Consider the following 55,322-nt stretch of genomic DNA (forward strand, 5'->3'; position numbering starts at 1 on the left):
GGTGGGGGGGGCCCCCGGCGACTTCCTGCTGATGCCGGCCACGCCCGGCTTCACGCTGTCGGGACTCACGCCGGCGCCGCCGGTGTTTCTCGATTCGCATGAACAGGCGGCGCGCGAGGACGCACACAACGAGGTTCGCCACGGCGACCGGAACGGCCCGCCCGACGTGCGCATGCTCGGCGGTTACTTCGCCTTCGATTCGCCCGACGCGGCCCTGATGGTGTCGCTGCTGCCTTCGGTGCTGCACATGCGCGGCGTCGCGCGGCTGTCGCTGCTGGTGCAGCTCGTGCGCGAAGAGTCCCTGGCGCAGCGGCCGGGGCGCGACCTCGTGCTCGGGCGGCTGGTCGAGGTGCTGCTGATCGAGGCGCTGCGCTCGGCGCCCGGCGAAGGCGCGCCGCCGGGGCTGCTGCGCGCGCTGGCAGACAGCCGGCTCGCCGCCGCCGTGCGGCACATGCACGCGGACCCCGCGCGTTCATGGACGGTGGAAGAACTCGCCGGCAAGGCCGCGCTCTCGCGCTCGGCCTTCTTCGAGCGCTTCTCGCGCGCCGTGGGCCTGCCGCCGATGGAATACCTGCTGGCGTGGCGCATGGCGATCGCCAAGGACCTGCTGCGCCGCGGCGGCTGCGCGCCGGCGGAGGTGGCCGCGCGCGTCGGCTATAGCTCGGCCAGCACCTTCAGCACGGCGTTCAGCCGCCATGTGGGCCAGACGCCGGGGCGCTACGCGCGCCAGCTGTAGCCCACAGCGGCGATCAGGCCGCGGTGCCTTCCTTCTCCTGCAGCAGGCGCCACATCACCTTCCCACTCCCGCTCTTGGGCAGCGCATCCACAAACGCCACCTTGCGCGGAATCTTGTAGACCGCCATGTTCTCGCGGCACCAGTCGATGATCTGCTGCTCGGTCGTGTCCTTGTGCGTGGCGCGCAGCACCACCACGGCCTTGACCGATTCGCCGCGGTAGTCGTCCTTGGTCGAGATGACGCAGGCCTCCTGGATCGCGGGGTGGCGGAACATCAGCAGCTCGACCTCGGCCGGCCACACCTTGAAGCCGCTCGCGTTGATCATGCGTTTCAAGCGGTCGGTGATGAAGAAGTAGCCCTCCTCGTCCATGCGGCCCATGTCGCCCGAGCGGAAGAAGCGCTTGCCCTCGAACTCGACGAAGGCGGACTTGGTGGCGTCGGGGCGCTTCCAGTAGCCCTGGAACACCTCGGGGCCGTGGATGATGATCTCGCCCGATTCGCCGATGGGCATCTCCTGCAGCGTGTCGGGGTCGACCACGCGCGCGTCGGTGCTCATGAACGGAATGCCCAGGCACTGCTGCTTGGGGTGGTCCGAGGGGTTGGTGTGCGAGGGCGCGGCGGTCTCGGTGAGGCCGTAGCCTTCCTGGTACTTCAGGCCGTACTGCTCGAGCAGGCGCTGCGCCACGGCCTGCGGCATGGCGGCGCCGCCGCCGCCGATGTGGGTCATGCTCGTGAGGTCGTAGCTCGCGAAGTTGGGGCTGGCCATGAGGTCGATGACCATGGTGGGGATGTTGGTCCAGCTCGTGACCTTCCAGCGCGAGATGAGCCGGCCCGCCACGTCGCGGTCCCAGCGCGGCATGATGACCAGCGTGGCCGCCGCGAGGATCGAGGTGTGCATCATGCTCACCACGCCGGTGATGTGGAACATCGGCACCACGGCCAGCACCACCGCCTCCGACGTGGCCTGGCCCCAGAGCTGGCCGGCCATCGCGTTGTGCATGAGGCTCGAATGGTGGTGCACGCAGCCCTTGGGCAGGCCGGTGGTGCCGCTGGTGTAGGGCAGCAGCGCCATGTCGTTGGTGCCCACCACGTGCGCGGGGGCCGGGTGGCCGGCCGCGAGCGCGTCGGTCCACGCCATGACCTGGCCGTCGGCCAGCGCGGGCAGCGGGTGGCGCGTGCCGAGCCAGTCGGCCCAGGCCGGCGCGGGGGCGTCGTCGCCGGTCACGCCGGCATCGAAGGCGTCGGTGAACTGGCTCACGATGAGGTGCGACAGGCGCTGCTCGGGCGGCAGTGCGTCGCTGGCCTTGGCCAGCTCGGCCGCGAGGTCGCCGGTGGTGATCGCCACCTTGGCGTCGGGGTCGACGATGTAGTGCTTGAGCTCTTCGGCCCGGTTCATCGGGTTGACCGGCACCACGACGGCGTTGGCGCGCAGGATGGCGAAATGCGCGATCACCAGCTGCGGGCAGTTCTGCATGTTCAGCACCACGCGGTCGCCGCGCTGCACGCCCAGCGCATGCAGCGTGCCGGCCAGCCGTTCGACCTGGTCGGCCACGTCGCGGTAGCTCAGCACGCGGCCGAAGAAGACCAGCGCGGCCTTGTCGGGGTAGCGCGCCGCCGAGGTGGCCAGGTTGTGCCACAGCGAGGTCGCGGGGACGGTGATCGAATGCGGGAGGCGCTTGGGCCAGAACTTGTAATGCGGGCGTGGTTGCATGGTCTGTGAACAGGCGAAGGAGGAAGGAGAGGGGAAAGAAAGCGGTGCGAAAAGGCGCAATGCGCCAGCCTAAGCCGCACCGGCCGCCGCTCCCATCGGGGAAGCCCCCGGGGCGTCACCTTGGCGACGCCCATTCTTCGTACGTCGGGTAGGCACAGCGCATCGGCTATCGTGCGGGCTCCGCTTCACCTGTGCCTGTCTGCCATGCCTGACCCCGCCCGCACTCCCCTGCGCCGACGCATCGCCCTCTTCGGTGCCGCACTGGCCGCCCTGGCCGCGGCGGGCTGCTCGCGGGTCCCCCGGTTCGGCATGTCGGCCCCCGCGACGGACTCGCCGTCCAAGGAACCGCCGACATGGTTCGTGGCCGACTGCTGGCTCGGGACCGAGGACGTGGTCCCGCCGCACAAGGGCAAGGCCGGCGGCTCGGCGGCCGGTACGCTGACGCTGGCCACCGGGGTGTTCGAATGGCGCGTGAACGCCGCGCGCCTGAGCGGGCCGGCGACGGTCGTCGGCTTCTACGGCCCCGCCGCCACGGGCAGCAATGGCCCGCTGGCGATCCAGCTGCCGCTGCCCAGCGAGGGGGAGCCGCGCAACGACGGCACCGGCGCCGGCTACGAGCGGACCGGCACGAGCCGGCTGACGCCCGCCCAGATGGCCGACCTGATGGCGGGCCTCTGGTATGTCAGCGTGTCGACGCAGGCCTGGCCGGGCGGCGAGGTCCGGGGCCAACTGAAACGCAGCACCTGGGGCGTGCACGGCGGCTGACGTCGGCCCCCGATGCGATGCGCTCTGCGACTACAGACAGGCGCGGATTTCGGAGCGATACCTGCGGTTCTCCCTCCGATCCACCCTCCACCTGACTGAAGGAATGTCCATGGCAGCAGACAAGCACGCAAGCGTTCACTGGGAAGGCGCCGGCAAGACCGGCAAGGGCCTCGTCAGCACCGAGACCGGCGCCCTCAAGGACTACCCCTACGGCTTCGCCAGCCGCTTCGAAGACGACGGGCGCGGCACCAACCCCGAGGAGATCGTCGGCGCAGCCCATGCGGCCTGCCTGACGATGGCCTTCGCCTTCGCGCTGGAAGCGGCGGGCCTGACCGCGACGCGCATCGACACCAGGGCCGCCGTGCGGCTGGCCAAGGACGGCGCCGGTTTCAAGATCGACCGCATCCAGCTCGAACTGGACGCGGCCGTGCCGAACCTCGACGAAGCGAAGTTCCAGGAAATCGCCGCCGCCGCGAAGGCCGGCTGCCCGCTGTCGAAGGCGCTGGCGAGCGTGCCCGAGATCACGCTGAAGGCCACGCTGGCGAGCTGACCGCGCTGCTTATGATCGTCTCCACAAAAAAGGAGACGGATCATGAGCAAGCCCACCCGGACCGCATCGGCGGTCCTTTCTTTCGCCCTCGGCGCATTTGGCACGTTCGGCACCACGGCGGCCCTGGCCGCCTACCCCGACAAGCCGATCAAGGTCGTCATCGGCTTTCCGGCCGGCGGCCCGCTCGACCAGCACGCACGCCTTTTGACCGACAAGCTGCAGGCCGTGCTCGGCCAGCCGCTGATCGTCGACTACAAGCCCGGCGCGGGCGGCTCGGTCGGCGCCGACTTCGTCGCCAAGAGCCCGGCCGACGGCTACACGCTGGTGCTGGCCAACACCGGGGTGGCGGTGATCAACGGCGCGCTCTACAGCAAGCTGCCCTACAACACGCAGCGCGACTTCGTGCCGATCGCGCGCACCGCGATGCAGCCGCTCGCGCTCTTGGTCACGCCCAAGCTGCCGGTGCAGAACCTCAAGCAGTTCATCGACTACGCCAAGGCGCGGCCGGGCCAGGTCAACTACGGCTCGGCGGGCAACGGCGGCATCAGCCACCTCGTGCCCGAGATGTTCAAGACCGCGACCGGCCTCTTCATGGTGCACATCCCCTACCGCGGCAGCGCGCCGGCCTTCACCGACCTGATGGGCGGGCAGGTGCAGTTCATGGCCGAATCGATTCCGCAGGCCGCCAACTATCACAAGCAGGGCAAGGTGCGCGCGCTGGCCGTGACCAGCCGCGAGCGCAACCCCGCGCTGCCCGACGTGCCGACCGTCATCGAGTCGGGCGTCAAGGGCTTCGAGGTGGTGGGCTTCTATGGTTTCCTGGCGCCGAAGGACACGCCCAAGGACGTGGTCGCCAGGCTCAGCGATGCGTTCAGGCAGGTGCTGACCAGCCCCGAGGTGCGCGAGCGCATGGTGAGCCAGGGCGCGGACCCGGCCTACCTGGGCAGCGAAGACTTCGCACGCTTCCTCGCGACGGAAACGCCGCGCTGGGACAAGGCGGTGAAGGCCTCGGGCGCGCGGATGGACTGAACTCCGGCCGCGTTCAGCGCGGCGTGGCCGCGTGCCGCTCCAGCTGCGCGCGGTCGAGCAGTTCGATGCTGCGGTAGCGCACGCGCAGCGTGCCGTCTTCCTCCCACAGCTTGAGCTGGCGGTTCACGCTCTGGCGCGACACGCCGAGCATGAACGACAGGTCTTCCTGCGACACGCCCAGCAGCGTGCCGCCCCCTTCCTCCGTCGGCGCGACCGCGCGCGCGTCCAGCGTGAGCAGCCGGTGCGCCAGCCGCACGGGCAGCGGCATCAGGATCACGTCGTCGATCCAGGCCAGCGCCTGGCGCAGCCGCAGGCACACGAGCCGGGTGAAGGCCATGTGCACATCGGGATGGTCGGCCACCAGCCGGTGGAAGTCGGCCGCCGCGACCACGGCCATCTCGGTGGTGTCGACGGCGCAGGTGTCGTAGACGCGCTCGCGCCCCACCAGCAGCGAGACCTCGCCGAACCAGTGGCCCGGCTCCAGCATCGCGATCACCGCCTCGCGCCCGCCCGGCGCGACCACGCTCACGCGCAACGAGCCGCTGACCACGCCGAACAGCGCGTCGGGCGACGAGCCCTTGTGGAACAGCGATTCGCCGCGCACCAACGTGCGCCGGTGGGCCACCGCGAGCAGGCGCTGCTGCACGTCGTCGGCCAGCCGCATGTCGCTGTTGTGCACGGGTGAAGGCTGCGCGTCCGGCGCGGCGGGGCTGGCGCTGGCAGAAGGGGAAGAGCGTGGCATCGCGGGTTTGTCCGGGGCCTCGATTGCCAACACCGGACAGTCTGGGTTCGAGGGGCTGTCGATAGTACGCAGGCCACCCGGGTCGACGCATTCGCGGCAACCCGATGTCCCCTGTCACCCCTGTCGCATGGAGCACACCCCGATGACCACACTGACCGACCTGCAAGCCCGCCGCGAGCGCCTCGTGCTCGACCATTTCGCCGACGAGACCCGCCAGGACTTCGACGCGGTGCTCGGCACCTTCCCGCATCCGCACTACGAGCTGATTCCCAGCGGCGAGGTGCACGACGGCATCGCCGACGTGCGCCAGTACTACACCGACACGCGCCGCGCCTTCCCCGACCAGCGCCACGAGATCATCCAGCTGCGCCATGCCGACGACTCGGTGATCGTGGAGTTCTGGCTGCTCGGCACGCACCGCGGCCCGCTCAAGGGCCTGCCGCCGACGGGCAACAGCTTTCGCTGCCGCATGAACGCCTTCTTCATCTTCGAGGGCGACCGGCTGGTGTGCGAGCGCGTGTACTTCGACACGCTGACGATGCTGCGCCAGCTGCTCGTGGGCGTGCCCCCGGAGATGGTGGGCGGGCTGGTCGCCGGGCTGCTCGGCCAAACCGCCCCGCGAGCCGAGGCCGCCACGGCATGACCGACACGCCCGCCCGGCCACTCGAAGGGCGCCATGCGATCGTGACCGGCGGTGCGCGCGGCATCGGCCTGGCCATCGCGCGGCGCTGCCTCGCGAACGGTGCGAGCGTCGCGCTATGGGACGTCGAGGCCGCGACGCTGGCGGAGGCAATGGCGCAACTGGCACCGCTGGGCACCGTGGTCACTGCATTGGTGGATGTGCGCTACGAAGACCAGATCGCCCGTGCGGCTGCGCAGTCGCAGGAGCGCTTCGGCCGCGTCGACGTGCTCGTCAACAACGCGGGCGTTCTCGGGCCGACGGTGCCCGCGTGGGAGCACACGCCCGCGCAATGGCGCCACGTGCTCGACATCAACCTCACGGGCGCCTGGCTGTGCTGCCGCGCCATCGCGCCGCTGATGCTCGCGCAGCGGCGCGGGCGCATCGTCAACATCGCCTCGGTCGCGGGCAAGGAAGGCAATGGCTTCAACGCCGCCTACTCGGCCTCGAAGGCCGGGCTCATCGCGCTGACCAAGTCGCTCGGCAAGGAGCTGGCCTCGTCGGGCGTGCTGGTGAACTGCATCACGCCGTCGGCGGCCGACACGGCCGTCTTCGCGGACGTGCCCGCCGAGCACCGCGAACAGCTGCGCACCGCCCTGCTCTCGCGCGTGCCGATGGGGCGCTTTGTCGACGTCGACGAGGTGGCGGCGATGGCGGCATGGCTGGCGTCGGACGAGTGTTCGTTCAGCACCGGGGCGGTGTTCGATATCTCCGGAGGGCGCTCGATGTACTGAGCGACGAACCAGGCAGCCCACGCATCCAGACACAGGAGACGACCATGACCCGAGACCCCGACCCCACCGGCTTCGCGCAGATCACCGAACTCGACGGCACGCGCCACGCCGCCATGCCGCAAGACCGCCTGCGCGCCATCCGCCGCGGCGCCGAAGCCCTGCGCGAACGGCTGCTCGACGCGCCGCCGGTTCACTTCGCGCGCAGCTTCAACCTGCTGCGCATTCCGTACCCCGCGTGGTTCGCCTTCACCGGCGTGTACTCGCAGCAGCTGCTCAAGCCGCACATGGTGCATCTGCTGGCGCGCACCGTGCTCGTCCAGTACGACGACTTCGAAGGCCGGCAGCGCACGCTGCTCTTCACGCCGGCCGACTTCGAAGCCGGCAACGCAACGCCCTACTTCAAGCGCTTGAGCGACCAGACGCCGAAGTTCCTGCACAAGGCGATCGCGCCGGTCTACCAGACCGTGCTGCAGGCACTCGCCGCCTGTGGCGTGGCGCCCGAGCAGATCGACCACATCACCTACGACCACCTGCACACGCAGGACGTGCGCCGCTGGCTCGGCAACGCGGGCACACCGGGCCTGCTGCCGAACGCGAAGCTGCTGGTGCACCGCCAGGAGCTCGCGAACGTGCAGGGCCTGCTGCCGGTACAGGCCGAGTGGTACTGCCCGCACGGCCTGGACGGTGTGCCGCCCGAACGCATCGCCGCCTTCGACGGCAGCCTGCAGCTTGGCCCCGGCATCGCGCTGGTGCACACGCCGGGGCACACCGAAGGCAACCACTCGCTGGTGTACCGCACGGGCGACGGCCTGCGCGTGAGCAGCGAGAACGGCGTGTCGGCCGACAGCTGGGCGCCGCTGCAGTCGCGCCACAACGGCATCCGCCGCTATGCGCAGGCCACGGGCGCCGAGGTGATCCTCAACGGCAACACGCAGGAAAGCAGCAACGACCAGTACCTGTCGATGGTGCTCGAGAAGACGCTCGCGGGCACCTCGGCGCTGCACGGGTTCAGCAACGTCGTGCCGTCGGCCGAGTGCTCGCCGCACTGGCTGTTTCCGGGCGCGCCCACGAGCCACCTGTGGGGCGAAACCAGCTTCGGCGCGCTCGTGCAGGCCTGACCTGCCAACACGCGCACAACAGCAAGAAAGAGAAGGAGACACACCGATGAACACCGCCACCCTCGACGCCGCCGCCGGCGCGCGCACGCCGGCCTCGGCCGATGCGCGCGACGATGCCGCGCTCTTTCGCAAGATCACCTGGCGGCTGATGCCGCTGCTGTGCGCCTGCTACGTGCTGAACTACCTGGACCGCACCAACGTCGGCTACGCGCAGCTGCAGATGAAGGACCAGCTGGGCTTCAGCGATGCGGTGTTCGGCCTGGGCGCCGGCATCTTCTTTCTCGGCTATGCGGTGTTCGAGATCCCGAGCAACCTGATGCTCGCGAAGATCGGCGTGCGCGCCACGCTGCTGCGCATCATGGGCCTGTGGGGCCTGGCCTCGGCGGCGATGATGTTCGCCACCACGCCCACGCAGTTCTACGTGCTGCGCTTTCTCATCGGCGTGTTCGAGGCCGGCTTCGCGCCCGGCGTGCTGTTCTACCTGACGCTGTGGTTCCCCTCGCGCCGCCGCGCGCAGGCCACCGCGCTATTCTTCATGGCCTTCGGCGCGGCGCCCATCGTCGCGGGGCCGATCGCCGGACTCACGATGACCTACCTGGACGGCGTGCTGGCGCTGCGCGGCTGGCAGTGGCTGTTCCTGCTCGAGGGGCTGCCGAGCGTGCTGCTGGGCGTCATCGCCTTTCGCACGCTGTCGAACAGCCCGGCGCAGGCGCCGTGGCTCTCGGCGACCGAGAAGCAGCGCGTGGCCCACCTGCTGGCCGAGGACCAGGCCGCGCACGGCGCCGCCGGGCGCCACACCTTCGGCGCGGCGATGCGCGACGGGCGCGTGTGGCTGATCGGCTTCATGTCCTTCCTGATCATCCTGGGCATCTATGCGCTGTCGTTCTGGCAGCCGACGATCCTGAAGTCGATGGGGCTCAGCGTGCTGCAAATCGGCTTCTATTCGGTGATTCCCGCCGTGGCCGGCATCGCGGCCAACATCGTCGTGGGGCGCCACTCCGACCGGCACCAGGAACGCCGCTGGCACTTCGCGCTGGGCGCGCTCGCGGGCGCGGCCGGGCTGGCGCTGACCACGCTCTTCATGCACAGCCCCGTGGCCGCCGTGCTGTGCCTGGCGCTGGCGTCGATGGGCATCTCGAGCGCCTTCACCGTGCTGTGGGCGATTCCCGGCAGCTTCATGTCCAGGAGCGCCGCAGCGGCGGGCATTGCGCTCATCAGCACCATCGGCGGCAGCGCGGGGCTGGTGGCGCCGATGATGGTGGGCGCGCTCAAGACGCTCACGGGCGGCTTCACTGCCAGCCTGTATGTGCTGAGCGGCGCGCTGGTGCTGTCGGCGCTGCTCATGCTGCTGGCCCTGCCCCGCAGCGCGCTCGGCAAACGGTAGCGCGCACCGCCGGCGCACCACGGCCGGCCCATTTCGGTGCACACGGCTTGCATACCAGTTGGCACGGAAGCTGCTGATATGCAGGCCTATGGCCATTTCCGCATCCGAAATCAGTGCACGCATCGTCGAAGCGGTGATGGCGCAGAAGCTCGCGCCCGGCGCGCGCCTGGGCGAGCAGCCGCTGGCGATGCTGTTCGACTGCAGCCGCACCATCGTGCGCGAGGCGCTCACGCGGCTGGCTGCGCGCGGCATCGTCACGGTGAGCGCGCGGCGCGGCTGGTTCGTCATCGAGCCCTCGCAGGACGAGGCGCGCGAAGCCTTCGAGGCGCGGCGCGTGATCGAGCTCGGCCTCATCCGCAGCACGGGCAGGATCGACAAGGCCGCCCTGCGCCAGCTGAAGGCGCACCTGCAGCGTGAAAAGGCCGCACTGAAAGAGAGCGACGTCGGCCACCGCAGCTTCCTGCTGGGCGACTTCCATGTGTGCCTGGCCGAGTGCCTGGGCAACACGCTGCTGGCCGACACGCTGCGCGACTTCACCGCGCGCACCACACTGATCGCCATGCTCTACCAGAGCACGCACGACGCGGTGCAGTCATGCGAAGACCACGTGCAGATCGTCGCAGCGCTGGAGCGCGGCGACCACGCCGCCGCCGAGGCGCTGATGGCCGAACACATCGGCACGGTGCAGTCGGCGCTGCGCGTGCAGGCGCCTGCCGACCCGCTCGCGCAGCTGCGCGACGCGCTGGCACCGCTCAACAACAACCACACCCCCACGCCGAAGCGCCGCCGCAAGGCCGCGCCCGCCGACGACGCTACCGATTCATCGACCTACCTAGGAGCCCTGCTATGACCTCTTTCGCCTCCCGCCGTCTTGCCCTCGCGCTGGCCAGCGTCGCCCTGCTGGCCGCCACCGGCGCCGCCCAGGCGCAGAACGCGCTAGACAACGTGCTCAAGGCCAAGACCATCAAGATCGCCGTGCCCACCGACTACCCGCCGTACGGCTCGGTCGACCGCAACATGCAGCCGCAGGGCCTGGACGTCGAGATGGCGCAGCTCGTCGCTGCCAAGCTCGGCGTGAAGGTCGAGCTGGTGCCGGTGACCAGCGCCAACCGCATTCCCTACCTGCAGACGCGCAAGGCCGACCTCGTGATCTCCACGCTCGGCAAGAACGTCGAGCGCGAGAAGGTGATCGACTTCAGCGCGGCCTATGCGCCCTTCTTCCAGGCCGTGTATGCGGCCAAGAGCATGAAGCTCACCAGCTTCGCCGACATGGCCGGCAAGACCGTCGCCGTGACGCGCGGCGCCATGGAAGACCAGGAACTGAACAAGGTGGCGCCGCCGAACGTCGACTACCGCCGCTTCGAGGACAACAACGCGACGATCGCCGCCTTCGTGGCCGGCCAGACGCAGACCCTCGCCACCAGCGCGGCGGTGGCCGGCGACATGCTCGCCAAGAATCCGAAGGTGAGCGCCGAGTACAAGCTGCTGCTGAAAGACAGCCCCTGCTTCATCGGCATCGCCAAGGGCGAGACCGCATTGAAGACCCGGGTCAACGAGATCATTGCCGCAGCCAAGAAGGACGGCACGCTCGACGCGATGTCCAAGAAGTGGCTCGGCAAGGCGGCCGGCGACCTGCCGGTCTGATCGAAGGGCGCGGCCATGGGCATTGAATTCGACTTCGGCGCCGTGCTCGCCGAGTGGCCGCTGCTGCTGCGCGGCGTGGCGTGGACGCTGGGCCTCACAGCCGTCGGCACCGTGCTCGGGCTGGCCGTGGGCACGCTGTGCGCGTGGGCCCGCTCGGGCGGGCCGGCGTGGCTGCGCGCGCTCGTGGGCGCGTACGTGGAGCTGATCCGCAACACGCCCTTCATCGTGCAGCTGTTCTTCATCTTCTTCGGGCTGCCGGCCGCGGGCGTGAAGCTCTCGCCCGAGGTGGCGTCGGTGATCGCGATGGTGATGAACCTGGGCGCGTATTCCACCGAGATCATCCGCGCCGGCATCGAGGCCACGCCCAAGGGGCAGATCGAGGCCGCCGTGAGCCTGGCGCTCAGCAAGGCGCAGGTATTCCTGCGCGTGGTGCTGCCGCCGGCGCTCAAGAAGGTGTGGCCTGCGATGGTGAGCCAGATCGTCATCGTGATGCTGGGCTCGGCGGTGTGCGGGCAGATCTCGACCGAGGAGCTGAGCTATGCGGCCAACCTGATCCAGAGCCGCAACTTCCGCGCCTTCGAATCCTTCATCGTCGCCACGCTCATCTACCTGGCGCTGGCCGTGGCGCTGCGCCGCCTGCTCCAGTGGGCGGGGCCGCGCTTCTTCTTCGGCCGCTGACCGCGAGGCCCCTGCACCATGGTCGATTTTTCTTTGTGGGACATCCTGCGCAACCTGCTGATGGCGCTGCGCTGGACCGTCGTGCTCTCGCTCATCGCCTTCGTCGGCGGCGGGATCGTGGGGGCGCTGCTGCTGTTCGCGCGGCTGCGCGGCGGCAAGGCGGCGCAGCGGGCCGTGGGCCTGTACGTGCAGCTGTTCCAGGGCACGCCGCTGCTGATGCAGCTGTTTCTCGCCTACTTCGGCATCGCGCTGTTCGGCATCGACGTGTCGGCGTGGACCGCCGCGAGCGTGGCGCTCACGCTGTACACCAGCGCCTTTCTCACCGAGATCTGGCGCGGCTGCGTGGCCTCGATCCCCAAGGGCCAGTGGGAGGCCTCGGGCAGCCTGGCGCTGAGCTTCGGCGAGCAGATGCGCCACGTGATCCTGCCGCAGGCCGTGAAGATCGCGATCGCACCGACGGTCGGCTTCCTGGTGCAGGTGATCAAGGGCACGGCGCTGGCGTCGGTGATCGGGTTCGTCGAACTCACCAAGGCCGGCAGCATGATCTCGAACGCCACCTTCCAGCCCTTCGTGGTGTTCAGCTGCGTCGCCCTGCTTTACTTCGTGCTGTGCTTCCCCGTGAGCCTGTACGCCAAGACCCTCGAGAGGAAGACCCATGGCCGCCGTGCTTGAACCAACACCACAACCCGAAGCCGCATCGTTCGCGGCGCCCATCGTGCGCATCACGGCGCTGCGCAAGTCCTACGGCACGAACGAGGTGCTCAAGGGCATCGACCTGGACGTGAAGCGCGGCGAGGTGATCGCCATCATCGGCAAGAGCGGCTCGGGCAAGAGCACGCTCCTGCGTTGCATCAACGGGCTCGAGGTGTTCCAGGAAGGTGCGCTCACGGTCGACGGCAAGCCGCTGCTGCACGAGAGCGCGATGGCCATGCGCACGCTGCGCCAGCGCGTGGGCATGATCTTCCAGGGCTTCAACCTGTTCCCGCATCTCACGGTCGGCAAGAACGTGATGCTGGCGCCCACGCTGGTGAAGAAGCGATCGTCGATGGAAGCCGCTTCGCAGGCGCGCAAGCTGCTCGAGCGCGTGGGCCTGGCCGAGAAGTTCGATGCGATGCCCGAGCAGCTGTCGGGCGGCCAGCAGCAGCGCGTGGCCATTGCCCGCGCACTCGCGATGGAACCGGCCGTGCTGCTGTGCGACGAGATCACGTCGGCGCTCGACCCCGAGCTGGTGGGCGAGGTGCTGCGCGTGGTGGAGTCGCTGGCCGACGAAGGCATGACGCTGTTGATGGTCACGCACGAGATGAGCTTTGCGCGCAAGGTCAGCGACCGTGTGATCTTCATGCACCAGGGGCGCGTGCACGAGATGGGGCCACCGGCGGAACTGTTCGGCGCGCCGCAGACGCCGGAGCTGAAGCAGTTCCTGTCGTCGCTGCACGACTGACCGCGCGCGCGGCGGCAGCAGCAGCAGCCGCCGCTACAGGTGCTGCGATTCGTCGATGCCCAGCCGCAGCCCCGCGGCCAGCGGCGGCACCAGCCGTCCGCCGCGCCGCTCGACCTCTTCGCCTGCCTTCAGCAGCTGCTGCACCTGCTGGAAGAGTTCGTCGCCGGCCGCGGTCAGCTGCACGCCCTGCTGGCTGCGCGCGAACAGCGCGTGCCCGAGGATGCCTTCGAGCTCCCTCACGCGGGCCGTGATGGCCGGTTGGCTGACAAAGAGGTGGCGGGCCGCCGCGTTGACGGAACCCAATGTCGCGGCCCAGTGAAAGGCCTCCAGTTGCCGGAAGGTGATGCGCAACACCGCAGCCCCCTTTCAGCCGGGGGCTGTCGTGGACGTGCAGGGGTACACCGCGGCCTGTTCGCTCTTCTGCTTCATGTCTGCCTTCTTTCAAAGCAATTCAATCGCATCGAATGGCGAGAAGGCCACGCAACGGGGAATTCTAATTGCGTGAATTCCCATGACTACGGACGCAAACCACGGATCCAACCCAATTCAACAGAGGTGATTCCTTCTCATCAAATCCTTGAATTAACCGACTCCCAGGCTTGTAAGGCATCGCCGGGAGTGAATTGAGAATTTAGTGCAATCACAGTTCCTGTTAAAGAGAATTTTTTTGATATAGAACTTTGGCGTTAGGTGCAATTCGACCAAAAGCCACGGGAATCGGTGGGCCTTGCGGGCCTGGCCGGGGCCGCGCGTCAATGCGCCGTCAATGCGCGCTCCCGCCAGGCCCCCAGGCCTTCCGGCCCGAAGCGCTCGGCGATGCGGTGCAGCCAGATGGTGAAGTGCGCCGGGGCCCGCGCCAGTTCGCGGTGCAGGTCGGGCAAGGCCAGCCATCGCCACTCGCGCACCTCGCCGGGGTCGGGTTGCGGCAGGTCGTGCGCGATGCCCACGAACACGTGGTCGTACTCGTGCTCGACCAGTTCCGCGGACACCGCCTCCCGGTAGAGAAAGGCCGTCACCGGCTGCAGCGCGCACCGCAGGCCCAGCTCTTCCTGCAGCCGCCGCAGGGCGGCCGCGCCGGTGTCCTCGCCGGGGCGGGGATGCCCGCAGCAGCTGTTGCTCCACAGGCCGGGCGAGTGGTACTTGCCCAGCGCGCGCTGCTGCAGCAGCACCCGGCCCTGCGTGTCGAACAGGAAGATCGAGAACGCCCGGTGCAGGATGCCCTCGCGGTGGGCACTCATCTTCTCGACCGCGTGCAGCGGCCGGTCTTCGGCGTCGACGGCGATCAGGAATTCGTCCATGAGCTGTTCCAGAAGTGAGGGCCCGGAGCCTCGCGGCCCTGCGATTTCCGTGGCCTGGCGGCTTCGAAAAAACCGGCTCACTTCTTTAGCACGTATTTTTTGCCAGACCGCAATAAGAAATTCAAATTAGTTCAAACTGATTACATCGACGAAGAATATAAAAAATGGAATAAACACAAATAATTACACAGATAACAAAAATATCGAATCAGATTCACAAATGCGCCCAAACCGCCCCACAGATATTTCTTGCGCATTTCGAACCGTGGTTCCTGGTTCGCCCGCGCCGCACGGTCAATGGCGCGCCATCGGCAACGCGTGATCGCCGGCGCTTTCCCGCGCGCCCGGGCCGGGTTAACCTCGCCCTCATGGCCCGCCTTCGCACCGCATCGATCATTCGCCCGCTCTCGCGAGAGCGGGTCGGCTAGCGCACGGTTCGAAACCACGCCATGCAACCCGCCCCAGGAGGCGGGTTTTTCTTGTCCGTCTCCCGAGGTTTGTTCCCCACCCGCAGGAGACCGAATGACACCGACACCACCCCCATCTCCCCCGCCCGTGCTGCACATGGTCTGCGGCAAGATCGGCGCCGGAAAATCCACGCTGACCCGGCGCCTGGCGCAGGCGCCCGCCACCGTGTGCATCAGCGAAGACACCTGGCTCGCCGCGCTCTACCCCGGCGAAATCCACGCGCTGCCCGACTACGTGCGCGCCGCGGGCCGGCTCAAGCAGGCGATGGGCGAGCACGTCTGCGCGCTGCTGCGCGCCGGCGTGTCGGTGGTGCTCGACTTTCCAGCCAACACGGTGAGCAACAGGGCCTGGGCGCGCGGCCTCTTCGAGCAGGCCGGCGCGGCGCACCAGTTGCACTTTCTCGACGTGCCGGACGACATCTGCAAGGCACGGCTGCGGGCGCGCAACGCGGCGGGCGAGCACCCCTTCGAAACCTCCGACGCGCAGTTCGACCTGATCACCCGCCACTTCGTGCCGCCCACGGCCGAGGAAGGCTTCCACGTGATCCGCCACGATCGGTAAGCTGCGCGCCGATGCACATCGAACCCGCCCTTTCCACCGAAGCGCCCGCCGTCGCGGCCGTGTTGACCGAAGCCGCGCAATGGCTCGCCGAGGGCGGACGCCCGCTCTGGAGCGCCGCCGACACCGGCCTCGAACGCATCCAGCGCGACACCGACGCCGGCCGCTACGTGGTGGCGAAAGAGAACGGCGACTGGGCCGGCGTGATGCGCCTCGATCTGGAAGACCCGTCGTTCTGGCCCGAGATCGCGCCCGGCAGCGCGCTGTTCGTCCACAAGCTGGCCGTGCGCCGCGCCTGGGCCGGCCGGGGCGTGTCGCGCGCGCTGCTGGGCCATGCACGCGACCACGCCCGCGCGCTCGGGCGCCCCTGGCTGCGGCGGGACTGCGTCGCCGACCGCACCGCGCTGCGCACGCTGTACGATGGCTTCGGCTTCGCGCTGCACAGCTGCATCGACCTGCGCGGCGGGACGTTTGCGCGCTACGAGCTGCGCGTCGACGGCTGACCGTCCGACACGCCGACGCGCCCCTTCGGCGCTGGCGGGAACATCGTCGCCTGTGGCAAGCTCGCAAGCTCCATGACCGACCGAATCCCGCCCTCTCATTTCCGCCGTCGGGTGCTGCGCGCGCTGCTGGGCGCCGCCGCCCTGCCCGCGCCGTTCGCGGCGCTGGCCGGCTTCAACTTCTTCACCAACGAGTACACCGCCACGCGCGAGGAGCTGCAGTCGCAGATCGCCAAGCGCTTTCCGGTGGCCGAGCGCTATGCCGAGATCTTCATGGTCGGGCTGCGCGACCCGCAGTTGGGCCTGGACGGGCGCGCCAACCGCGCGGCCATCACGGCCACGCTGACCATCGCCAGCCCGCTGCTGGCGGCCTCGCCGGTGCAGGGCGTGGTGTCGGTGAGCAGCGCGCTGCGCTACGACGCGGCGGCGCGCGCGCTGCGGCTGGACCAGCCCAAGGCCGAGCGGCTCGAGCTGCAGGGCGTGGAAGGCCGCGACGCCGAGCGCCTGCAGAAGGTCGGCGCGGTGGTCGCGCAGGAACTGCTGCAGGGCCAGATCCTGCGCAGCTTCACGGCCGACGAACTCACCGTCGGGCGCAAGACCTACGAGGTCGGCGACATCACGGTGCAAGACAACGGCATCAAAGTGCAACTCAAATGAAACAACGTGCCGCTCTTCTTGTCCTGATCGCCGCTGCGCTCGTCGGCGCCGGCTGCGCCGCCATCGCCCCGAAGGCGAAGCAGCATTTCGACCTGCAGGCCCACCGCGGCGGACGCGGCCTGGCGCCCGAGAACACGCTGGCCGCGTTCTCCAACGCGATGGCGCTGGGCGTGACCACGCTCGAGCTCGACATCGGGCTCACGGCCGACGGCGTGGTGGTGGTGTCGCACGACACGGCGCTCAACGCCGACCACACGCGCGACGCGCGCGGTGCGTGGCTCACAGCCAAGCCCGCCCCTTCCGTGCGCTCGCTCACGCTGGCACAGCTGCAGACCTACGACGTGGGCCGCCTCAACCCCGAGAGCAACTACGGCAAGCAGTTCGCGCTGCAACAACCGCGCGACGGCGAGCGCATTCCCACGCTGGCCGCGCTGTTTGCGCAAGTGCAGGCGCGCGGCGCCGATGCCGCGCGGGTGCACTTCAACATCGAGACCAAGATCGACCCGACCAAGCCCGACGAGACCGCCGCGCCCGAGCCCATGGTGCGCGCGCTGCTGGCCGAAATCGACAAGGCGAAGGTGGGCGAGCGCGTGACCATCCAGAGCTTCGACTGGCGCACGCTCGCGCTGGTCGGCCAGCTCGCGCCGCAGCTGTCGCGCGCCTACCTCACCACGCCCCGCACGCTGAAGGACAGCCGCTGGACCGCCGGCCTCGACCCCGCGAGCTTCGCCTCGGTGCCGCAGCTGGTGAAGGCCGCGGCCGGTGCCTCGACCGGCCCGGTGATCTGGTCGCCGGCACATGCCGACCTGGGCGCCCCCGCGATCCGCGAGGCGCAGAAGCTCGGCATGAAGGTCGTGCCCTGGACCGTGAACCAGCGCGCCGACATGGTGCGGCTCATGGACGCGGGCGCCGATGGCCTGATCACCGACTACCCCGACGTGCTACGCGACCTGATGCGCGAACGCGGGCTGGCACTGCCACCACCAGCGAAGGTCACCTCATGAGCACCGTGACGCAACTCGACACCATCGCCTCGGGCATCGCCGCGCTGCAAGGCGGCGCCGGCTCCGTCGCCACGCTCTCCACGGCCGCGCGCGCCAGCACCGAGCTGCTCGGCGCCCTGCCGCCGCGCTACGGCGAGGTGCTGCTGAACCTGCTGGACCGCCTCGAATCGAGCGCGCTCTTCAGCGAGGAAAGCTGCTCGTTCAGCCAGAAGGACCTGCTCGACAACCTGCAGGTGTGGGTCGACAAGGCCCGCGGCCAACTGGTGTCTTGAGGCGCTGACGCCCCGCCCCGGTTTATCATCGCGCCCAACCATGCGCACCCTGCTGCTCGCCCTCATGATCGCCCTGCTGCCCATCCGCGGCTGGCTCGGCGACGCCATGGCGCTCGAGATGGTGCGGCATTCGCTGCCCGCCGCCGAGGCGGTGGTGGCCGCAGCAGCCGGCATCGCCGAATCGCACTGCCATGACGCCACCATGGAGGCCGACACCGGCCACGACATGGCGGCCATGCACGACAGCAGCGGCGATTCGCAGCAGTCCCACGGCACCGACCACGCGAACTGCGGCACCTGTGTCGCCTGCCAGGTCTGCCACACGGTGGCGCTCGGCGGCATGCCGCTGGTCGACACCCCGCATGCGGCGCCCCAGGCGCCGCCGGCCGCGCACGCGGCCCGCTTTGCCAGCGCCGAGCCCGTCCTGGGCTTCAAGCCGCCCATTTCCTGATCTTCCTGCCCGTAGTCCGTCCGCAGTGAGCCCTTCCCGGCTCGCAGCGTTCGCCGTATTGCCCATGGAGATCGCTCGTGAATTCCCTTGCTCGCCGGCCGTATGCCGGCATCCCCTGCTATCGAACAGATAGCCCGCCCCTCGGGCGAAAAAGTCCCCTCTCATTCCTCAGAACCGCCACCGCGCTGACCGCTGCGTTGGTGCTCGCCGGCTGCGCCAGCCTGTCGCCCGACGGCGGCGCGGGCGACGTGCAGGCGCTGGTCGACGGCAACCCGCTCATGGCGGGCGCCGCGGCCCAGCGCAAGCCGGACGACGCCTCGCAGCAAAGCGTCGACGCGCTGCTGGCCAAGCCGCTGGACGCCGAAGCCGCCGTGCGCATCGCGCTCGTCAACAGCCCGCGCGTGCAGGACGCCTTTGCCACGCTGCAACTGAGCGACGCCGACCGCGTGCAGGCCGCGAGCCTGCCGAACCCCGTGCTGTCCTTCAGCCGCCTGGCGCAGGGCAGCGAACGCGAGTTCGAGCGCATGCTGACTTTCAACGTGGTGGGCCTGCTCACGCTGCCATGGCAGGCGCGCTGGGCCGGCCAACGGCACGAAGCGGCCAAGCTGCAGGCGGCGCAAAGCGTGCTGCTGCTGGCCGCCGACACCCGCCGCGCCTGGGTGCGCGCGGTGGCCGCGCAGCAGAGCGTGAGCTACCTGCGCGACGCGAAGGACGCCACCGAGGCTGGCGCCGAACTGGCGCACCGCATGGCCCAGGTCGGCAACTGGAGCGCGCTGCAGCGCACGCGCGAACAGCTGCTGCTGGCCGACGCGTCCGCGCAGCTCGCACGCGCCGAACAGGCGGCCGTCGCCAGCCGCGAACAGCTCACGCGCCTGCTGGGCCTGAGCGGCGCGCGCACCGGCTACACCCTGCCCGACCGCCTGCCGCCGCTGCCGAAGGCCGCGCCCGAACTCGGCGACGTGCAGGCCCTGGCGCTGCGCGACCGGCTCGACGTGCGCTCGGCGCGGGCGCAGAACACGGCCGTGGCCGGCTCGCTCGGCCTCACGCACGCCACGAGCGTGATCAATGCGATGGAACTGGGCGTGGTGCGCAACACCACCTTCGAGAACGACGCCGATCGCTCGAAATCGACCACGCGCGGCTTCGAGCTCGAGCTGCCGATTCCGATCTTCGACTGGGGCCAGGCCCGCAGCGGCCGCGCCGAGGCGCAGTACCTGCAGTCGGCCGCACGCGTGCGCGACGTGGGCGTGCTCGCCGCCAGCGAGGCGCGCGAAGCCTGGCAGGGCTGGAACACCGCCTACGCCCTGGCGCGCCGCTACCGCGACGAGGTGCTGCCGCTGCGCAAGCAGGTGAACGAAGAGATGGTGCTGCGCTACAACGGCATGCTCGCCAGCGTGTGGGAACTGCTCGGCGAAACGCGCGCGAGCATGCTCGCCGTGAACGCCGGCATGGAGGCCCAGCGCGACTTCTGGCTGGCCGACACCGACCTTCAACTGGTGCTCACGGGCAGCTCGCCCGGCGGCATGACGGCCCTGCAGACCGCGGCCACCAACGAACCTGCGGCGGGAGGCCACTGACATGAACCGTCGCAACTTCTTTGCGGGCGCCGCCACGGCCGTGGCCGCCACCACCGTGAGCCGCGTGAGCATGGCCGCGCTGCCCGAGCCGGTGACGCAGGCATCGACCGCCACCGCGCCACCTCTGGTGCCGCCCAACGGCCGGCCCTACAACCCCGTCGTCACGCTCAACGGCTGGACGCTGCCCTGGCGCATGAACGCCGGCGTCAAGGAATTCCACCTCGTCGCCGAACCCGTGGTGCGCGAGATGGCGCCCGGCTTCAAGGTCAACATGTGGGGCTACAACGGCCAGTCGCCCGGCCCGACCATCGAGGTGGTCGAGGGCGACCGCGTGCGCATCTTCGTGACCAACAAGCTGCCCGAGCACACCACCGTGCACTGGCACGGCCAGCGCCTGCCCAACGGCATGGACGGCGTGGGCGGTATCACGCAGCCGCACATTCCGCCGGGCAAGACCTTCGTCTACGAGTTCACGGCGCGCCGCCCCGGCACCTTCATGTACCACCCGCATGCCGACGAGATGGTGCAGATGGCGATGGGGATGATGGGCTTCTGGGTCACGCACCCGAAGGCGGAGCATCCGCTGATCGAGAAGGTCGACCGCGACTTCTGCTTCCTGCTCGGCAGCTTCGACGTGGAGCCCGGCAGCGCCACGCCCAAGGTCAACACCATGACCGACTTCAACATCTGGAGCTTCAACAGCCGCGTGTTCCCGGCCATCGACACGCTCAACGTGCGCCGTGGCGACCGCGTGCGCATCCGCGCGGGCAACCTCACGATGACCAACCACCCGATCCACATCCACGGCCACGAGTTCGAGGTCACGGGCACCGACGGCGGCCCCGTGCCGCGCACCGCGCGCTGGCCCGAGGTGTCGGTGGACGTGGCGGTGGGCCAGATGCGGCAGATGGAGTTCATCGCCGACGAGGAAGGCGACTGGGCGCTGCACTGCCACAAGGCGCACCACACGATGGGCCCGATGGGCCACGACGTGCCGACCATGATCGGCGTGGACCACAAGGGCGTGGCCGAGAAGATCAAGAAGCTCGTGCCCGACTACATGGTGATGGGCGACAAGGGCATGGCCGACATGGGCGAGATGGAGATGCCCATTCCCGAGAACACCGTGCCCATGATGACCGGCACCGGCCCCTTCGGCTCGGCCGAGATGGGCGGCATGTTCACGCTGCTGAAGGTGCGGCGCGACCAGAAGCCGGGCGACTACCGCGACCCGGGCTGGTTCAAGCACCCGGCCGGCACGGTCGCGCGCGAGGTGTCGGCCAGCGGCGCGCCGGTGGCGCCGCGCAAGACGGGCACCGCACCCGCGAGCCCCGACAGCGGCAGCGCCACCGTGCGCAAGCCCTCGGGCCATGGAGCCCACAACCACTGATCGCATCCATCCAATCTTTTGAGATTCCATTCATGAACACCCGTTTCTCCCCCCTCGTCGCCGGCCTCGCACTGGCGGCCGCCACCACCTTCGCCACGGCCCACGAAAACCACGCACCCGAAGCCGGCAAGGCCGCCGCCGCATCACTCGCGCCCGAGCAGAAAGCCTGGGGCATCGCCGGCAAGGCCAGCGCCGTGAAGCGCACCATCGACATCGCGATGGCCGACGACATGACGTTCACGCCCTCGGTCCTCGAGGTGCGCGAAGGCGACACCATCCGCCTGCGGCTGAAGAACCGCGGCAAGGACCTGCACGAGCTCGTGCTTGGCACCACCGCCGTCATCGAGGACCATGCCGCCATGATGAAGAAGCACCCCGGCATGGAGCACGACGAGCCCTGGATGGCGCATGTGCAGCCGGGCAAGACCGGCGAACTGATCTGGACCTTCAACCGCGCCGGCGACTTCGACTTCGCCTGCCTCGTGAAGGACCACTACGAACTCGGCATGGCCGGCCGCGTGCGCGTGCGGGTCGCTGCCGCGCCCGCACGATGACCCACTGAAAGGAAATCCCACCATGCAACGACGAACCCTCCTGAAACTCGCCGCCGCCACCGCGTCCCTGCCGCTCGCCGCGCAGGCCGCCGCGCCGATGGTCGAGATCTGGAAAGACCCGAACTGCGGCTGCTGCCAGGACTGGGTCAAGCACCTCAACAAGAACGGCTTTGCCACGCGCGTGCACGACGAGGGCAACGGCCCGGCGCGCGAGCGGCTCGGCATTCCGGCGAAGCTGGGTTCGTGCCACACCGGCCGCGTCGGCGGCTACGCCATCGAAGGCCACGTGCCGGCGCGCGAGATGCAGCGCCTGCTGAAGGAAAAGCCCAAGGCCATCGGCCTGGCCGTGCCCGGCATGCCCATCGGCTCGCCCGGCATGGACGGCCCGGCCTACGGCGACCAGCGCGACGCCTACGACGTGCTGCTGGTGCTGGCCGACGGCAGCACGCGTGTCTTCCAGAGCTACCGCTGAGCCCCTCTTCACTCTTCATCCCATCCAAACCAGGAAGGAACACCGACCATGAAAAAAGTCCTCACCGCCCTCTCCACCCTCGTGCTCGCCGCCGCGGCGTTCGCGCAGGCCGCGCTGCCCCAGGTCGACGGCGAAGTCCGCAAGGTCGACACCGACGCCAAGAAGATCACCCTGCGCCACGGCGACATCCCGAACCTCGAGATGACCGGCATGACCATGGTGTTCCGCGTGAGCGACCCGGCGCTGCTCGCCAAGGTGAAGGCCGGCGACAAGGTGAAGTTCACCGTCGACAAGGTCGACGGCGCACTCACCGTGCTGTCGATCACGCCGGCGAACTGAACCTCAGGACCTGAAGCGCCCCGGATCGAAGGGCGCCAGCGGTATCTCCGCCGCAACGCCCGCCAGCAGCTGCGCCGCCAGCCGCCCTGTTCGCGCCGAGCCGCACAGGCCGACGTGGCCATGCCCGAAGGCCAGCACGATGTCGGCGCTGGCCGCCGACGGGCCGATGCACGGCAGGCCGTCGGGCAGGCTCGGGCGGTGTCCGAGCCAATGCGCCACCGAAGGCGCGCCGGGCGCGGGCGGTGCCAGCGACGGAAACATCGATTGCAGATGCGCGTGCAGGATCTCGGCGCGGCGCCAGTCGGGCGCCGCTTCGAGGCCCGCGATCTCCACCTGGCCTGCCGCGCGCAGGCCGCCGTCCATCCAGTGCGCGATGAGTTTGCCGTCGGCCACCATGGTCGGCGTGCGCGGGCCGGCCGTGGCGCCTTCGAGCACCACGTGGTAGCCGCGCTCGGACTCCAGCGGCACCGCCGAGCCGGCCGCGGCGGCCAGCGGGCCCGAGCGCGCGCCGGCGCAGATGGCGGCGCCGTCGCAGGCGATCTCGCCGGCCTCCGTGCGCACGGCGCGCAGCCGGCCGCCCTCGATGCGAAAGCCGGTGGCCCGGGCGGCGACGCGTTCGGCGCCCGCAGCGAGCGCATGGTGCGCCAGGGCCGCCACGTAGGCGCCCGGATTGCGGCAGTGGCCGGCTTCGGGCACGAAGATGCCGAGCGTGTAGCGCGCGGCCAGATCGGGCTCGCGGCGGCGCAGTTCGTCCGCCGGCCATTCTTCCCACTGGACGCCGGCGCGCCGGCGCACGCGCCAGCCCAGCGCATCGCCGTCGAACTCGGCGCGCGAACGGTAGGCATGCAGCAGCCCGCGCCGCTCGATGAGCTGCGGCACGCCGGCCTCGGCGGCCAGTTGCGCATGCAGCGCGGGCGCATCGGCCAGCAGCGTGCGCAATGCGTCGGCGGTGCGCTGCACGCGCGCCTCGGTCCAGCCCGAGGCCAGGTAGCGCAACAGCCACGGCAGCGCGCGCGGCAGGTGGCGCCAGCGCAACGCCAGCGGCCCGAGCGGGTCGGCCAGCCAGCCCGGCACCTTGCGCCAGGCCCCCGGCAGCGCGGGCGGCACCACGGAGTGCGACGACAGCCAGCCGGCGTTGCCGTAGCTCGTGGCCTGCGGGCCACCCGGCTCGCCGGGCTCCACCAGCGTCACGCGCAGGCCCGCGCGCAGAGCCTCGATGGCGGTGGCACAGCCCACCGCGCCCGCGCCGATCACCACCACGTGGCGGCTGCCGCCCTCGGGGGAGAAACTTCTTGCAACTGTCATTGTGGGGATCGTAAAGGTCGCGGTCCCATAATCGGCCGCCATGTCCGCTGCGTCTTCTTCCCCCTCTTCTCGCGCCGGTGCCATCACCGACGTCGCCGGCATCGAAGTCGGCCATTTCTCCGACACCCGCCGCCCCACCGGCTGCACCGTGATCATTGCGCGCGACGGCGCCGTGGCCGGTGTCGATGTGCGCGGCGCCGCGCCCGGCACGCGCGAGACCGACCTGCTCTCGCCCGGCAACCTCGTGCAGGAAGTGCACGCCGTCATGCTCGCGGGCGGCAGCGCCTGGGGCCTGGCCGCCGCCGAGGGCGCGATGCGCTGGCTCGAAGAACGCGGCGTCGGCATGGACGTGCGCTTCGGCACCCTGCCCATCGTGCCGGCCGCCGTGCTGTTCGACCTGCCGATGGGCGACGCGCGCATCCGCCCCGATGCGGCCGCGGGCTACGCCGCCTGCGAAGCCGCCTCGACCGACGCGCCCGCCGAAGGCAACGTGGGCGCGGGCACCGGCGCGCTGGTGGGCAAGCTGTTCGGTGTGCACCGCGCGATGAAGGGCGGCATCGGCACCGCCTCGGTCACCGTGGGTGGTGTCACGGTCGGCGCACTCATCGCGGTCAATTCGCTGGGCGACGTGATCGACCCCGACACTGCCCTGCCCGTGGCCGGCGCGCGCACCGAGGACGGCAGCGCCCTGCTCGACACGCGCCGCGCGCTGCTGCGCGGCGAGCTGCCCAAGCCGCTGCTGGCGGGCACCAACACCACCATCGGCGTGATCGCCACCGACGCGGTGCTGACCAAGGTGCAGGCCAACCGGCTCGCCATGGTGGCGCACGACGGCCTGGCGCGCGCCATCAACCCGGTGCACACCATGAGCGACGGCGACACGCTGTTCGCGCTGGCCACCGGCCGCGTGCCGCTCGAAGGCGATGCGCCCGGCATGACCGTGCTGAGCACCATGGCCGCCGAGGCCACCGCCATCGCCACCGTGCGCGCCGTGCGCGCCGCGCGCGCGATGACCGTGGGCGAGCTGCACATTCCCTGCGCCGCCGACCTGGCCGCACCGCGCGGCTGACGCGCGCACCGCACGACGAGGCACCCCATGGCGTTTCCCCGCACCCTGAAGCTGATCCTGCTGTCGATCCGCGACCTGATCGCCTCGGCCGGCCCGATCGTGTTCATCGTCATCGGCCTGCTGATTGCGGCCTACTGGTGGCTGCAGCCGCAACCGCCCAAGCACGTGACGCTGGCCACCGGCCCCACGGGCAGCGCCTACGCGCAGTTCGGCAAGCGCTACGCGGACGCCCTGAAGCACAGCGGCATCACCGTCGAGCTCAAGGCCACCTCGGGCTCGACCGAGAACCTGCAGCTGCTGCGCACCGGCGGCGCCGACGTGGCCTTCGTGCGCGGCGGCAGCGCCGACCCGGTGGCCGACGAGGAGGCCGGCCTGCGCTCGCTGGGCGCGCTGTTCTTCGAGCCGATCTGGCTCTTCTACCGCACCGACAGCGCCCAGAAGATCGACCGCAAGACCAGCACCCTGACCTCGCTCACGCAGCTGCGCGGCCTGCGCGTGAACGTCGACCTGCCCGGCAGCGGGCTGCCCGAGATCATGGAGCGGCTGCTCAAGGCCAACAGGCTCGGGCCCGACGACCTGCTGCTGTCGAACCTCGAGCAGGCCGCCGCCGCCGAGGCGCTGCAGGCCGGGCTGCTCGACGCCATCGTGCTGTTCTCGGCGCCGCAGTCGCCGCAGGTACAGCGCCTGCTGCGCGCCGGCGACATCCAGCTCATGGACTTCGGCCAGGCCGAGGCCTACACGCGGCGCTTTCCGTTCCTCTCGGCCGTGACGCTGCCGCGCGGCGTGGTCGACTTGTCGAAGGACCTGCCGCTGCACGACGTGTCGCTGCTGGCCGCCACCACCTCGCTGCTGTCGCGCGACGAGACCCACCCGGCCCTGCGCCAGCTGTTCGCGCAGGCCGCGCAGACCGTGCACAGCGACGCCGGCTGGTTCAACCGCGCGCGCGACTTCCCCAACACCCGCACCAGCGAACTGCCCGTGAGCCCCGAGGGCGACCGCGCGATCAACGGCACGCCGCCGTTCTGGCAGCGGTACCTGCCGTTCTGGGCCAGCAACCTGGTCGAGCGCATGTGGCTGGTGCTGGGCGGCATGCTGGTGCTGATGCTGCCACTGAGCCGCGTGATCCCGCCGCTGTACCAGTTCCGCGTGCGCCGGCGCGTGTTCCGCTGGTACGCGCGGCTGCGCGACATCGAGGCCAAGGTGGACGCCGGCCAGAGCCAGGCCGAGCGCGACAAGCTGCTGGAAGAACTCGACGCCCTCGACCGCGTCGTCAACAAGGTGGCCGTGCCGCTGTCGTATGCCGACGAGCTCTACGCGCTGCGCAACAACATCTACGCGGTGCGCAAGCGGGCCCTCGCGGGATCGGCGGGCGCAGCAGCAGCAGCAGCGCCGGTCCGCGCGGCCACCTGACAAAAAGGCCCGGGCGCGCGCTTGCTGTCCACGCTGATCGATTTCGCCGACCCGCGCACCGACGGGGCGACCCGGTTGCGCGCCGCCTTCGGCACACCGGTGCGCGTGCTCGTCGCCCATGCGCCGCACGAGGTGCGCCCTGTGCTGGAGACCGTCGAGGCGCTGGCCCGCGAAGGTCGCTGGTGCGTCGGCCACCTGCGCTACGAAGCCGCCGCGGCCTTCGACCCGGCGTTCGAGGTGCATGCACCCGACGGGCCGCTGGCGTGGTTCGGCGTGCATGACGAGGCGTTGCCATGGCCGGATACGCCGGCACCCGCTGTAGCGCCCGTCGCGTGGACGGCCGAGCTGTCGCGCGAGGCTTTCGACCGCAACATGGCCGCGATCCACCGCGCCATCGCCGACGGCGTGCTGTACCAGCTCAACTACACGGCGCCGCTGCACGCCACTTTCGACGGCGACGCGCAGGCCTGGTTCCATGCGCTGCGGCAAGCGCAGCCCAACGGCTACGGCGCCTTCATCGACACCGGCGACGAGCAGGTGCTGTCGGTGTCGCCCGAGCTGTTCTTCGACCGCGACGGCGACCGCATCCTCGTGCGCCCCATGAAGGGCACCGCGCCGCGCGGCGCCACGCCCGCCGAGGACGCGGCCCACGCGCTGCGGCTGCGCACCGTGCCCAAGGAGCGCGCCGAGAACGTGATGATCGTGGACCTGATCCGCAACGACCTCTCGCGCGTGGCCCAGCCCTTCTCGGTGCGCGTGCCGCGCCTCTTCCACACCGAGGCGCTGCCCACCGTGTGGCAGATGACCTCCGACGTGGAAGCCCGCCTGCGCGAAGGCACGACGCTGGCCGACCTGTTCGCGGCGCTGTTCCCCTGCGGTTCCATCACCGGCGCGCCGAAGGTGAGCGCCATGCGCATGATCCGCGCGCTGGAGCCCGACGCGCGCGGCGTGTACTGCGGTGCCGTGGGCGTGGTGCGGCCCGGCGGGCACGCGACCTTCAACGTGCCGATCCGCACCGTCACGCTGCGCGACGGCGCCGCGCGCTGCGGCATCGGCAGCGGCATCACGGCCGATGCGCAGGCCGATGCGGAGTGGGACGAGTGGCGGCACAAGCGTGCTTTCCTCAACGCAGCGGTATCTTCGCAACCATGACGTCCTTCGAACTGCTCGAAACCCTGGCGCTGACCGATGGCGCACTGCGCGATGCGCCCGCGCACTTCGCCCGCATGCGCAACGCGGCGGTGCACTTCGGCTATCCGTGGCACGAAGCACACCTGACGGCCTGCCTGGACCAACTGCGCGCAGCGCATGCCGCAGGCACATGGCGCGTGCGCCTGCTGCTCGATGCACAAGGACAACCGCGCGCCGAGGCCTTCGCCATGGACGCTGCGCCACCGCGCGTGCGCCTGCAGCTGGCCGCGCGCGCCTTCGATGAGGCCGACAGCGATTTCTCGCGCTTCAAGACCACGCGCCGCGCGCACTACGAAGCCTTCGCGCCCGCCGAGCCGGGCGTGTTCGACACGCTGCTGTGGAACCGCGATGGCGAGATCACCGAATGCACGCGCGGCAACATCGCGCTGCGGCTCGACGGCCGCTGGGTCACGCCGCCGCTGCACTGCGGGCTGCTCGACGGCATCGGGCGTGCCCGTCGGCTGCGCGAAGGGCAGCTGACCGAAGCGGTCGTGCGCGTGGACGACCTGCCCCGCGTCGAAGCGCTGGCCTTCGTCAACAGCCTGCGCGGCTGGCTCGACGCGGACCTCGTCGGCCACGGCGCCCCCTGAACGACAAAGCGCGCGGCCCCTTGCGGAACCGCGCGCTCTGGTCGTCGAAGCGGCCGAAGCCGCCTGCGTCCTGTCTTACTTGAGTGCCTTGTAGCGCATGCGCTTGGGCTTGGCGCCTTCTTCGCCCAGGCGCTTCTTCTTGTCGGCTTCGTACTCCTGGTAGTTGCCGTCGAAGAAGGTCCACTGGCTGTCGCCTTCGGCCGCGAGGATGTGCGTGGCGATGCGGTCGAGGAACCAGCGGTCGTGGCTGATGACCATCACGGTGCCGGCGAACTCGAGCAGCGCGTCTTCCAGGGCGCGCAGGGTTTCCACGTCCAGGTCGTTCGACGGTTCGTCCAGCAGCAGCACGTTGCCGCCCGCGATCAGCGTCTTGGCCAAGTGCAGGCGACCGCGTTCACCGCCCGACAGCGTGCCGACCTTCTTCTGCTGGTCGGCGCCGTTGAAGTTGAAGCGGCCCGCGTACGCGCGGCTGGCCATCTGGAACTTGCCGACGTTGATGATGTCCAGGCCGTTCGAGATGTCTTCCCACACGGTCTTGTCGGACGCCAGTTCGTCGCGGTGCTGGTCGACGAAGGCCATCTTCACGGTCTGGCCGATGACGACCTCGCCCGTGTCCGGCTTTTCCTTGCCCGCGAGCAGCTTGAACAGCGTCGACTTGCCGGCGCCGTTCGGGCCGATGATGCCGACGATCGCGCCCGGCGGCACGGTGAAGCTCAGGTTGTCGATCAGCATGCGGTCGCCGAAGGACTTGCTGACGCCGTGGAATTCGAACACCTGCTGGCCCAGTCGCTCGGCCACAGGAATGAAGATTTCCTGCGTTTCGTTGCGCTTCTGGTATTCCATGTCGCTCAGCTCTTCGAAGCGGGCCAGGCGCGACTTGCTCTTGGCCTGGCGTGCCTTCGGGTTCTGGCGCGACCACTCGAGTTCCTTCTTCAGGGCCTTGGCGTGGGCTTCTTCGCTCTTTTGCTCCTGCGCCAGGCGTTCGCCCTTCTGCTCGAGCCAGGTGCTGTAGTTGCCCTTCCAGGGAATGCCGCGACCGCGGTCCATTTCCAGGATCCACTCGGCGGCGTTGTCCAGGAAGTAGCGATCGTGGGTGATGGCCACCACGGTGCCCGTGAAGCGCTGCAGGAACACTTCGAGCCACTCGACCGATTCGGCGTCCAGGTGGTTGGTCGGTTCGTCGAGCAGCAGCATGTCGGGCTTGGACAGCAGCAGGCGGCACAGCGCCACGCGGCGCTTTTCACCACCCGACAGCAGGCCGATCTTGGCGTCCCACGGCGGCAGGCGCAGCGCGTCGGCGGCAATTTCGAGCTGGTGCTCGGAATCGGTGCCGGCGGTGGCGATGATGGCTTCAAGCTGGGCCTGCTCGGCCGCCAGCGCGTCGAAGTCGGCGTCTTCGGCACCGTAGGCGATGTACACCTCTTCGAGGCGGGCCTTGGCCGCGAACACCGCGCCCATGGACTCCTCGACCGATTCGCGCACCGTGTGCTCGGCGTTGAGCTTGGGTTCCTGCTCCAGGTAGCCGATCGTCATTCCCGGCATGGGCAGGGCCTCGCCCTCGAATTCCTTGTCCACACCCGCCATGATCTTGAGCAGCGTGGACTTGCCCGAGCCGTTCAGGCCGAGCACGCCGATCTTGGCGCCGGGGAAGAAAGAGAGCGAAATGTCCTTCAAGAGCTGCCGCTTGGGCGGCACGGTCTTGCTGACGCGGTTCATCGAATAGACGTATTGAGCCATCTGTGAATGATTACCTTGGGTAGCTTGGGATTTGCGTAAAAGCACGGTCGTCCGGACAGTGATCCGGGCGCGGCGAACCCATGATTATCGACTCATGCGACAATAGTCCTCGTTGCCGGGTCCAGTTGCCCGCAAACCGGCTCTCTGCCGGGGACGAAGAAAACCCCAAATCACCGCGGGTCTTCCGGCTCCCACCCCTGACCTTCATCTGCCTTGACTGGCTCGGCGTCACCCCAAAACGACGCCTGGCGGGCCGATGCCACTGCGCCGTGTATGGCGCTTGTTGTTTCCACAATGAATTTTGACGAACTGAAGCTGGCTCCCGCCATCTTGAAGGCTGTGCACGAGCACGGCTACGACACCCCCACCCCCATCCAGGCGCAAGCCATTCCCGTGGTCCTCGACGGCCACGACCTGCTGGGCGGCGCCCAGACCGGCACCGGCAAGACCGCGGCCTTCACCCTGCCGATGCTGCACAAGCTCACCATGAGCCGCAGCGCCACCAACAAGTTCGGCGGCATCGGCATCCGTGCCCTCGTGCTGACCCCCACGCGTGAACTCGCGGCCCAGGTCGAAGAGTCGGTGCGCACCTACGGCAAGTACCTGCAGCTCGACTCCACCGTGATCTTCGGCGGCGTGGGCATGAACCCGCAGATCAGCAAGCTCAAGAAGGGCGTCGACATCCTCGTGGCCACCCCCGGCCGCCTGCTCGACCTGCAGCAGCAGGGCATGCTCGACCTGAGCCAGGTCCAGATGCTGATCCTGGACGAAGCCGACCGCATGCTGGACATGGGCTTCATCCACGACGTGAAGAAGATCCTGGCCCTGGTGCCCAAGGAAAAGCAGAGCCTGCTGTTCTCGGCCACCTTCAGCGACGAGATCCGCGACCTCGCCGGCTCGCTGCTCAAGAACCCGCAGAGCATCCAGGTCACGCCGCGCAACACCACGGTGCAGCGCATCACGCAGGTGATCCACCCCGTGGGCCGCGGCAAGAAGAAGGCGCTGCTCGCGCACATCATCAACGAGAACAAGTGGAGCCAGGTGCTCGTGTTCACGCGCACCAAGTTCGGCGCCAACAGCGTGGCCGAATTCCTCACCAAGAACGGCATCGAGGCGATGGCGCTGCACGGCAACAAGAGCCAGAGCGCCCGCACGCAGGCGCTGGCCGGCTTCAAGAGCGGCGACATCCGCGCCCTGGTGGCCACCGACATCGCTGCCCGCGGCATCGACATCGACGAGCTGCCGCACGTCGTGAACTACGAGATCCCGAACGTCAGCGAAGACTACGTGCACCGCATCGGCCGCACCGGCCGCGCCGGTTCGAGCGGCGAGGCCGTGAGCTTCGTGTGCCTGGACGAAGAAGGCTTCATGCAGGAAATCGAACGCTTCACGAAGCAGACGATCCCGGTGCAGAAGGTCGAGGGCTTCGGTCCTGAAGAAGGCGAACGCGCCGAGCCGATCGCCATGGGTCGCCAGACGATCTGGGGCGGCGCCGGCCGTCCGCCGAGCCGCGAAGTCATGCAGGCAGCCGCCAAGGCCGCACGCACCGAAATGATGTCGCGCATCCGCGAGAACAAGGCCGGCCAGGGTGGCGGCAACGGCGGTGGTGGCGGCGGCAATGGCGGCGGTCAACGCCGCGGTGGCGGCCAGGGCGGCGGTCAAGGCCGCAATGCCAACGGTGGCGGCCAAGGCCAGGGCCAGGGCCCGCGTGGCCAGGGCGCAGCCCGTCCCGCTCAAGGCCGCGGCCCGCAGCAAGGCCAGCCGCGCGCACCGCAGCAGCCCCATCACCACGCACCGCACGAAGAGCGCCAACCGCGCCATCACGGCAACAGCCACAGCCCGACGCAGGCCAACCAGGTCGCGCACCTGCGCGCCGAAGCCGTCGCAGGCGGCGGCGCCGGCCAGCCGGACCCGTTGCGCACGAGCGTCGACCACATGGGTGGTCGCGGTCGCGGCGGTCGCCCGGGCGGCGGCGGTGGCTACGGCGGCAACCGTTCGGGTGGCGGTGGCCGCTCGGGTGGCGGCGGTGGTGGCTACGGCGGTGGCGGTGGTGGCCGCTCCGGTGGCGGCGGCGGTCGTTCGTTCGGTCGCTGAAACGCACACACGCGTCGATACACGCGTCGATTCAACAAAGGGCACTTCGGTGCCCTTTTTCGTTTCTGCCGGGGCGGCCGGCGCAGCAGGTTCGTTTGCACCGTCTCAGGACACAATGTGCGGGCCATGCCCTCCTACATCCCGCCCAACTACGCCACGCTCTTCGTCGCGACCTGCAACCTGCTCAACCTCGCGAACCCGCACCGCGTGTACTACGAGAACCAGGACGCCTACAACGAGCGCGAATACGAACGCAAGATCGACTGGATCGGCGAGCGCATCCACGCGCTCAACGCCGACGTGCTCGCGGTGCAGGAGGTGTGGGACGAGGCCGCGCTGAAGGCCGCCATTGGCCGCAGCGGGCTGCGCTACGACTTCGTCTCGGTGCCGGGCGCCGAGAACTCGCCGCCGCCCGCGAGCCCGCCGGGCACGCCCGGGCGGCCGGGCGCACAGGGCACGCCGCGCGTCGGCATCGTCACGCGGCTGCAGGTGGACAGCGTGCAGTCCTTCGTCGACTTTCCCGCGGGCTTCGGTGTCGAGGTGCCGGGCATCGGCCCGCACACGCGCTTCGAACGCCCGCCCCTGCTGGCCACCGTGCGCATGAAGCACGGCCAGCAGGTGCATGTGCTGACGGTGCACCTGAAGTCCAAGCGCCCCAAGTTCCTGCAGGACGCGCAGGGCAACCACCTGGAAGACCGCGACGACCGCAAGATCGGTGCGATGGCCTCGCTGCGCTCCTTGCTGATGCGCGGCGCCGAGGCCGCGGCCCTGCGCTGCATCGTGATCGACCTGCTGCAGGGCACCAACGTGCCGCTGGTGGTGATGGGCGACTTCAACGACAACCCGCACAGCGTGACCACGCAGCTGGTGGCCGCCACCTCCGAAGTGGCCTACGACAAGGCCGCGCGCGACGTGGCGCTGTTCAACGCCTACGAGATGCAGGGCGAGTCGGCGCTGAAGAAGGACGTGGCCTATTCGCACATCCACCAGGGCTTTCCGGACGTGCTCGACCAGATCCTGGTGAGCGAAGAGTTCGTTGCCAGCAGCCGCCACAGCCTGGGCGACGTGCGCCGCGTCGACTACTTCAACGACCACCTGCACGAAGGGCGCGACCGCTCGCGCTCGGACCACGGCTTCGTGCGCGCCCTGCTGCGGCTGCGCACCGACGACAACCGCTGACAGGCGACGGCGCTACGCCGCTTTCGACACCCGCACGATCGCGTCGGCGCGCTTGTGCAGGTCGGGCAGCAGCTCCAGGCCGAGGCCGGGCTTGTCATTGAGGCTGATCATGCCGTTCTCGACCTTCGGCAGCTCGGTGACGAGTTCCTTGTACCAGCCGGTGAAGAAGGCGCGCACGCTCTCCTGGATGAGCGCATTGGGCGCATGCAGGCTCAGGTGCGTGGAGGCGGCCCAGACCACCGGCCCGGTGCAGTCGTGCGGTGCCACGGGCAGTTGCCAGGCGTCGGCCATGGCGGCGATCTTGCGCGCCTCGGTGAGGCCGCCGCACCAGCTCAGGTCGAGCATCGCGACCCCGGCGACGCCGGTCTGCAGGTAGTCCTTGAAGCCCCACTTGTAGCTCAGCGTCTCGCTGGCGCAGACGAGCGCCTGGCAGTCCTTCGCGTACTGCTTGAGCAGGTCGAGGCTGTCCATGCGGATGGCGTCTTCGTGCCAGAAGGTGTCGAACTCCTGCAGCGCGCGCGCGATCTTCTGCGCCATCGGCAGCCGCCACAGGCTGTGGAACTCGACCATGATGTCCATCTTGCCGCCCACCGCCTGGCGGATCTTGCGGAAGGGCTCGAGCGCGGTGTCGAGATCGGCGTTGCTGATGTACTGCCCGTGGCTCTTCTCCGCCGCCGGATCGAAAGGCCAGATCTTCATGGCCGTGATGCCTTCGGACAGCAGCGACTCGGCCAGTTCGTCGGCATGGTGCAGGAAGCCCTGCAGGTCTTCGTACGGGCCGTTGTTGTTGGCCAGGCCCCAGTTCGAGCTGGTCTGGTTGGTGGCGCTGCGGATGTACTGGTAGCCCGCGCAGGTGTTGTAGATGCGGATCGCATCGCGGCTCTTGCCGCCCAGCGCCGTGTGCACCGGCATGTTGGCGGCCTTGCCGAACAGGTCCCACAGGGCGATGTCGACGGCCGAGTTGCCGCGCGTTTCCACGCCCGACCCACGCCAGCCGAGGTAGCCCGTGATGTCGCGGTTGCGCGCCTCGATCTGCAGCGGGTCGGTGCCCAGCAGCTTCAGCGCCGCCCATTCGTGCAGGTAGGCCTCGACCGCTTCGGCGCCCATGAAGGTCTCGCCGAGCCCGACCAGGCCCTCGTCGGTGTGCAGGCGCACCCACAGGATGTTGGGAAATTCGCCGAGGCGGATGGTTTCGAGCTGCGTGATTTTCATGAAAGGGATTCCGCAAAAAGAAAAAGCCGCGGCGGCGGGTGCCGCGCGGCTCTTGCACACATTCAGCGCATGGCCGAAAGCCTCGGTCAGCCCCCGCGCGCCTTCTTCAGCGCGTCGGTGACCACGCCCACGGCTTCCGTGCCGATGTTGGGCACGTTCTTGTCGTACACGGGCTTGACCTTCTCCAGCATGCGCTTCTGTTCGGCCGCCGAGACTTCGTTCACCGTCATGGTCTTGCGCAGGCTGGCGAGCGACTTCTCGTTGAGCGCCCGGTTGGCTTCGCGCTGGACCTTCTGGCCTTCCTTCGCGGCCTCGCGCAGCACCGCCTGCTCCTGCGGGTTGAGCTGGTCCCAGAGCTTCTTGCTGTAGAGAATGAGGAAGGGCGTGTAGGCGTGGCGCGTCACGCTCAGGTACTTCTGGACCTCGCTGAACTTGGAGGTCTCGATGGTCACGAAGGGGTTCTCCTGGCCGTCGATGGTGCGGGTCTCGAGTGCGGTGAACACCTCGCCGAAGGCCATGGGCACGGCGTTGGCACCCAGGGTCTTGAACGAATCGAGGAAGATGTTGTTCTGCATCACGCGCAGCTTCACGCCTTCGAAGTCCTCGGCCTTGGCCACGGGCTTCTTGCTGTTGGTGAGGTTGCGGAAGCCGTTCTCCCAGTAGGCCAGGTTCACGAGACCGGCGGCTTCGAGCTTCTTGTTGAAGTACTCGCCCGCGGGGCCGTCGAGCACCGCGTCGGCCTCCTTCTCGTTGGCGAACAGGAACGGCAGGTCGAAGGCGCCGAGCTCCTTCACGATGCCCACCAGCGGCGAGCTCGAGGTGCACACCATTTCCTGCGTGCCGGCGCGCAGCGCCTGCGTGGCCGGCAGGTCGCCGCCTGCGGCGCCGCCCCAGAAGGCCGTGATCTTCATCTTGCCGCCGGTCTTGGCCGCCAGCACTTCCTGCATCTTCTTCACGCCCACGCCCACGGGGTGGTCTTCGTTCACGCCGTTGGTGAACTTGATCGTGCGTTCGGCAAATTGCGCGAGGGCGCCGGTCGACGCCAGCAGGCCGCCGGCCACGAGGGCGGCGGTCATCAGGGTTCTGCGAAACAACATGCTTGTCTCCTTCGATTCGAGGGGTTGGTTGAACGAACTGACTGACAGGAAAAAAGAAGAACTAGCGCCCCATCCACCACTGGAGCGGCACGGTCACGAGCTGCGGGAAGAACACCAGCGTGAACAGCACCACCAGGTGGGCGATGAAGAAGGGCATCACGCCCTTGAAGGCATCGTCCATCGAGATGCGCGCCACGCCGCTCACCACGTTGAGCACCGTGCCCACGGGCGGCGTGATCAGGCCGATGGCGTTGTTCATGATGAACAGCACGCCGAAGTACACCGGGTCGATGCCGGCCTTGAGCACCACCGGCATCAGCACCGGCGTGAGGATGAGCACGGTGGGCGTGAAGTCGAGCGCGGTGCCCACAATGACGATCAGCACCATCATCACGAACATCAGCAGCGTCTTGTTGTCCAGGAAGGGCTCCAGCAGCGCCACCACCTCGGTCGGGATGTTGGCCACCGTGATGAGCCAGGCGCTCACCATCGCGGCGGCCACGAGGAACATCACCACCGCGGTGGTCTTGCCGGCCGCGAGCGTGAGGCGGTACAGGTCCCGCACCTTGAGCTCGCCGTAGATGAAGAGGCCCACCACGAGCGAATAGACGGCCGCGACCACGGCGGCTTCGGTCGGCGTGAAGACGCCGAACTTCATGCCGCCGATGATGATGATCGGCAGTGCCAGCGCCAGGCTGCCCTGCGCCGTGACCTTCAGCCGCTCGCCCCAGGGCACGCGCGGCGAGGACTTCACGTTGTCCTTCCGGGCCACGATCCACCAGGCCACGCCCACCGCGAGCCCCATCAGGATGCCGGGCACGATGCCTGCGAGGAACAGCTTGGTGATCGACACGTTGCCCGCCACGCCGAACACGATGAGCCCGATCGACGGCGGGATCACCGGCGCGATGATGCCGCCCGCGGCAATGAGGCCGGCCGAGCGGTTCATCTGGTAGCCGGCGGCCTTCATCATCGGGATGAGGAGCGCGGCCAGCGCGGCCGTGTCGGCCACGGCCGAGCCCGACAGCGAGGCCATGATGATCGCGGCCAGCACCGCCACATAGCCCATGCCGCCGCGGTAGTGGCCGACCCAGGCCATCGCCAGGTTGACGATGCGCCGGCTGAGCCCGCCCGCGTTCATGAACTCGCCGGCCAGCAGGAAGAACGGCACGGCCAGCAGCGGGAAGTTGTCGGCACCGTCGACAAAGCGCTGCGCGATGATCTGGCTGTCGAAGGCCGGCAGGCCGCCGGTGTAGGCCAGCCAGCCCATCAGCGAGACACCGCACACCAGCAGCGAGTACGAGATCGGAATGCCCAGTGCCATGGCGCCGAGCAGGGAGACGATGAAGATCGTGACAGTCATTGCGCCACCTTCCCGTGTGCGGCGGCGTCGAGCACCTGTTCTTCGGATTCCATGATCTGGATCAGCTCCTGGTCGGGCACCCGGCCCCTGAACAATCGCCAGAGCTTGTCGATGTTGAAGAGGGCCATCACCACCGACACCACGTAGCCGATGCCGTAGACCCAGATCATCGAGATGCCGACCACGGGCGAGATGTTGGTCACCTGCAGCTCGTGCATCTCGTAGGTGCCCATGAAGAAGAGCACGTTGCAGAACAGCATGAGCGACTGGCTCAGGAAGAAGCAGACCTTCTTGCCCATGAGCGGCAGGTGCTTGATGAGCGTGTCGACGCCCAGGTGCGCGCCGTCGCGCATCGCCACCATGGCGCCGATGTAGGTGAGCCAGATGAAGCAGTAGCGCGACATCTCGTCCGACACCGAAATGCCCGAATTGAAACCGTAGCGCAGCACCACGTTGCCGAACACCATGACGACCATCGCCACCATGCACACGACGACGAGGAACTCCAGCAGGCGAAAAAATCCGTCGATAGCCCTTTGCATCAGCATCTGCGTCTCCTGACTTTCCAGTGTTGTTATGGGATGTCTGCGCGGCCGCCGCGTCTAGAGCGGGAAGGCCTTCAGCTGCGTGGCCGGGCGGCTGATGCGCGGAATCTTCTTGCGCGAGGCCAGCACCGTCTCGATGTCGTGGCGCGCACCGTCGATGAGCACCAGCACGGCTTTTTCGGCGGCGGCCGGATCGCGTGCGATGACGGCATCGAGCACCGCGCGGTGCAGCGGCAGCGAACTCGCGGGCCCGTTCTTGCGAGTGGTCGAAATCTCGAAGCTGGTGCGCAGCAACGCGCCCAGCGCACGGCTCATCTGCACCAGCATGCGGTTGTGGCTGGAACGGATGAGGCCCTGGTGAAAGCGCAGGTCGGGCGTGATGTAGTCGCCGCCGAACTCGATGGCGCGCTTCATGCCCGCGTAGGCGTCTTCCATGTCGGCGATGTCTTCGGCGGTGGCGCGCTGGGCGGCCAGCGCCACCGCGGCGGGCTCGACCACGCGGCGCAGGTCCTGCAGGTCGCGCAGGAACTCGGCCGACAGGCCCGCCTGCGTCTGCCAGACGATGACATCGGCGTCGAACCAGTTCCACTGGTCGGGCGGCTGCACACGCGTGCCCACCTTCGGGCCGCTGGTCACCAGGCCCTTGGCGATCAGCGACTTGATCGATTCGCGCACCACGGTCCGGCTCACGCCGAGCTCTTCGCACAAGAGCGGCTCCGGCGGAATCGACGCGCCGGGCGCATAGCGGCCCGCGACGATGTCGCTGCCGATGCGGTCGACCGTGTTGCCGTGAACGTTCTTGATCATGCCTGCCTGTGGGTGTGTGGTTCTGGTGGTGTCCGGTGCCTGTTTGCCTGCCCGTATCGGGGCCGGATTCAGGCAGCTCTTGCCTGTGCCGGCCACTCGAAAACCCTGAATGCGCGACAGCTCGTCACGCTTATCATATGATGATTGAAACGGTCTTCCCGCAGGAAAAACCCTGAGGATTTCCGCAAAGCATCAACGACGAAGAGACACATCCCATGAGCAACGCCCCGAAGAAAAAGCCCGCCAGCGAACTGCGCAGCCAGCAGTGGTTCGGACGCCACGACCGCGACGGTTTCATCTACCGCAGCTGGATGAAGGGCAAGGGCGTGCCGCACGACCAGTTCGACGGTCGCCCGGTGATCGGCATCTGCAACACCTTCAGCGAACTCACGCCCTGCAACTCGCACTTCCGCACGCTCGCCGAGCAGGTGAAGATCGGCGTGTACGAGGCCGGCGGCTTCCCGCTCGAGTTCCCGGTGATGTCGCTGGGCGAGACGCTCCTGCGCCCCACCGCCATGCTGTACCGCAACCTCGCGAGCATGGACGTCGAGGAAAGCATCCGCGGCAACCCGCTCGATGGCGTGGTGCTGCTCATGGGCTGCGACAAGACCACGCCCGCGCTGATGATGGGCGCGGCCAGCGTCGACCTGCCGACCATCGGCGTCTCGGGCGGCCCGATGCTGTCGGGCAAATGGCGCGGCCAGGAGCTGGGCTCGGGCACCGGCGTGTGGCAGATGAGCGAGCAGGTGCGCGCCGGCACGCTCAAGCTGCAGGACTTCTTCGAGGCCGAGAGCTGCATGCATCGCAGCCACGGCCACTGCATGACGATGGGTACCGCCAGCACCATGGCCAGCATGGTCGAGTCGCTGGGCATCGGCCTGCCGGGCAACGCGGCCTACCCTGCCGTCGACGGCCGGCGCAACGTGCTCGCACGGCAGGCGGGCCGGCGCATCGTCGACATGGTGCATGAAGACCTGAACATGTCGAAGATCCTCACGCGCCAGGCGATCGAGAACGCGATCAAGGTCAACGCGGCCATCGGTGGCTCGACCAACTTCGTGATCCACCTGCTCGCCATTGCGGGCCGCATGGGCGTCGAGCTCACGCTCGACGACTTCGACCGCCTCGCCGCCGACCTGCCCTGCCTCGTGAACCTGCAGCCCTCGGGCCAGTTCCTGATGGAAGACTTCTGCTACGCGGGCGGCCTGCCCGTGGTCATCAAGGAAATCGCCGACCACCTGCACAAGGACATCCTCACCGTCACCGGCCAGAGCGTGTGGGAGAACGTGAAGGATGCCGAGAACTACAACCCGCAGGTCATCCGCACCCAGGCCGAGCCCTTCAAGGACAAGGCCGGCATCTGCGTGCTGCGCGGCAACCTCGCGCCCAACGGCGCCATCATCAAGCCCAGCGCGGCCACGCCCGAGCTGCTGGTGCACAAGGGCCGCGCGGTGGTGTTCGAGAGCGCCGACGACCTGCACAAGCGCATCGACGACGAGAACCTGGACATCGACGAGCACTGCATCATGGTGCTCAAGAACTGCGGCCCCAAGGGCTACCCCGGCATGGCCGAGGCCGGCAACATGCCGCTGCCGCCGAAGGTGCTGCGCAAGGGCATCACGGACATGGTCCGCATCAGCGACGCGCGCATGAGTGGCACGGCCTACGGCACCGTCGTTCTGCACACCGCGCCCGAAGCGGCTGCGGGCGGCCCGCTGGCACTGGTGCAGGACGGCGACATCGTCGAGCTCGACGTGCCGAACCGCAAGCTGCACCTGCATGTGAGCGACGAGGAACTGGCGAAGCGCCGCGCGAAGTGGGTGGCGCCCAAGGCACCGCTCGATTCGGGGTACTGGAAGCTGTACGTCGACACGGTGCTGCAGGCCGACCAGGGAGCGGACCTGGCCTTTCTGCGTGGTCGTCGTGGGGCTTTTGTGCCGCGAGACAATCACTGATTTGGAGAGATCCAGGGCGCGCTCCCGCCGACGGGGTACCTTGCTCCGCGAATGTCCCCCGCCCTTCGGGCTCCTCCTTGATTTCGCTGCGCAAGGCACCCCGTCGACGTGAGCGTTGGGCAGTGCGACCGTTGATCGGCGAGCACACCACCGCCGCTTCCTGTGCGCAGGACACTGGGTGCTTCCCGCAGCGAAATCAAGGAGGAGGCCGAAGGCCGGGGGACATTCGCGGAGGGAAGGACCCGGTGGCCTGTGCACGCACCCCGAACTAAGATCACCGCCCTCACAAAGAAGCCACGCATGCGCATCGCCCTTGTCTCCGACATCCACGGAAACCTCCCCGCACTGAAAGCCGTCGTCGAGGACATCGCGCGCCGCAACGTGGACGCCACCGTCAACCTCGGCGACAGCCTTTCGGGCCCGCTGATGCCGCTGGAAACCGCGCAGTTCCTGATGGCGCAGGACTGGCTCCAACTCGCCGGCAACCACGAACGACAACTGCTCACGTTGCCGACCTCCGGCCAGCGCGGCGAGTCCGACGCCTTCGCGCACGCCCGACTCGGCGAGGCAGAGTTCGCATGGATCGCCTCGCTCACGCCGCGCCAGCGCTTGAGCCCCGAGGTGCTGCTGTGCCACGGCACGCCCGACAGCGATCTCACCTACTTCCTCGAAACGGTCGAACCCACGCAACTGCGCATGGCCACTGCGGCGGAGATCGATGCGCGCCTCGGCACAGTGGAAGCCGGCACGGAACTGGTCGCCTGCGGCCACACGCACCTGCCGCGCGTGATGCACGCATCCAACGGCACCTTGATCGTCAACCCGGGCAGCGTCGGCCTGCAGGCCTATGGCGACGAGCATCCGTACCCGCACCACGTGGAGACCGGCTCACCCGATGCGCGCTACGCGCTGGTCGAACGGCACGACCACGGGCAGTGGACCTGCACGCTGGTCACCGTGCCCTACGACCACGTGGCCATGGCGGCACTGGCTGCTGCCCATGGGCGTGCGGACTGGGCCCACGCACTGGCCACCGGGCGCATGCCCTAGCGCCAGATCAATCGCCGAATGCGATGTCCGCGCTGTCGATGGCGCGGATCGGCACGCCGAAGCTCGTGATGTCCGACAGCGTCGCGTTGTGGTGCGCGCGGATGAAGGTGCCCTTGGCGTGCGGCTTGTCGTGCGAGGTGTGGGCGTCGGCCGCCAGCACCACCTCGTAGCCCAGCGCGGCGGCGCGGCGCACCGTGGTGTCCACGCAGAACTCCGACGAATAGCCACAGACCACCACGCGCCGAACGCCCTGCCCCGACAACCACGCTTCGAGCGGCGTGCGCAGGAACGAGTCGGGCGTGGTCTTGCGCAGGCGCGCGTCGGCCGGCGTCACCTGCAAGGCATCGGCCAGCTGCCAGCGCTCGGAATCGAACTCCAGGTCGATGGCGTTCTCGTGCTGGACGAAGGCCACCGGTACGCCGGCCGCGCGGGCCCGTGCCGTGAGCGCGTTGATGCGCCCGATGACCGCTTCGGCCTCGTACGGCCGGGGCGGATCGTCGCAAAGGCCGCGCTGCATGTCGATGACGAGGATGGCAGTTTTCATGGCGATGAAAGGCTGTGGACGTGGATCGCCGGAGTATGCCGCCGGCCCGCGGATTGCCCCCGCCCGCCGAATGTTTCTGTCGCTGAAACCATTGAAAAGCCAACTCCCGCTAGTCTCGCGCCTCAAGACCAACACACACGCAGAGGGCTTTCCCATGGCTGACGAATCGGATTCGCAATGCGCATATTTACCCCGGCTGCTGCGCCGCAGCGCGGTGCTCGCCACGGCGGGCTGCGCGTTCGTGGCCGGCTGCAGCAGCGCCGGCGGCGGGGAAACGCGCTACGAGAACTCGCCGCAGTTCAAGGGTGGCGTGTTCCAGAACATGCCCAACCCCGAGCTGCAGCCCGCCGCCAGCACCTGGCGCATCTGGTCGCGCTTCATCGTCGGCAGCAAGGTCGACACCGTGCCGGTCGACCCCATTCCGGTGCGCGCCCTGACGCCCCAGGCGCTCGATGCGCTCGCGGCCGACGCCAACCATGTGGTGCGCCTGGGCCACTCGTCGCACCTGCTGAAGCTCAAGGGCAAGTACTGGCTCATCGACCCCGTGTTCAGCGAGCGCGTCTCGCCCTTCACGTGGGTCGGGCCGAAGCGCTTTCACAAGCCGCCGATCCAGCTGGAGCAGCTGCCGCCGATCGAAGCGGTGATCCTCTCGCACGACCACTACGACCACCTGGACGTCGCCACCATCGAGTACCTCGCCACGCGTGTGCAACGCTACTTCGTACCGCTGGGCGTGCGCGCCCGGCTCATCGAAATGGGTGTGCCCGCCGAGCGCGTCACCGAGCTCGACTGGTGGCAGGGCGGCGAGCACGCGGGCGTGAAGCTCACCGCCACGCCCGCGCAGCATTTCTCGGGCCGCGCGGTCACGCTGACCGACCGCGACCGCACGCTGTGGGCCTCGTGGGTGGTGCAAAGCGGCGACCAGCGCATCTTCTACAGCGGCGACTCGGGCTACTTCCCCGGCTTCAAGCAGATCGGCGAACGCTTCGGCGGCTTCGACCTGGCGCTGATGGAAAACGGCGCCTACGACGCCTACTGGCCCGGCGTGCACATGACGCCCGAGCAGAGCGTTCAGGCCTTCGAAGACCTGCGCGGCAAGGTGCTCTATTCGGTGCACAACAGCACCTTCGACCTGGCCTTCCACACCTGGCACGACCCGCTGGACCGCATCGCCGACCTGGCGCAGGCGAAGAAGATCGACCTGGCCACGCCGGTGATCGGCGAAGTGCTCACGGTGGGCCAGGCGCGCACCAACGTGCGTTGGTGGGCCGGGCTGAAATAAGGAGCGCACCGTCCACGCGGCGGTGTGTATTTCAAATGTTGCTCGCCACTTTTGGAAGGTTTACAGACAGTTAACCAGCGGCCGGTTCAATCGCCGTGTCGCCGCGACGAATCCCTCACCGGACGCCGATCGCGGACGACACCGTCATCTGCAAGGCAGCAGCCACAGGGAGCAAGGTGATCACAAGAAGAACCGGCAAGAAAGGAGGCGGCATTCCCGCCATCTCGACGCGCGCCCCGAGGCGCCGCCTGGCGCGCATCGCCAGGGCTTTCGGCGCGGGGCGCGTGTTGGCATCAATCGCGGGCGCAGGGGTCACCGTCCTCCTGGGCACGGGCGATGCGGCCGCCAGCCACAGGGACAAGGCGAACGGGGCACCCCCGATGCGCCGCACATCGGCCTGATCGTCAGCGACCCGGGCAACCTCTTCTTCCTCCAGGTCTGACACTGCCGCCGCCCACGCTGCCGACCCGCGACAACATCGGCTCCCACCGGGGCCGGCAGGTCCGTCCATGCACCCACGCTTGCCCCCGCAGATCGCGGATGCGAGGCGCTGCGGAACATGTCATCATCCCCACCCCTTCACCGGCCCCCTCTCGCAACGAGGCCCTCGCACCCATGCCCATGAAACGTCCCTGGCGCACCTGGCTGCTGGCCCTCCTCCTCGCCGTGGGCCCCGTGGGCAGCGCGTTCGCGACACATGCCAACCATGGCAAGGGCCCGCGCGTCGGCGTGCTCGTGAGCGACCTGCGCAACCCCTTCTTTGCCTACATCGCGCGCGCAGTGGAAAGCACGCTGGCCGCAGACAGTCGCAACGCGGCGCACATCACGGTCGTGTCGAGCGGGTTCGATCCGCAGCGGCAGGACGAACAGCTCAAGGAAATGATCCGCCAGCGCGTGCAGCTGGTGATCGTGACGCCGGTCGATTCGACCACCCTGCACGCGCGCGTCACGGAGGCGCGCGCCGCCGGCATCAAGGTGGTGGCGGTCGATGCGCTCGTGCAAGGTGCGGACGCGGCCGTGGTGACGGACAGCCGCGCGGCCGGCAAGCTCTCTTGCGAACACCTGGTGCGCACGCTCGGCGGCAAAGGCGAAGTGGCGATCATCGACGGCCCGCCGAACACGGCCGCAGTGGGCCGCGTCAATGGCTGTCGCGAGGCATTGAACGCCGCACCCGGCGTGCGCGTCGTGTCGATGGCATTGAACGGCGGCGCCACCAAGGACGGCGGCGTGGAACAGATGACACGGCTGCTCGCGCGTCACCCGAAGCTGTCGGGCGTGTTCGCGATCAACGACCTGTGCGGCATCGGTGCGGAACTGGCGGCCCAGGTCGCGGGCCGGCGCGACATCGTCATCACGGCGATGGACGGTTCGCCGGAGGTGGCGCAGCGGCTGCAAGACCCGGCCACCTTGATCGCAGGCAGCGCCACGCAGTCGCCCACGTTGATGGGTCAGCGGGCGGCCCAGATCGGGTTGAAGCTCCTGAAGGGCCAGCCCCCTCAGCAGCGCGTGCTGCTGTTGCCGTCGAAGCTCGTGACGCGCGAGAACGTCGACGGCTACGACGGCTGGTAGGCCCCGTGGCTTACTTGCCTTCCTGCTCGCGCCGCTCGCGCGCGCGCCGCACCTGGCGCGTCTCGTTGGCCTGCGCGGCAGCGCGGTCTTTCGCGCGCCGCTTGCCCTGGCGCTTCTCGCGCATGCGACGCCCCAGGATGTAGCTGCCGAAGCCCGTGACCACGGCGAGGATCACGCCGAGGATGCTGATGTCGATGCCGCCCAGCATCAGAGCACCCGCACGATGCTCGCCGGCTTGAAGCCCAGGTCGGCCGCCTTGCCCTTGCGTGCGCGGCTGCCGCGTGCGTTGTTGAGCGTGCGGATCTCCAGCGTCTCGTCGCGCTCCTTGGCACCGCGGCCGATGCCGTCGATGCGCACGCTGCGCGTGTAGGCGGCAGCGCCGGCCAGCGTGTCCTTGGCCTCGAGGTCGATCAGCGTCAGGCCGCGACCGCCCTTGGGCAGGCTCTTGAGCTCGGCGATGTCGAAGGTCAGGATGCGGCCGCCCGTCGAGGCGCAGGCCACGTGCGTGGCGGCCGGCATCGGCTCGGCGCCGCTCGCGCCGCCCACCAGCGACGGCCGGCACAGCTGCTCGCCCTCGCCCACGTCGATGAAGGCCTTGCCGCCGCGCTGGCGCGACATCATGTTCTCGATGGTGGCCATGAAACCGTAGCCGCCCGTGTTGGCCAGCAGCAGGCAGGCGCCCACCGGGCCCGCGAAGAAATGCGTGACGTGCGTGCCGGCATCGAGTTCGATGAGCGTGGTGACGGGCTGGCCGTCGCCGCGCGCGCCGGGCAGCGAGGCCACGGGCACGGTGTAGACGCGCACGCTCTTGTCCTTGGCGCTGCCGAAGACCAGCAGCGTGTCGACGCTGCGGCATTCGAAGGCGCCGTAGAGCGTGTCGCCCGACTTGAAGCTGTACTCGGGCGCGGTGCCCCCGTTGCCGGCCGCCTTCTCGCTGGCCCAGCCCTTCTGCGCGCGCACCCAGCCCTTCTGCGACACGATCACGGTGACGGGCTCGTCGACCACCTTCACCTCGGCCACGGCGCGCTTCTCGGCCTGGATGAGCGTGCGGCGCGGGTCTTCGAAGGTCTTGGCGTCGGCCTCGATTTCCTTGACCAGCAGGCGGCGCAGCGTGGCCGGGCTGGAGAGGATGTCTTCGAGCTTCTTCTGCTCGTCGCGCAGACCGGCCAGTTCCTGCTCGATCTTGATGGCCTCGAGCCGCGCGAGTTGGCGCAGCCGGATTTCAAGGATGTCCTCGGCCTGGCGTTCGCTGAGGTTGAAGCGCGCGATGAGCGCCGCCTTCGGGTCTTCCGCCGCGCGGATGATGGCAATGACCTCATCGATGTTCAGCAGCACCAGCTGCCGGCCTTCGAGGATGTGGATGCGGTCCTGCACCTTGCCCAGGCGATGGCGCGAGCGCCGCTCGACGGTGATCTCGCGGAACGCGATCCACTCGTTGAGCATCTGGCGCAGCGACTTCTGCGTGGGCTTGCCGTCGATGCCGACCATCGTGAGGTTGATCGACGACGAGGTCTCGAGCGAGGTCTGCGCCAGCAGCGTGGTCACGAACTCGTCCTGGCTGATGCGCGAGGTCTTGGGCTCGAACACCAGGCGCACGGCGGCGTCCTTGCTCGATTCGTCGCGCACCACGTCGAGCACCGACAGCATCGCGGCCTTCAGTTGCGTCTGATCGGCCGAGAGCGCCTTCTTGCCCGCCTTGACCTTCGGGTTGGTGATTTCCTCGATTTCCTCGAGCACCTTCTGCGTGCTCACGCCCGGCGGCAGTTCGTTGACCACGAGCTGCCACTGGCCGCGCGCGAGGTCCTCGATCTTCCAGCGCGCGCGCACCTTGAGCGAGCCGCGGCCGGTGCGGTAGGCGTCGGCGATGTCGCTCGCGCTGCTGATGATCTGCGCGCCGCCCGGGTAGTCGGGGCCGGGCACGAGGGCGAAGAGTTCTTCTTCGCTGAGCTTGCCGTTGGACTTGATCAGCGCCACGCAGGCGTCGGCGATCTCGCGCAGGTTGTGGCTCGGGATCTCGGTGGCCAGGCCCACGGCGATGCCGCTGGCGCCGTTGAGCAGCGTGAACGGCAGCCGCGCGGGCAGCAGGCGCGGCTCCTCGGTGCTGCCGTCGTAGTTGGGAATGAAGTCGACCGTGCCTTCGTCGATCTCGTCGAGCAAGAGGCTGGTGATGCGCGCCAGGCGCGCTTCGGTGTAGCGCATGGCCGCGGCGCCGTCGCCGTCGCGGCTGCCGAAGTTGCCCTGGCCGTCGACCAGCGGATAGCGCTGCGAGAAGTCTTGCGCCATGCGCACCAGCGCGTCGTACGCGGCCTGGTCGCTGTGCGGGTGGAAGCGGCCGAGCACGTCGCCGACGACGCGCGCGCTCTTCACGGGTTTGGCGCCCACAGTGCCGTTGGTGCCGCCGAAGCCCAGGCCCATGCGCGACATCGAGTACAGGATGCGCCGCTGCACCGGCTTCTGGCCGTCGGACACATCGGGCAGCGCGCGGCCCTTGACCACGCTCAGGGCGTATTCGAGGTAGGCGGTCTGCGCGTAGTCGGCCAGCGTGAGGGTGGTGTCGCCGTCGGTGGGGCCTGCAAGGTCGAGCGGAGGTTGAGAGTCGTCCATGAAGAAGAGAGAAAGAAAAACAGTGACGGGCGGCGTGCGTTCGCGCTCAGCCCAAAATGAAAGTGGGGTGCATGGCGGCCTGCGGGATCACGACAGCGGCGACGGCGGCGAGGCGTCACCCGGCTCCGCCGCGCTGGTCGGCACGTCGGACGGCTCGGGAATATCGGGCATGGTCGGCACGTTGCGCGGCGACTCGGACGGCATGTTGCCGCGCCCGATCGCACCGCCCTTGGGCACCGACATTTCCATGCGGATGCGCCCCGGCGTCCTGCCACCACTGCTGCCACTGCCGCTGCGCAGGTTGCCGCCCACGGTCACGGCCGAGGGCTTGAGGTACGCATACAGCTGCAGCACGGTCTGCACGTAGTTCTGCGTTTCCTTGTAGTTCGGGATCTTGTTGCCCGCGCGCTGCACCGCGCCCTCGCCCGCGTTGTAGGCGGCCAGCGCGAGCTCGATCTGGCCCGGGAACATCGCGATCAGGTCGCGCAGGTAGCGCGAGCCGGCGGCGATGTTGATGTGCGGGTCGAACAGCTTCTTCTCGATCGTGCCGCGCTTGTCCGTCGCCACGCCGTAGCGCTGCGCGGTGGCCGGCATGAGCTGCATGAGCCCCATCGCGCCCTTGGGCGAGACGGCTTTTGCATCGAAGCCCGACTCGGTGGCGACCAGCGCCTGCAGCAGCTCGTAATCGATGGCGTGCTTGCTCGACGCATCGCGCAGCGCCGCCTTGGCGGTCTTGTAGCCGGGCGAGGCCTCGAACATGGCGAGCAGGTTCTGCGACGCCGGCGACACCTTGCCGTCGAGCCGGCGGTTGATGCTGCCGCGGCCCAGCGGCGACAGGCCCTTGGCGGTGTCGAAGCTCTGGCCGCCCTGGAAGAAGAGCTTGTAGCGCTCGTCGACCTTCTCGGCCGCGAAATGCGCCACGCCGTTGCTGTCGATGTAGCCATAGATGTCGGTCGCGTGCGCGAGCCCCTGCTGCATGCACAGCAGAAGGGCCAACCACAGCGAACGCTTGAAAACCGACATGCGTGTGAGAAGAAGGAAAGAAAAAGGAAATCGTCAGACGTCGATGTCGACGTCGTCTGCGCGCAATTCCATGAGCTCGCGCCGCGCCGCCGCTTCGCCCTTGCCCATCAGCTTGGTGATCTCGCCCTGGGTGGACGAAAAATCGAACCGCCCCAATTGGACCTTCATCAGGCGACGGGTGTCCGGATTGAGCGTGGTTTCCCACAATTGTTCCGCGCTCATTTCGCCCAGGCCCTTGAAGCGGCTGATGCTCCAGGCGCCTTCGCGCACGCCATCTTTGCGCAATTTGTCGAGCGTGGCGGTGAGTTCGCCCTCGTCCAGCGCATAGACCTTGGAGGCCGGCTTCTTGCCGCGCGCGGGCGCATCGACCCGGAACAATGGCGGCTTTGCGACATACACGTGGCCGGCTTCGATGAGCTTGGGGAAGTGCCGGAAGAACAGCGTGAGCAGCAGCACCTGGATGTGCGAGCCGTCCACGTCGGCATCGGACAGGATGCAGATCTTGCCGTAGCGCAGGCCGCTCATGTCGGGCGTGTCGGCGGGGCCGTGCGGATCGACGCCCACGGCCACCGAGATGTCGTGGATTTCGGTGTTGGCGAACAGGCGGTCGCGCTCGACTTCCCAGGTGTTGAGCACCTTGCCGCGCAGCGGCAGGATGGCCTGGCTTTCCTTGTCGCGGCCCATCTTGGCGCTGCCGCCGGCGGAGTCGCCCTCGACCAGGAAGACTTCGTTGTGGCTGATGTCCTTGCTCTCGCAGTCGGTCAGCTTGCCCGGCAGCACGGCCACGCCGGAGCCCTTGCGCTTCTCGACCTTCTGGCCGGCGCGCTGGCGCGTCTGGGCGGCCTTGATGGCCAGCTCGGCGAGCTTCTTGCCGTAGTCGACGTGCTGGTTGAGCCACAGCTCGAGCGTGGGGCGCACGAAGCTGGACACCAGGCGCACGGCGTCGCGCGAGTTCAGGCGTTCCTTGATCTGGCCCTGGAACTGCGGGTCGAGCACCTTGGCGCTGAGCACGTACGAGGCGCGCGCGAACACGTCTTCGGGCAGGAGCTTCACGCCCTTGGGCAGCAGCGAGTGCAGCTCGATGAAGCTCTTCACCGCGTTGAACAGGCCGTCGCGCAGGCCGCTTTCGTGCGTGCCGCCGGCGCTGGTGGGAATCAGGTTGACGTAGCTCTCGCGCACCGGCTGGCCGTCTTCGGTGAAGGCCACGCACCAGTCGGCGCCCTCGCCTTCGGCGAAGTTGTCGGCGTTCTTGTCGGCATGGCCGCTGCCTTCGAACAACGGAATGACCGGGTCGCCGTTGAGCGTCTGCATCAGGTAGTCGCTCAGGCCGCCCTTGTAGAGCCACTGCTGGCTTTCGCCGGTCTTCTCGACGGCCAGCGTGACGCTCACGCCGGGCATCAGCACGGCCTTGCTGCGCAGCAGGTGGGTGAGTTCGCCCATGGGCAGCGCAGCGGTCTCGAAGTACTTGGCGTCGGGCCAGGCGCGCACGGTGGTGCCCTGCTTGCGCTCGCCGGCTTCGAGCTTGCGGATCTCGAGCGCCTCGATCACGTCGCCGGCGCTGAAGGCCAGCTTCGCGACCGAGCCTTCACGGTGCGAGCTCACTTCGAGGCGCTTGGACAGCGCGTTGGTCACCGACACGCCCACGCCGTGCAGGCCGCCCGAGAAGCTGTAGGCGCCGCCCGAGCCCTTGTCGAACTTGCCGCCGGCGTGCAGCCGGGTGTAGACCAGCTCGATCACGGGGGCCTTTTCCTCGGGGTGCAGGCCGAAGGGAATGCCGCGGCCGTCGTCCTCGACGCTGACCGAGCCGTCGGTGTGCAGCGTGACCTTGATCTTCTTGCCGTAGCCCGCCAGCGCTTCGTCGGCGGCGTTGTCGAGCACTTCCTGGATGATGTGCAGGGGGTTGTCGGTCCGGGTGTACATGCCCGGGCGCTGCTTCACGGGCTCGAGGCCCTTGAGCACGCGGATGGAGCCTTCCGAATAGCCGGAAGCGGAGTCTGAAGATGTCTTGGGGGAAGTCGCCATGGGGGCGGATTGTAGTCAGTTGGGTTGAAATGACTGGATACCCATACAGGCACCGGCTTCGGTCTTTTCGCACATCAGGCGGGAGTTTCTGCGGGCGGACCGAACATCCGCGCGCCCAGGAAATCGATGAACGCCCGCAGCTTGGGCGACGGATGGCGCCCCGACGGCCACAGCACGCGGAACGCGATGGTACGGGGCCGGCGCAGGTGCTCGGCCAACACGGGTTGCAGCGCGCCCTCGGCCAGCGCGGCGCGCACGCTGAAGTCGGGCAGGCAGGCGATGCCGCGTCCGCTCAGGGCAAAGCACAGCCGGGTCTCGATGTTGTTGCAGATCATCGAGACCGGCGGGCGCACCTCGCTGCCGTCGGGCCCGGGCGCGAGCGGCCAGACCTCCACCTTGCCGGTCGCCGGGTAGCGGTAGTGCAGGCAGGCGTGGCGGGCCAGGTCGTCCGGCGAGGCGGGCGTGCCGTGGCGCGCCAGGTACGCGGGCGAGGCCACGAGCAGCTGCGAGAACTCGCCCAGCTGGCGCGACGACAGCCGTGAATCCGCCGGCTCGCCGGTGCGCACCACGGCGTCGAAGCCCTCCTCGATGACGTCGACCAGGCGGTCGCTGAAGTCGAGGTCGAGCTCGATCGCCGGGTAGGCGGCCATGAAGTCGGCCAGCACCGGCAGCACCAGCGAGCTGACCAGCGGCAGGCTCACGCGCAGCCGCCCGCGCGGCGCCTCGGCGGCATGCGACAGCTCCTGCTCGGCGGCCTCGATCTCGGCCAGCACGCGGCGGCTGCGCGCCAGGAACAGCGCGCCCTCGGCGGTGAGCGTGATGCTGCGCGTGCTGCGGTGGAACAGGCGCACGCCCAGCCGTTCCTCGAGCCGCGCCACGCGCTTGCCCACGGCCGAGGCCGACACGCCGAGCGCGCGCCCGGCCGCCACGAAGCTGCGGGTCTCGGCGACCTGAACGAAGACGGCAAAGCCGCTGAGGCTGTCCATGGGGAATCTCCATTGCGGACCTGCACGTCCGCATTGATCGGAACTGTAGCCGTCTTTATCCGAAGTCGGCTTCTTCCTATCGTTGGCCGCATGACCTTTCTCCCCGACATTCCCCCCACTTTCACCCCTGTCTGGCAGGGCCCCGACCCGTCGCGCATCGACGCGGCCATCGACCGCGCGCTGGCCGAGCAGCGGCTGGTTGGCGCGGTGGTGCTGGTGCGCCACGACGGGCGCCTCGTCCACCGGCGCGCCGCCGGGTTGGCCGACCGCGAGGCCGGCCGGCCGATGCGCGAAGACGCGCTGTTCCGGCTGGCCTCGGTGTCCAAACCCATCGTCTCGACCGCCGCGCTGGTGCTCGTGGACCAGGGCCGGCTCGACCTGGACGCCCCGGTGACGCGCTGGCTGCCGGACTTCCGCCCGCGCCTTCCCGATGGCGGCGAAGCTGTCATCACGCTGCGGCAGCTGCTGACCCACACGGCCGGCCTGGGCTACCGCTTCCTCGAAAGTTCGGACGACGGCCCGTACGCGCGCGCCGGCGTGTCGGACGGCATGGCCCGCGACGACGGCCTCACGCTGGCCGCCAACCTGCAGCGCCTGGCCGGCGTGCCGCTGCTGTACCCGCCCGGCACCGGATGGCTCTACTCGCTGGCCATCGACGTGCTCGGCGCGGTGGTCGAGACGGCCAGCGGCCTGCCGCTGCCCGAGGCGGTGCGCGCGCTGGTGACCGGGCCGCTGCAGATGCGCGACACGGGCTTCGCCGCCGCACCCAGCGACCCGCGGCTCGCCACGCCTTATGTGAACGGCCCCGGCGCCACGCCGCCGCGGCGCATGGACGGCCCCGTCGTCGCCACGTCGTTCGAGGGCGCCGTCGGCATCCGCTTCGACCCGGCACGCGCCTTCGACGCCAGCGCCTGGCCCTCGGGCGGCGCCGGCATGGTCGGCAGCGCGGACGACTTTTTGCGCCTGCTCGAGACGCTGCGCACCGGCGGTGCCCCGCTATTGGGCGCCGCCACCGTCGACACGATGGGCCGCAACCACACGGGTGACCGGGGGCCGGCGGATGCGCCGGGCTGGGGCTTCGGCCTGGGCTTCTCGGTGCTGCACGACCCGCAACCCACGCAGACGCCCGAATCGCCCCGCACCTGGCGCTGGGGCGGCGCCTACGGCCATGCCTGGTTCGTCGACCGGGCGCGCGGGCTCAGCGTGGTGGCCTTCACGAACACGCTCTACGAAGGCATGTCGGGCCGCTTCGTCACCGACCTCCGGGACGCCGTCTATGCATGACACGACCTCTTCCTCACCGCTGCCCCTCTCCGGCCTGCTGGCGCTGGCTGCCGGCGGCTTCATCACCATCCTCACCGAGGCGATGCCGGCCGGCCTGCTGCCGCAGATCGGCGCCGACCTGGGCGTGGCGCCCGCGCTGGTCGGCCAGCTCGTCACCGTGTATGCGCTGGGCTCGCTGGTGGCGGCCATTCCGCTGGTGGCCTTCACGCGCGGCTGGCGGCGCCGGCCGCTGCTGATGGGCGCGATCGGCGGCTTCGCGGTGGTCAACACGGTGACGGCGCTGTCGCACGACTACACGCTGACACTGGTCGCGCGTTTCTTCGCCGGCGTGTTCGCGGGCCTGCTGTGGGCGCTGCTGGCCGGGCACGCGGCGCGCATGGTGGCGCCGTCGCAGCAGGGCCGGGCCATCGCCGTGGCGATGCTGGGCGCGCCGCTGGCGCTGTCGCTGGGCATTCCGGCCGGCACGCTGCTGGGCGCGAGCGTCGGTTGGCGGCCGGCCTTTCTGATCATGTCGGCTTTGTCGGTGCTGCTGCTCGGCTGGGTGCGCTGGCAGGTGCCCGACTTCCCGGGCCAGGAGGCCGGGCGCCAGCAAAGCGTGCGCCGCGTGTTCCTGCTGCCGGGCGTGCGGCCGGTGCTGATGGTGATGTTCGCCTTCGTGCTCGCGCACAACATCCTCTACACCTACATCGCGCCCTTCCTGGCGCACGCCGGGCTCGGGGCCCAGGTCGGGCGGGTGCTGCTGGTGTTCGGCGCGGCGTCGCTGGGCGGCATCTGGCTCACGGGCGTGCTGATCGACCGCTGGCTGCGCACGCTGGTGCTGGCCGGCACGGCGGCCTTCGCGCTGGCGGCGCTGATGCTCGCCGCGGCGGGCGGGTCGGCGGCGGGCGTGTACCTCGCGGTCGCAGTCTGGGGCCTGGCCTTCGGCGGCGCGGCAACGCTGTTCCAGACCGCCTCGGCCCAGGCGGCCGGCGATGCAGCGGACGTGGCGCAGTCGATGGTCGTGACGACCTGGAACCTCGCCATCGCAGGCGGTGGACTGGTGGGCGGCCTGCTGCTGCAGGGCGGCGGCGCGGGCAGCCTGCCCTGGTCGCTGCTGGCGTTGCTGGTGCCGGGGCTGATGCTGGCGTGGCGGGCCTGCGAGCACGGCTTTCCGGGCGCGCGCGGCGCGGCGGCGGCGCCGGCGCGCTGACCCCGAAGGCAGGCCGCGTGCCTGCCTTCTTTCTTTGATGCCGTCCGCGCATTGAAACCGCGCCCACAAATCATCAATGGCCATGGCCGCCATGCCGCCTGCCGCAGCATCCATTTCGCTACATTCGAAGGATGCAAGCCTCCCCCGCTCCCACCCTTTCGATCAAGCAGGTGCTGTTCTGCGGCGCCATGATCGTCACGCTCTCGATGGGCATCCGCCACGGCTTCGGCCTCTGGCTGCAGCCCATCACGCAGGCACAGGAGTGGAACCGACAGACCTTCTCGTTCGCGCTGGCGGTGCAGAACCTGTCGTGGGGCATCTTCGGCGTGTTCGCGGGCATGCTGGCCGACCGCTTCGGCGCGTTCCGCGTGCTGATCGGCGGCTCGCTGCTGTACGCGGCGGGCCTCTTCGGCATGGCGCATTCGCCGACGCCGCTGTTGTTCACCCTGAGCGCGGGCGTGCTGATCGGCGCGGCGCAGGCGGGCTCGACCTACGCCGTGATCTACGGCGTGATCGGCCGGCAGATTCCGGCCGAGCGGCGCTCGTGGGCCATGGGCGTGGCCGCGGCGGCCGGCTCGTTCGGCCAGTTCCTGATGGCGCCCATCGAAGGCCGCCTGATCGGCGCCTTCGGCTGGCAGACGGCGCTGGCCGTGGTGGCGGTGCTGGTGCTGGTGATCGTGCCGCTGGCCTTCGGCCTGCGCGAGCCCAAGACCGCGGCCCTGGCCGGCCACCGTGACCAATCGGTGCTGCAGGCCGTGGGCGAGGCCTTCCGCTACCCGAGCTTCGGCTTGCTGATGGCGGGCTACTTCGTCTGCGGCTTCCAGTTGGCCTTCATCGGCATCCACATGCCGACCTACCTGCGCGACAAGAACCTGTCGCCTGAAGTCGCGGGCTACGCGCTGGCGCTGATCGGCCTGTTCAACGTGTTCGGCACTTACACGGTCGGCCTGCTGGGGCAGAAGCTGTCCAAGCCCAAGATCCTGGCGGCCATCTACTTTGCGCGGGCGGTGTCGATCGCCCTCTTCCTGCTGGCACCGATCTCGCCGCTGAGCGTGTACGTGTTCTCGGCGGCGATGGGCTTCCTGTGGCTGTCGACCGTGCCGGCCACCAACGCCATCGTCGCGGGCATCTTCGGCGTGGCGCACCTGTCGATGCTCAGCGGCTTCGTGTTCCTGAGCCATCAGGTGGGGTCGTTCCTGGGCGTGTGGCTGGGCGGCTTCCTGTACGACACGACGGGCAGCTACAGCATCGTCTGGTACATCTCGATCGCGCTGGGCGTGTTCGCGGCGCTGATCAACCTGCCGGTCAAGGAAAGCGCCATTGCGCGCGCGGTCCGGCCGGTCGCCGTGGCGGGCTGACGGCCCGCGCTTTTCCTTTCTTTGTTTGCAAGGAGCCATCGCCATGACGCCCCGCACACGCAACCACTACCTGGCCCAGGCCGCCTGGCTCGCCGCCGTGCTGGCG

Annotated in this window: 55 protein-coding genes (1 of these 55 only partly in view); 38 read left to right on the forward strand and 17 right to left on the reverse strand. The window is 69.0% G+C overall.

The annotated features are described in order from the left end of the window. The coding region (locus AC07Y4_RS02585; RefSeq protein WP_495274159.1) for a helix-turn-helix transcriptional regulator at positions 1-736 on the forward strand (736 nt) is incomplete at its 5' end. Between the two features lie 13 nt (positions 737-749). Here the strand turns inward: AC07Y4_RS02585 and AC07Y4_RS02590 are convergent. Further along, the gene (locus AC07Y4_RS02590; RefSeq protein WP_495274160.1) at positions 750-2,447 is read right to left on the reverse strand and encodes a long-chain fatty acid--CoA ligase; all 1,698 of its coding nucleotides are present in this window, start codon (positions 2,445-2,447) and stop codon (positions 750-752) included. Between the two features lie 309 nt (positions 2,448-2,756). Between AC07Y4_RS02590 and AC07Y4_RS02595 the strand changes: the two genes are divergently transcribed. From AC07Y4_RS02595 to AC07Y4_RS02605, 3 genes are all read left to right on the forward strand, one after another. After that, entirely contained in the window at positions 2,757-3,212 is a 456-nt protein-coding gene (locus tag AC07Y4_RS02595; protein WP_159275940.1) for a CHRD domain-containing protein, read from the forward strand. A gap of 109 nt (positions 3,213-3,321) precedes the next feature. Then, a complete protein-coding gene (locus AC07Y4_RS02600; RefSeq protein ID WP_495274161.1) occupies positions 3,322-3,762 on the forward strand; it encodes an OsmC family protein in 441 nt (146 codons plus the stop codon). Between the two features lie 42 nt (positions 3,763-3,804). After that, complete coding sequence (locus tag AC07Y4_RS02605) at positions 3,805-4,791, forward strand: Bug family tripartite tricarboxylate transporter substrate binding protein (protein ID WP_159275938.1); 987 nt, start codon at positions 3,805-3,807, stop codon at positions 4,789-4,791. Positions 4,792-4,804: 13 nt separating this feature from the next. Here the strand turns inward: AC07Y4_RS02605 and AC07Y4_RS02610 are convergent, their stop codons facing one another. Next, the gene (locus AC07Y4_RS02610; RefSeq protein ID WP_095948984.1) at positions 4,805-5,533 is read right to left on the reverse strand and encodes a Crp/Fnr family transcriptional regulator; all 729 of its coding nucleotides are present in this window, start codon (positions 5,531-5,533) and stop codon (positions 4,805-4,807) included. A gap of 142 nt (positions 5,534-5,675) precedes the next feature. Between AC07Y4_RS02610 and AC07Y4_RS02615 the strand changes: the two genes are divergently transcribed. The 9 genes from AC07Y4_RS02615 (at position 5,676) to AC07Y4_RS02655 (ending at position 13,211) form a co-directional block, all read left to right on the forward strand. Next, positions 5,676-6,176: an ester cyclase gene (locus AC07Y4_RS02615; protein WP_223301409.1), complete on the forward strand. Its 501-nt coding sequence runs from the start codon at positions 5,676-5,678 to the stop codon at positions 6,174-6,176. Then, the gene (locus AC07Y4_RS02620; protein ID WP_495274162.1) at positions 6,173-6,946 is read left to right on the forward strand and encodes an SDR family NAD(P)-dependent oxidoreductase; all 774 of its coding nucleotides are present in this window, start codon (positions 6,173-6,175) and stop codon (positions 6,944-6,946) included. The genes AC07Y4_RS02615 and AC07Y4_RS02620 overlap by 4 nt, the downstream gene beginning before the upstream one ends. A gap of 44 nt (positions 6,947-6,990) precedes the next feature. Further along, complete coding sequence (locus tag AC07Y4_RS02625) at positions 6,991-8,064, forward strand: MBL fold metallo-hydrolase (protein WP_495274163.1); 1,074 nt, start codon at positions 6,991-6,993, stop codon at positions 8,062-8,064. Positions 8,065-8,110: 46 nt separating this feature from the next. Further along, positions 8,111-9,448 (forward strand): MFS transporter, encoded by a 1,338-nt coding sequence (locus AC07Y4_RS02630; protein ID WP_495274164.1) that lies wholly within the window; start codon positions 8,111-8,113, stop codon positions 9,446-9,448. 88 nt (positions 9,449-9,536) lie between these two features. Further along, entirely contained in the window at positions 9,537-10,298 is a 762-nt protein-coding gene (locus tag AC07Y4_RS02635) for a GntR family transcriptional regulator (protein ID WP_495274165.1), read from the forward strand. Further along, positions 10,295-11,092, forward strand: a complete 798-nt coding sequence (locus AC07Y4_RS02640) for a transporter substrate-binding domain-containing protein (RefSeq protein WP_095746233.1) — start codon at positions 10,295-10,297, stop codon at positions 11,090-11,092. Before AC07Y4_RS02635 ends, AC07Y4_RS02640 begins: the two co-directional genes overlap by 4 nt. Before the next feature lie 15 nt (positions 11,093-11,107). Next, complete coding sequence (locus AC07Y4_RS02645; RefSeq protein WP_062475944.1) at positions 11,108-11,770, forward strand: amino acid ABC transporter permease; 663 nt, start codon at positions 11,108-11,110, stop codon at positions 11,768-11,770. 18 nt (positions 11,771-11,788) lie between these two features. Then, a complete protein-coding gene (locus AC07Y4_RS02650; protein ID WP_095746234.1) occupies positions 11,789-12,442 on the forward strand; it encodes an amino acid ABC transporter permease in 654 nt (217 codons plus the stop codon). Further along, on the forward strand, positions 12,426-13,211 hold the full coding sequence (locus tag AC07Y4_RS02655) for an amino acid ABC transporter ATP-binding protein (RefSeq protein ID WP_369646276.1): 786 nt from the start codon (positions 12,426-12,428) through the stop codon (positions 13,209-13,211). The genes AC07Y4_RS02650 and AC07Y4_RS02655 overlap by 17 nt, the downstream gene beginning before the upstream one ends. A 33-nt stretch (positions 13,212-13,244) precedes the next feature. Here AC07Y4_RS02655 and AC07Y4_RS02660 read toward each other — a convergent pair whose 3' ends face one another. Then, positions 13,245-13,565, reverse strand: coding sequence for a LysR family transcriptional regulator (locus AC07Y4_RS02660; protein ID WP_159275929.1), 321 nt, complete (start codon positions 13,563-13,565; stop codon positions 13,245-13,247). A 398-nt stretch (positions 13,566-13,963) separates the two neighbouring features. Then, positions 13,964-14,509, reverse strand: coding sequence for an isopentenyl-diphosphate Delta-isomerase (gene idi, locus AC07Y4_RS02665; RefSeq protein ID WP_495274166.1), 546 nt, complete (start codon positions 14,507-14,509; stop codon positions 13,964-13,966). A gap of 522 nt (positions 14,510-15,031) precedes the next feature. Between idi and AC07Y4_RS02670 the strand changes: the two genes are divergently transcribed. From AC07Y4_RS02670 to AC07Y4_RS02720, 11 genes are all read left to right on the forward strand, one after another. Further along, positions 15,032-15,538, forward strand: a complete 507-nt coding sequence (locus AC07Y4_RS02670) for a P-loop nucleotide/nucleoside kinase family protein (protein WP_495274167.1) — start codon at positions 15,032-15,034, stop codon at positions 15,536-15,538. A gap of 11 nt (positions 15,539-15,549) precedes the next feature. Further along, positions 15,550-16,038, forward strand: a complete 489-nt coding sequence (locus AC07Y4_RS02675; RefSeq protein ID WP_495274168.1) for a GNAT family N-acetyltransferase — start codon at positions 15,550-15,552, stop codon at positions 16,036-16,038. A gap of 72 nt (positions 16,039-16,110) precedes the next feature. After that, positions 16,111-16,692, forward strand: a complete 582-nt coding sequence (locus AC07Y4_RS02680) for a YceB family lipoprotein (protein WP_062475964.1) — start codon at positions 16,111-16,113, stop codon at positions 16,690-16,692. Further along, positions 16,689-17,696: a glycerophosphodiester phosphodiesterase gene (locus tag AC07Y4_RS02685; protein ID WP_495274169.1), complete on the forward strand. Its 1,008-nt coding sequence runs from the start codon at positions 16,689-16,691 to the stop codon at positions 17,694-17,696. Before AC07Y4_RS02680 ends, AC07Y4_RS02685 begins: the two co-directional genes overlap by 4 nt. After that, entirely contained in the window at positions 17,693-17,968 is a 276-nt protein-coding gene (locus tag AC07Y4_RS02690) for a hypothetical protein (protein WP_492696473.1), read from the forward strand. Before AC07Y4_RS02685 ends, AC07Y4_RS02690 begins: the two co-directional genes overlap by 4 nt. Positions 17,969-18,008: 40 nt before the next feature. Next, positions 18,009-18,419 (forward strand): hypothetical protein, encoded by a 411-nt coding sequence (locus AC07Y4_RS02695; protein ID WP_495274170.1) that lies wholly within the window; start codon positions 18,009-18,011, stop codon positions 18,417-18,419. Between the two features lie 77 nt (positions 18,420-18,496). Then, the gene (locus AC07Y4_RS02700) at positions 18,497-19,996 is read left to right on the forward strand and encodes a TolC family protein (RefSeq protein WP_495274171.1); all 1,500 of its coding nucleotides are present in this window, start codon (positions 18,497-18,499) and stop codon (positions 19,994-19,996) included. Between the two features lies 1 nt (position 19,997). Beyond that, positions 19,998-21,386 (forward strand): multicopper oxidase family protein, encoded by a 1,389-nt coding sequence (locus tag AC07Y4_RS02705; protein ID WP_307696085.1) that lies wholly within the window; start codon positions 19,998-20,000, stop codon positions 21,384-21,386. Between the two features lie 32 nt (positions 21,387-21,418). After that, positions 21,419-21,940, forward strand: a complete 522-nt coding sequence (locus tag AC07Y4_RS02710; RefSeq protein WP_495274172.1) for a cupredoxin domain-containing protein — start codon at positions 21,419-21,421, stop codon at positions 21,938-21,940. A gap of 22 nt (positions 21,941-21,962) precedes the next feature. Next, entirely contained in the window at positions 21,963-22,412 is a 450-nt protein-coding gene (locus AC07Y4_RS02715; RefSeq protein ID WP_492680591.1) for a DUF411 domain-containing protein, read from the forward strand. A gap of 48 nt (positions 22,413-22,460) precedes the next feature. Beyond that, positions 22,461-22,751: a copper-binding protein gene (locus AC07Y4_RS02720; protein ID WP_062475985.1), complete on the forward strand. Its 291-nt coding sequence runs from the start codon at positions 22,461-22,463 to the stop codon at positions 22,749-22,751. 3 nt (positions 22,752-22,754) lie between these two features. Here AC07Y4_RS02720 and AC07Y4_RS02725 read toward each other — a convergent pair whose 3' ends face one another. Then, positions 22,755-24,056 carry an NAD(P)/FAD-dependent oxidoreductase gene (locus tag AC07Y4_RS02725; RefSeq protein ID WP_495274173.1) on the reverse strand — a complete coding sequence of 434 codons (1,302 nt, stop codon included), beginning with the start codon at positions 24,054-24,056 and terminating at the stop codon, positions 22,755-22,757. A gap of 40 nt (positions 24,057-24,096) precedes the next feature. Between AC07Y4_RS02725 and AC07Y4_RS02730 the strand changes: the two genes are divergently transcribed. The 4 genes from AC07Y4_RS02730 to AC07Y4_RS02745 are packed head-to-tail and all read left to right on the forward strand — an operon-like array spanning position 24,097 to position 28,316. Beyond that, positions 24,097-25,125: a P1 family peptidase gene (locus AC07Y4_RS02730; protein WP_062475992.1), complete on the forward strand. Its 1,029-nt coding sequence runs from the start codon at positions 24,097-24,099 to the stop codon at positions 25,123-25,125. Positions 25,126-25,152: 27 nt separating this feature from the next. Continuing rightward, complete coding sequence (locus AC07Y4_RS02735; RefSeq protein WP_495274174.1) at positions 25,153-26,535, forward strand: TAXI family TRAP transporter solute-binding subunit; 1,383 nt, start codon at positions 25,153-25,155, stop codon at positions 26,533-26,535. A 21-nt stretch (positions 26,536-26,556) separates the two neighbouring features. Next, positions 26,557-27,687 carry an aminodeoxychorismate synthase component I gene (gene pabB, locus AC07Y4_RS02740; RefSeq protein WP_495274175.1) on the forward strand — a complete coding sequence of 377 codons (1,131 nt, stop codon included), beginning with the start codon at positions 26,557-26,559 and terminating at the stop codon, positions 27,685-27,687. Further along, the gene (locus tag AC07Y4_RS02745) at positions 27,684-28,316 is read left to right on the forward strand and encodes an aminotransferase class IV (protein ID WP_495274176.1); all 633 of its coding nucleotides are present in this window, start codon (positions 27,684-27,686) and stop codon (positions 28,314-28,316) included. Before pabB ends, AC07Y4_RS02745 begins: the two co-directional genes overlap by 4 nt. A 75-nt stretch (positions 28,317-28,391) precedes the next feature. On the opposite strand, the gene ettA is transcribed toward AC07Y4_RS02745, so the two are convergent. Then, positions 28,392-30,053 (reverse strand): energy-dependent translational throttle protein EttA, encoded by a 1,662-nt coding sequence (ettA, locus tag AC07Y4_RS02750; protein ID WP_062475998.1) that lies wholly within the window; start codon positions 30,051-30,053, stop codon positions 28,392-28,394. Positions 30,054-30,347: 294 nt separating this feature from the next. Between ettA and AC07Y4_RS02755 the strand changes: the two genes are divergently transcribed. Together AC07Y4_RS02755 and AC07Y4_RS02760 are read left to right on the forward strand one after the other, a co-directional pair. After that, on the forward strand, positions 30,348-32,147 hold the full coding sequence (locus AC07Y4_RS02755) for a DEAD/DEAH box helicase (protein WP_354343759.1): 1,800 nt from the start codon (positions 30,348-30,350) through the stop codon (positions 32,145-32,147). Positions 32,148-32,273: 126 nt separating this feature from the next. Continuing rightward, the gene (locus AC07Y4_RS02760; protein WP_495274177.1) at positions 32,274-33,326 is read left to right on the forward strand and encodes an endonuclease/exonuclease/phosphatase family protein; all 1,053 of its coding nucleotides are present in this window, start codon (positions 32,274-32,276) and stop codon (positions 33,324-33,326) included. 12 nt (positions 33,327-33,338) lie between these two features. On the opposite strand, the gene AC07Y4_RS02765 is transcribed toward AC07Y4_RS02760, so the two are convergent. The 5 genes from AC07Y4_RS02765 to AC07Y4_RS02785 all read right to left on the reverse strand — a co-directional run bounded on the left by AC07Y4_RS02765 (position 33,339) and on the right by AC07Y4_RS02785 (position 38,350). Then, the gene (locus tag AC07Y4_RS02765; RefSeq protein WP_062476010.1) at positions 33,339-34,538 is read right to left on the reverse strand and encodes a mandelate racemase/muconate lactonizing enzyme family protein; all 1,200 of its coding nucleotides are present in this window, start codon (positions 34,536-34,538) and stop codon (positions 33,339-33,341) included. 86 nt (positions 34,539-34,624) lie between these two features. Next, complete coding sequence (locus AC07Y4_RS02770; RefSeq protein WP_062476013.1) at positions 34,625-35,635, reverse strand: TRAP transporter substrate-binding protein; 1,011 nt, start codon at positions 35,633-35,635, stop codon at positions 34,625-34,627. Positions 35,636-35,696: 61 nt separating this feature from the next. Next, positions 35,697-36,998 (reverse strand): TRAP transporter large permease, encoded by a 1,302-nt coding sequence (locus tag AC07Y4_RS02775; RefSeq protein WP_495274178.1) that lies wholly within the window; start codon positions 36,996-36,998, stop codon positions 35,697-35,699. Further along, the gene (locus tag AC07Y4_RS02780; protein WP_223301408.1) at positions 36,995-37,546 is read right to left on the reverse strand and encodes a TRAP transporter small permease; all 552 of its coding nucleotides are present in this window, start codon (positions 37,544-37,546) and stop codon (positions 36,995-36,997) included. Before AC07Y4_RS02780 ends, AC07Y4_RS02775 begins: the two co-directional genes overlap by 4 nt. 54 nt (positions 37,547-37,600) lie before the next feature. Beyond that, positions 37,601-38,350: a FadR/GntR family transcriptional regulator gene (locus AC07Y4_RS02785; protein ID WP_062476018.1), complete on the reverse strand. Its 750-nt coding sequence runs from the start codon at positions 38,348-38,350 to the stop codon at positions 37,601-37,603. Between the two features lie 215 nt (positions 38,351-38,565). On the opposite strand from AC07Y4_RS02785, the gene AC07Y4_RS02790 reads away from it, so the two are divergent. Both AC07Y4_RS02790 and AC07Y4_RS02795 read left to right on the forward strand, forming a co-directional pair. Beyond that, positions 38,566-40,305 carry an IlvD/Edd family dehydratase gene (locus AC07Y4_RS02790; RefSeq protein WP_062476021.1) on the forward strand — a complete coding sequence of 580 codons (1,740 nt, stop codon included), beginning with the start codon at positions 38,566-38,568 and terminating at the stop codon, positions 40,303-40,305. 300 nt (positions 40,306-40,605) lie between these two features. Then, entirely contained in the window at positions 40,606-41,355 is a 750-nt protein-coding gene (locus AC07Y4_RS02795) for a metallophosphoesterase family protein (RefSeq protein ID WP_487849183.1), read from the forward strand. A 7-nt stretch (positions 41,356-41,362) separates the two neighbouring features. Here AC07Y4_RS02795 and AC07Y4_RS02800 read toward each other — a convergent pair whose 3' ends face one another. Further along, a complete protein-coding gene (locus AC07Y4_RS02800; RefSeq protein ID WP_487849184.1) occupies positions 41,363-41,899 on the reverse strand; it encodes a cysteine hydrolase family protein in 537 nt (178 codons plus the stop codon). A 154-nt stretch (positions 41,900-42,053) separates the two neighbouring features. On the opposite strand from AC07Y4_RS02800, the gene AC07Y4_RS02805 reads away from it, so the two are divergent. Together AC07Y4_RS02805 and AC07Y4_RS02810 are read left to right on the forward strand one after the other, a co-directional pair. Then, entirely contained in the window at positions 42,054-43,181 is a 1,128-nt protein-coding gene (locus AC07Y4_RS02805; protein WP_487849185.1) for an MBL fold metallo-hydrolase, read from the forward strand. 615 nt (positions 43,182-43,796) lie between these two features. Beyond that, entirely contained in the window at positions 43,797-44,750 is a 954-nt protein-coding gene (locus AC07Y4_RS02810; RefSeq protein WP_487849187.1) for an ABC transporter substrate-binding protein, read from the forward strand. 10 nt (positions 44,751-44,760) lie between these two features. On the opposite strand, the gene AC07Y4_RS02815 is transcribed toward AC07Y4_RS02810, so the two are convergent. From AC07Y4_RS02815 to AC07Y4_RS02835, 5 genes are all read right to left on the reverse strand, one after another. Next, on the reverse strand, positions 44,761-44,958 hold the full coding sequence (locus AC07Y4_RS02815; RefSeq protein WP_253252366.1) for a hypothetical protein: 198 nt from the start codon (positions 44,956-44,958) through the stop codon (positions 44,761-44,763). Beyond that, a complete protein-coding gene (parC, locus tag AC07Y4_RS02820; protein WP_487849188.1) occupies positions 44,958-47,354 on the reverse strand; it encodes a DNA topoisomerase IV subunit A in 2,397 nt (798 codons plus the stop codon). Before parC ends, AC07Y4_RS02815 begins: the two co-directional genes overlap by 1 nt. A gap of 87 nt (positions 47,355-47,441) precedes the next feature. After that, positions 47,442-48,377, reverse strand: a complete 936-nt coding sequence (locus AC07Y4_RS02825; RefSeq protein WP_487849189.1) for a lytic transglycosylase domain-containing protein — start codon at positions 48,375-48,377, stop codon at positions 47,442-47,444. Positions 48,378-48,410: 33 nt separating this feature from the next. Then, positions 48,411-50,399, reverse strand: a complete 1,989-nt coding sequence (locus AC07Y4_RS02830) for a DNA topoisomerase IV subunit B (RefSeq protein ID WP_062474697.1) — start codon at positions 50,397-50,399, stop codon at positions 48,411-48,413. Positions 50,400-50,473: 74 nt separating this feature from the next. Further along, positions 50,474-51,385 carry a LysR family transcriptional regulator gene (locus AC07Y4_RS02835; RefSeq protein WP_487849190.1) on the reverse strand — a complete coding sequence of 304 codons (912 nt, stop codon included), beginning with the start codon at positions 51,383-51,385 and terminating at the stop codon, positions 50,474-50,476. 90 nt (positions 51,386-51,475) lie between these two features. On the opposite strand from AC07Y4_RS02835, the gene AC07Y4_RS02840 reads away from it, so the two are divergent. The 4 genes from AC07Y4_RS02840 to AC07Y4_RS02855 all read left to right on the forward strand — a co-directional run. Next, complete coding sequence (locus AC07Y4_RS02840; RefSeq protein WP_487849191.1) at positions 51,476-52,669, forward strand: serine hydrolase domain-containing protein; 1,194 nt, start codon at positions 51,476-51,478, stop codon at positions 52,667-52,669. After that, entirely contained in the window at positions 52,662-53,858 is a 1,197-nt protein-coding gene (locus AC07Y4_RS02845) for an MFS transporter (RefSeq protein ID WP_495274179.1), read from the forward strand. The genes AC07Y4_RS02840 and AC07Y4_RS02845 overlap by 8 nt, the downstream gene beginning before the upstream one ends. Positions 53,859-53,989: 131 nt before the next feature. Further along, positions 53,990-55,216 carry an MFS transporter gene (locus AC07Y4_RS02850; RefSeq protein WP_062474686.1) on the forward strand — a complete coding sequence of 409 codons (1,227 nt, stop codon included), beginning with the start codon at positions 53,990-53,992 and terminating at the stop codon, positions 55,214-55,216. A gap of 43 nt (positions 55,217-55,259) precedes the next feature. Continuing rightward, positions 55,260-55,322, forward strand: partial view of a hypothetical protein gene (locus AC07Y4_RS02855; protein WP_167395003.1) — the beginning only. 81 nt of this gene lie beyond the right edge of the window; only the first 63 of its 144 coding nucleotides appear in the window; its start codon is at positions 55,260-55,262; the stop codon falls past the right edge of the window.

It is taken from the genome of Variovorax sp. GW460-12-1-14-LB1 (assembly GCF_059423605.1).

Bases quoted from the DNA above. Each gene is read 5' to 3' on its own strand.
- AC07Y4_RS02790 (WP_062476021.1), top strand. From the start codon at position 38,566: ATGAGCAACGCCCCGAAGAAAAAGCCCGCCAGCGAACTGCGCAGCCAG.
- AC07Y4_RS02730 (WP_062475992.1), top strand. From the start codon at position 24,097: ATGTCCGCTGCGTCTTCTTCCCCCTCTTCTCGCGCCGGTGCCATCACC.
- idi (WP_495274166.1), bottom strand. From the start codon at position 14,509: ATGGACGAATTCCTGATCGCCGTCGACGCCGAAGACCGGCCGCTGCAC.
- AC07Y4_RS02725 (WP_495274173.1), bottom strand. From the start codon at position 24,056: ATGACAGTTGCAAGAAGTTTCTCCCCCGAGGGCGGCAGCCGCCACGTG.
- AC07Y4_RS02800 (WP_487849184.1), bottom strand. From the start codon at position 41,899: ATGAAAACTGCCATCCTCGTCATCGACATGCAGCGCGGCCTTTGCGAC.
- AC07Y4_RS02715 (WP_492680591.1), top strand. From the start codon at position 21,963: ATGCAACGACGAACCCTCCTGAAACTCGCCGCCGCCACCGCGTCCCTG.
- parC (WP_487849188.1), bottom strand. From the start codon at position 47,354: ATGGACGACTCTCAACCTCCGCTCGACCTTGCAGGCCCCACCGACGGC.
- AC07Y4_RS02780 (WP_223301408.1), bottom strand. From the start codon at position 37,546: ATGCTGATGCAAAGGGCTATCGACGGATTTTTTCGCCTGCTGGAGTTC.
- AC07Y4_RS02835 (WP_487849190.1), bottom strand. From the start codon at position 51,385: ATGGACAGCCTCAGCGGCTTTGCCGTCTTCGTTCAGGTCGCCGAGACC.
- AC07Y4_RS02680 (WP_062475964.1), top strand. From the start codon at position 16,111: ATGACCGACCGAATCCCGCCCTCTCATTTCCGCCGTCGGGTGCTGCGC.
- AC07Y4_RS02650 (WP_095746234.1), top strand. From the start codon at position 11,789: ATGGTCGATTTTTCTTTGTGGGACATCCTGCGCAACCTGCTGATGGCG.
- AC07Y4_RS02815 (WP_253252366.1), bottom strand. From the start codon at position 44,958: ATGCTGGGCGGCATCGACATCAGCATCCTCGGCGTGATCCTCGCCGTG.
- AC07Y4_RS02590 (WP_495274160.1), bottom strand. From the start codon at position 2,447: ATGCAACCACGCCCGCATTACAAGTTCTGGCCCAAGCGCCTCCCGCAT.
- AC07Y4_RS02625 (WP_495274163.1), top strand. From the start codon at position 6,991: ATGACCCGAGACCCCGACCCCACCGGCTTCGCGCAGATCACCGAACTC.
- AC07Y4_RS02735 (WP_495274174.1), top strand. From the start codon at position 25,153: ATGGCGTTTCCCCGCACCCTGAAGCTGATCCTGCTGTCGATCCGCGAC.
- AC07Y4_RS02850 (WP_062474686.1), top strand. From the start codon at position 53,990: ATGCAAGCCTCCCCCGCTCCCACCCTTTCGATCAAGCAGGTGCTGTTC.
- AC07Y4_RS02805 (WP_487849185.1), top strand. From the start codon at position 42,054: ATGGCTGACGAATCGGATTCGCAATGCGCATATTTACCCCGGCTGCTG.
- AC07Y4_RS02830 (WP_062474697.1), bottom strand. From the start codon at position 50,399: ATGGCGACTTCCCCCAAGACATCTTCAGACTCCGCTTCCGGCTATTCG.
- AC07Y4_RS02795 (WP_487849183.1), top strand. From the start codon at position 40,606: ATGCGCATCGCCCTTGTCTCCGACATCCACGGAAACCTCCCCGCACTG.
- AC07Y4_RS02775 (WP_495274178.1), bottom strand. From the start codon at position 36,998: ATGACTGTCACGATCTTCATCGTCTCCCTGCTCGGCGCCATGGCACTG.
- AC07Y4_RS02615 (WP_223301409.1), top strand. From the start codon at position 5,676: ATGACCACACTGACCGACCTGCAAGCCCGCCGCGAGCGCCTCGTGCTC.
- AC07Y4_RS02745 (WP_495274176.1), top strand. From the start codon at position 27,684: ATGACGTCCTTCGAACTGCTCGAAACCCTGGCGCTGACCGATGGCGCA.
- AC07Y4_RS02825 (WP_487849189.1), bottom strand. From the start codon at position 48,377: ATGTCGGTTTTCAAGCGTTCGCTGTGGTTGGCCCTTCTGCTGTGCATG.
- AC07Y4_RS02640 (WP_095746233.1), top strand. From the start codon at position 10,295: ATGACCTCTTTCGCCTCCCGCCGTCTTGCCCTCGCGCTGGCCAGCGTC.
- AC07Y4_RS02600 (WP_495274161.1), top strand. From the start codon at position 3,322: ATGGCAGCAGACAAGCACGCAAGCGTTCACTGGGAAGGCGCCGGCAAG.
- AC07Y4_RS02710 (WP_495274172.1), top strand. From the start codon at position 21,419: ATGAACACCCGTTTCTCCCCCCTCGTCGCCGGCCTCGCACTGGCGGCC.
- AC07Y4_RS02840 (WP_487849191.1), top strand. From the start codon at position 51,476: ATGACCTTTCTCCCCGACATTCCCCCCACTTTCACCCCTGTCTGGCAG.
- AC07Y4_RS02765 (WP_062476010.1), bottom strand. From the start codon at position 34,538: ATGAAAATCACGCAGCTCGAAACCATCCGCCTCGGCGAATTTCCCAAC.
- AC07Y4_RS02785 (WP_062476018.1), bottom strand. From the start codon at position 38,350: ATGATCAAGAACGTTCACGGCAACACGGTCGACCGCATCGGCAGCGAC.
- AC07Y4_RS02620 (WP_495274162.1), top strand. From the start codon at position 6,173: ATGACCGACACGCCCGCCCGGCCACTCGAAGGGCGCCATGCGATCGTG.
- AC07Y4_RS02635 (WP_495274165.1), top strand. From the start codon at position 9,537: ATGGCCATTTCCGCATCCGAAATCAGTGCACGCATCGTCGAAGCGGTG.
- AC07Y4_RS02685 (WP_495274169.1), top strand. From the start codon at position 16,689: ATGAAACAACGTGCCGCTCTTCTTGTCCTGATCGCCGCTGCGCTCGTC.
- AC07Y4_RS02675 (WP_495274168.1), top strand. From the start codon at position 15,550: ATGCACATCGAACCCGCCCTTTCCACCGAAGCGCCCGCCGTCGCGGCC.
- AC07Y4_RS02690 (WP_492696473.1), top strand. From the start codon at position 17,693: ATGAGCACCGTGACGCAACTCGACACCATCGCCTCGGGCATCGCCGCG.
- AC07Y4_RS02810 (WP_487849187.1), top strand. From the start codon at position 43,797: ATGCCCATGAAACGTCCCTGGCGCACCTGGCTGCTGGCCCTCCTCCTC.
- AC07Y4_RS02755 (WP_354343759.1), top strand. From the start codon at position 30,348: ATGAATTTTGACGAACTGAAGCTGGCTCCCGCCATCTTGAAGGCTGTG.
- AC07Y4_RS02720 (WP_062475985.1), top strand. From the start codon at position 22,461: ATGAAAAAAGTCCTCACCGCCCTCTCCACCCTCGTGCTCGCCGCCGCG.
- AC07Y4_RS02595 (WP_159275940.1), top strand. From the start codon at position 2,757: ATGTCGGCCCCCGCGACGGACTCGCCGTCCAAGGAACCGCCGACATGG.
- AC07Y4_RS02670 (WP_495274167.1), top strand. From the start codon at position 15,032: ATGACACCGACACCACCCCCATCTCCCCCGCCCGTGCTGCACATGGTC.
- AC07Y4_RS02760 (WP_495274177.1), top strand. From the start codon at position 32,274: ATGCCCTCCTACATCCCGCCCAACTACGCCACGCTCTTCGTCGCGACC.
- AC07Y4_RS02705 (WP_307696085.1), top strand. From the start codon at position 19,998: ATGAACCGTCGCAACTTCTTTGCGGGCGCCGCCACGGCCGTGGCCGCC.
- ettA (WP_062475998.1), bottom strand. From the start codon at position 30,053: ATGGCTCAATACGTCTATTCGATGAACCGCGTCAGCAAGACCGTGCCG.
- AC07Y4_RS02845 (WP_495274179.1), top strand. From the start codon at position 52,662: ATGCATGACACGACCTCTTCCTCACCGCTGCCCCTCTCCGGCCTGCTG.
- AC07Y4_RS02655 (WP_369646276.1), top strand. From the start codon at position 12,426: ATGGCCGCCGTGCTTGAACCAACACCACAACCCGAAGCCGCATCGTTC.
- AC07Y4_RS02630 (WP_495274164.1), top strand. From the start codon at position 8,111: ATGAACACCGCCACCCTCGACGCCGCCGCCGGCGCGCGCACGCCGGCC.
- AC07Y4_RS02605 (WP_159275938.1), top strand. From the start codon at position 3,805: ATGAGCAAGCCCACCCGGACCGCATCGGCGGTCCTTTCTTTCGCCCTC.
- AC07Y4_RS02695 (WP_495274170.1), top strand. From the start codon at position 18,009: ATGCGCACCCTGCTGCTCGCCCTCATGATCGCCCTGCTGCCCATCCGC.
- AC07Y4_RS02610 (WP_095948984.1), bottom strand. From the start codon at position 5,533: ATGCCACGCTCTTCCCCTTCTGCCAGCGCCAGCCCCGCCGCGCCGGAC.
- AC07Y4_RS02770 (WP_062476013.1), bottom strand. From the start codon at position 35,635: ATGTTGTTTCGCAGAACCCTGATGACCGCCGCCCTCGTGGCCGGCGGC.
- AC07Y4_RS02645 (WP_062475944.1), top strand. From the start codon at position 11,108: ATGGGCATTGAATTCGACTTCGGCGCCGTGCTCGCCGAGTGGCCGCTG.